Here is a 56117-nt window from a genome sequence, read left to right as displayed (position 1 = left end):
CGGCAAGAGATGAGATATTCGAAGCCCTGCCACATTCAGATGTGGCGGGGTTTTTCCTTCTGATCATGGGTTCACCCTCACGCAGCCATAGGGCGTGCGTTCTTGGCCCGTTCGATACGGGCGAGGATTTCGGATTTAGCCCAGCGGCGCATACCACCAATGCCAATTGGCTGGGGGAGCGTGCCGTCTTTGACACGACGCCAGATCGTAGTGCGGCTAAGGCCGCCTAGAAGCGCGCCGACTTCATTGCAGTCTAGAAGGGGGTCGACATCCCCAATTCGGTCAAGTGCTTTTTGCATGCGTCACCTCGAAACGTGTTGAACGAGGTGATTTGCCGCTTGAAAGTTTGTTTTTACAAATGAAAGCAGGCCGGAAAATACCAGTATCGAGCCGGAAAATAGCCAGAAAACAAGCTATTTTCCGGCAGGATTTAGAGCTATTTTTCGGCGGAATTTTCGGCAGCAATGGGTAAGTCGGCGGTGGGCAATATGTCTTTCAGCCAGCCTTGAACCGTGTTTTTTTTGACTTCGACCTCTAATATACCTCGCGAGAACTCCATTGCAGCTGCGATGAATGACTCTTTTTTTTGCGGATTTCTCTTAAGCCTAATTTCATTTTTAGCCCAATTCCGAATTTTAGTTTCTATATGGCCGCCTTCTAACTTGGGGCGCCCTCGGCCACGAGGTTTGCTGTCTGGGATACTCAATTTCTCTTCATTGTCGGACAGGATGACGACGCCCGGATAGACTTCAACGGTCGTCGTCAAAACAGGTTTGCAATTTGGCTTAGGGAAAAGCTTTCGAAGGGCTTCGGTCCCAACCTGAACAGCTTTCAGGGTAACGCCCTCAGCCACCAATTCGCTATCGCTCCAATTGAAGCTCATGTTCCACTGATCAGCGGCGATATCGACCCTTTCGAATGGGCTCTCTTCGTCGACTTCTCTCATTCCGAAAGCACGCAGGTCATCCGAAAGCAATGCTTGTAGGATGATGACGCGTCCGCGTTCGACAGTCGGCCTCATGGCTTGATCGACTTTCTTACGCCATTCGAAATTTTCGACCTCCTGGCGAAAGATTGCTATCTGCGTGTCCGATTTCTCGCCGGATCGAGACATCAGATCTTCCCAATATGCAATGTACTCAGGCCCGGTGATCGAACTCTGCTCCGAGGCGTGGTCAAGCGTCAGGTTTGCAGGTGCGTCCATATATCGATCGGCATCAACGTCCAACAAACCGGCGGATCGAAACTCCAAAGCGCTGTAGCCAGCGTCGTAATAGCTGATTATCTCGCCTGTCTCGAACGCTTCCTCGTTGCTTCGAGCATCACCGCCATCTTCAGGAAAAAATTCCGGAACCCTTCCAAACACGAGCCAATAGACGGCCTCTTGCAAATAGCACGTCTCAGGCCAGTCAACCGGTTTGAACATACTCACTCCTCCCTTACCAGTTTGATGACTTGGCCGGCTTGGCCGCTGACGTACCGGGCCCATTTCTCAAGAAGCTTCCGGCGCTGGTCGAGGAAGTCCGTTCGGCGGTAAGCCCGCTCGACGGAGCCGCCGACGATGTGGCCGAGTGTGGTTTCCGCTATGTCATGAGGCGTCTCGGTGGTTTCGGCGATCCAATCGCGAAGGCTCGATCGGAAACCATGCGGGCGATAATTCATCCCGGCGCGTTCCATGTGCTTTGCCATGGTCATATCCGAAATGACGCCTTGGCGGATGCTCGGCAAAAGATAGCCATCGCGAGCATGGCGCCGCGCCTCGTTCACTATATCCATGGCCTCCGGCACGAGCGGCACGCGAAATGCCAGCGTTGCATCCTTGCGGCCCTTCATGGATTCGGCCGGGATGGTCCAGATATCGCCCTCGATCTGATCTTCCCGAATGAAGCGAAGCGGGCCGGATCGAACGCCCGTCAAGATCAGCAGGCGCAGCGCAAGATGAGTGATAGTGCCCTCCGACAACGAGGAATAAAACGCCGGCACCTCTACCCAAGGCATAGCCGGGATGTTTTCGGCCTTGTGTCGCTGCTTGCCGAGAAGAGCGCGAGCCTTGTCGGTAGCCTGGATATCGACATCCAATCCGAGCGCCGCTGCGTGCCTTAGGCAGATCGACAACCGATTAAGAGCTTTCTTTGCGGTGTCGGCCTTTGAATGCCATATCGGCGCCAAGGCATCGCGGATGTCCGTTTGGTCTATTTCTGCAACAGGAATTTTGCCTAGCTTGGGCAGGATATGCAGCTCCAACGGCGTAAACCATCTGCCGGCCTTACCGTCGCCCTTTAATTCAGCCTTTCGGCTCTCAAAGGCATCCTCAGCAATCTCTTTCAAAATATGCAGCTTCTTTGCTGCCTCCCGCCTCTGACGCTCGCGTTCCTTGATTGGATCCACGTTTGACCTGGTGAATGTCCGCCACTTATCGGCAGAGTCCCGCGCTTCTTTCAAAGACACCTCGGAAAGCGAGCCCAAACCCATTTCCCGACGCCGGCCATGAATGGTGACACGCAATACCCACTGGCCCCCGCCATCCTCACGCTTGATCAGCCACAAGCCTCCACCGTCGGAGTGCTTGCCCGGCCCAGCGCTCTTAGCGCCGGCAGCTGACAGTTTGTTGAGAGAGCGAGCCATTTCCTATCCACCCCTGCGCCCACCCTCGCGGGCGCCACGCAATGAAAATTTATGAAACAGGATGGCGGAGAACGAAACAAGAAACAAGAGGTGCGGAAAGGGATACGGAACATTGTGGAACAAGCGGAAACATAAAGAAATATCAATTAGATGCCTCTAAGCGGCACCATTTTCCCCATGGTCTGGATTATAAGCCAGATTCATCGTGCTTAATAACTCTCAGCAAATCCCATAGGCTTGCGCCGGATTCCAGAGTTTCCGCGCTTGTGTCTTGAGCAGACGTTTGCTGGCTCGCTTCAGCCTGTTGAGCGCGAATGCGTGCTGCAGCTAGAAGAGCATTGCGCTTCTGTTCGATGATGTCGTTAGCTGGAGGCTCTTTCTCTGACACTTTCAAATCTCGTCATTCGCGCTACCGAAACATCAACGGTGATAACACCATCGTCACCGGTATCGTACCACCGTCGTTCGTCAGACTCACTCTATCGGGGTCGCGCTAATTCTCCCTTAACCTGCGGGGAGCGCGCGGTGTTTAGTCGAGACTGAACTGCGGGAAGGATTTGCGGTCTATGTGGTAGACCGCGAGATAGTCACTGGCCTTATAGAACTCGGGTTCCTGCGCATAGGCGAAGGCGTTGGTCCATCGAAGGGGATGGATGTCGCGGTGGACGGCGGTGACGATGCTGGAAGGCTTGAACTCGAGGGAATGGGCAATCCCATTGACCGGGACAAAGGCGAAGCCGCCGTGCAGTGCCATGAAGAATTGGTAGGTGATGTGGTCATAGAGATTATGGCCGAACTTCTCGACGAACTGCAGGCTGGTGTCCCACGCCATCCACTTGAGGAAGTCCGGAATAGTTGCGCCTGTGTAAACCGGCAAATCCCACCACCAGCTGTAGAAGCCCCAGTTTCGCGAGATCTTCTGGATTTCCGCGTGATCGGCATGGGGCGCCAGCGTCATCGCCGATGCGTACATGATATTCCGTTCGGCTCCGTGCTTCTCCGTCAGCAAGCCGCCGAACCAACGCGCTTCCGAGACGATCCTGCCAGCCGCTTCCGTCCATCCGGTGGCGCGCAGGATGAAGGTCTCCGCGTCGACGCAGAGAATGTAGTCGTAGAACTGGTGCACCAGCGATAGCGCCAGGAACTTCTTCACCGTCGGCCAGGTCTTCCTTTCGGCGATGACGGACAGGGCGCTGCCGCTGACATGGTCGTCCAGCACGATCGCGTGGTAGCGGATGAAGGCCGATGCCTGGTGCATGGTGGCAAAAGCACGCCGGTCCGCCTCGGTCGAGAAGACGAAGATGATGTCGTAGTCGGAACCGATGCTCTGGAAGAGCAGATTGATGCCGTACCTAAAGTAGGCGTCGTGGATGGGAACGACGAGGGCGGTCCTGTTTCCTGACACGGTCGTCTCACCCTCTTCCCAGAGGGCATGAATTTCATCGGAGCCGCCGAGACGGAAGCGGCCTTCCATCCCGTAGCGCCCGTCTTGCTGGCGCAAGGTGTCGAAGCGGGTCGAGACTTCGCCATGCTGATTGAGAAACTCGACAGCCCCGCCCTTGACCCTCCACGAGGCCTCATTCGGATGGGCGTAACCCTCCAGGTAGCCGCCGGACCGAAGACTGATGTTTGGCGCGAGCACCGCCTTCGTGGCGGCGACACCAAAGGTCCAGCTTCGCTCTTTCATCAGCCTTTCGAGGGCGACATCGTTAAGCTGAAGAACCATGGCTATTTCCTGCGTTGCTCGAAGGGTTTCGGGGCAGTGCCCCTAGGCCGGGATCATTTCCACTGACATTTTCAGCGCGTACGATACGCTGAAGCCTTGCCGTGGCTCGCGCTGGCGCGATCGTGGCCTAACGCCCGTGCAGATCTCCCGCCCATCGCCCGTGCAGCTTAGGGATAGATAGACGTCACAGCTTGTCCGTGCCTTGTGGGCATGGTTGGCTGCGCAACTTTGACGTGACCTGAAGGAAAAAAGGCGGCCGCTCTCTCGATGGCAGGCTGCCGTCGCTTGCCGATGCAGCCCGCACCGGCAAGCGAGCCGGAATCAGAAGACCTGGCGCAGGATGACGTAGAGAACGAAGGCGATGGCAATCGACACCGGCAGGGTCAGGACCCAGGCGGCCAGCATGTTGCGAACCGTCGACCATTGCAGGCCCGAGCCGTTGGCAGCCATGGTGCCGGCCACGCCAGATGACAGGACGTGGGTGGTGGAGACAGGCAGTCCGAAGTGGTCGGCGGCGCCGATGGTGACCATGGCGACGACTTCGGCGACGCCGCCCTGGCCGTAGGTCAGGTGCGTCTTGCCGATCTTCTCGCCGACAGTGACGACGATCCGCCGCCAGCCGATCATCGTGCCGAGACCGAGGGCGAGCGCAACAGCGACCTTGACCCAGGTGGGGATGAACTTCGTCGCGTTGTCGACGGCCTTGTGATAGGCGGTGACGGCGCCGAGATCCTGCTCTTCCATCGGCAGGAGCTTCTTCTTGTCGATCAGCTTCAGCGCTTCGCCGATCAGGTAGATATCGTTGCGGACGTTGCCGACCATGTTCTGGGGCACGGCTTCCAGCGTCGGGAAGGCGGCGACCTCCTGGCTGGTCTGGTGAATGAACTGCTGCAGCGACGGCGTCGTGGCGTCGTTCCAGGTCCTCGTCTTGACGGCATCCGAGACGGCGGCCTTGGCATCGGAAACGGTGATGCCTGGCTTGACGTATTTTCCAAGCGCTGTCTCGACCTGTGCCGAGGCAGACTTGTAGGCCTCGAGGTAGTTCACGTCAGGCGTTCGGTTGAGGGCGAAGGCGGTGGGAACGAGACCGATCAAGATCAGCATGATCAGGCCCATGCCCTTCTGGCCGTCGTTGGAACCGTGGGCGAAGCTGACGCCGGTGCATGTGAAGATCAGCAGGCCGCGTATCCAGAGCGGTGGGGGCCTGTTGGTCTTCGGTTCTTCATAGAGCGCCTTGTTCTTGATGAAGAGCTTCATGGCGAGCAGCAGAATGGCGGAGAAGCCGAAGCCGATCACCGGCGAGATCAGCAGCGACAGGCCAATATTGGTCGCCTGTGACCAGTCTACACCGCTGGTCGCGCTGCCGGCGGGCGCCATGAACTGATTGGCAAGGCCGACACCGATGATCGAGCCGACCAGCGTGTGGGAACTCGACGACGGCAGGCCGAGATACCAAGTGCCGAGGTTCCAGATGATTGCAGCGCTTAAAAGCGCGAAGACCATGGCAAGGCCGGAGCCCGATCCGACCTGAAGGATGAGCTCGACAGGCAGTAGTGCCAAAATGCCGAAGGCAACGGCGCCGGAGGAGGTCAGAACGCCGAGAAAATTGAAAAAGCCGGACCAGATGACAGCAAGTTCCGCAGGCATGGAGCGGGTATAGATGACGGTTGCCACCGCGTTGGCGGTATCGTGGAAGCCGTTGACGAACTCGAAGCCGAGGGCGATCAGCAGCGCCAAGCCGAGAAATATCCATGGAACGGCGGCGGCGGAGGTCAGATCGCGGCTGAGGGCGTAACCCACATAGCCGAGGCCGCCGAGAAGGACGACCGCGATCAGCGGGAGGAACCACTTGCCCGAGCCGTTGGCCTTGTCCAAGGGATGGGCCACGCCGCTCTGGGTGTGGTCTGCGCTCATATCCACCATAACTGCACTCCGGCTGCAATAATTACCAATCGTCAATAAGGCGGCTGTGTGAAGGTCTGGTGACACGCGGTGTTTGCAGAGGGTGGCGTGGGCATAGGCGGACGGAGGCTGATCTGTCACATTCCTGTCGCCATCTCCTGTTCCAGTCTGTTCGGCCAACCAAGGAAACGCTCAAATGTCCGATCATCAAGACCAGCTTCGCCGTATCAAAGACGAAATTGCCGACAGCTTCGATGAAGAGCTGGAAATGCAGATGGAAGAGGATCGGCTCGACGAACTTGTTGCCGAAGGCATGATAGAGCCGGCCGAAGCAACGCTCGAGCGCAAGGTCTACTTTCGCGAGCTCTTCCGTCTGCAGCATGAACTGGTGCGGCTTCAGGACTGGGTTCAATACAAGAAGCTGAAAGTCGCGGTCATTTTCGAAGGCCGCGATTCCGCCGGCAAGGGTGGCGCCATCAAGCGTGTGACGCAGCGTCTCAATCCGCGCGTCTGCCGTACCGTCGCCCTGCCCGCTCCAACCGAGCGCGAGCGCAGTCAGTGGTACTTTCAGCGTTATGTGGCGCATCTCCCGACAGCGGGCGAAATGGTGCTGTTCGACCGCAGCTGGTACAACCGTGCCGGCGTCGAGCGGGTGATGGGCTTCTGCACACCAGACGAGCTGGAGGAGTTCTTCCGCTCTGTGCCCGAATTCGAGCGCATGCTCGTCCGATCCGGCATCATCCTGATCAAATACTGGTTCTCCATCACCGACGAGGAGCAGGAATTCCGCTTCAAGATGCGGATACACGATCCGCTGAAGCAGTGGAAACTTTCGCCAATGGACATGGAAAGCCGCGTCCATTGGGAAGAGTACACGAAGGCCAAGGAAGAAATGCTGGCCCGTACCCACACCGAGAGTGCCCCATGGTGGGTCGTTCAGGCCGTCGACAAGAAAAGGGCGCGCCTCAACTGTATTGCCCATCTCCTGAAGCAGATCCCCTATGAGGACGTGCCGAAATCACAGGTCGAGCTGCCCGGCCGCATCCGGCACGAAGACTATGAACGGGCGCCGGTGCCGGCAGAAATGTATGTGCCGGAAATCTACTGAGCTTCAAACGACAGTGCCCGGCGAGCGATAGATCGTCGGGCAGCCTTTTTTTCAAAGCAGCTGCGAGGTCAGCTTGCGTCGCTACAAGCGCGACGGCGGCGCTCACGCAGCGACGCGCCGACGGCTTAGGCCTTGGCGTTTGTCGCGGCTGCAGCCGGCTTAGCTCGCACTCGCCTGGGCTTTGGCGCAGCGGCTACCTTGTCCTTGGTCGCGATCGATGGAGCAACCTCGACCTCCTGGATTTCCTGATGGTCTTCAGGTGCGACCTGATCCAGTCGGTGCTTGATCGCCAGCGCATAGATCGTGTTCAAGACATTGCCGTCGCGCAAATCCGGATCGCTCAAAGCAAGCAGCGAGGCCCGAACTATCTTTTTGCTGCTGGTCTTGCCGCATTCCTTCTGGACGAATTCGTAGAGCGCGCCGTCGCTGAGGCCAGAAGTGGCTCCATCCACCAATGCGTGATAAACTTTCTTTTTCTCGCCCAATTGGACCCCCTAACGTCGAGTTGCATGAAAATTGCTGTATAATTTGAGTGCGGCAGCATCTTTTGTCATTTGACTGTCATAAACAATCCCGCCTGCTTATATTAGCATATTTATGCAGTCATCGGAGCTATGTCCTTGTCTGGCTACTTTGCGGGGCTCGAAATGCGACCATAAGATCAGGCCTCAGACGTCCGCCGCCACGGTACCTATTGTCATGTGAATATTGCTAGTGGCGGTGGCGCTGGGAACGATCGAGCGCCGCAGGCAGATGCGGAGGCAAAAACAACGCAGGGCAAAGTGAAATTGAGCATGGCGTTGCAAGCCTTTGTGGCGACGGCAGCGATAATCGCCGCATGGTCGAAATTGACAGGTCGACTACTCGATATTCTAACGGCCAGCGCTATTTCCAGACGCGGATCATCCAAACATAACGGCCAGCGATCTGACGAAGTGTCTGTCGCAACCGGCCGGTGTCGGGCGAGAGACAGGATCAAGGGACAAAGGGAACATCATGCTGAAAACAATCACCATCGCCGCGTCACTCGCGGCCTTCACCGCCACCGGCGCAAGTGCCGCAGACGTTGTCGTGTCGTCGAAGATCGATACCGAGGGCACGCTGCTCGGTAACATCATCCTTCTGTCCCTCAACGCGGCCGGCATCAAGGCGCAGGATCGCATCGCGCTCGGGACTACCCCGGTGCTGCGCAAGGCTATCACCGCGGGCGAAATCGACATCTACGCGGAATATACGGGCAATGCCGGTTTCTTCTTCAACAAGGCCGACGATGCCGCATGGAAGAACAATGAAGCCGGCTATGCACTTGCCAAGAAGCTGGACTACGACGCCAACAAGATCGTCTGGCTGACGCCGTCGCCGGCCAACAACACTTGGGCGATCGCCGTGCGCAACGATGTGGCGGGTCCGGCCAAGCTGAAGACCATGTCGGATTTCGGCAAATGGATCTCGGACGGCGGCAAGGTCAAGCTGGCGGCCTCCTCCGAATTCGTCAATTCCGCAGCGGCACTGCCCGCCTTCCAGACGACCTATAACTTCAAGATTACGCCGGACCAGACCATCGTGCTTGCGGGCGGCGATACGGCAGCCACCATCAAGGCGGCTGCCGACCAGACCAACGGCGTCAACACCGCCATGGTCTATGGCACAGACGGTGCGATCGAAGCTGCCGAACTGACCGTCATGGACGACGACAAGGGCGTGCAGCCCGTCTACGCGCCGACGCCGATCATCCGCGAAGCGGTGCTCAAGGCCAACCCGAAGATCGAGGAAGTGCTTGCACCGATCTTCAAGAGCCTGACGGCCGACGAACTGAGAAAGCTGAACGGTCGCATCCAGGTCGACGGCGAACCGGCAAAGTCGGTGGCCGAATCCTATCTTAAGGACAAAGGCTTCCTGAAATAGAAATGGACCTTCTGCTATGGCCCCGCCTATCCTGCGGGGCCATAGTTCGTTCGATGACTGGAGCCTAGTGGATGGAAGACGGTTACGCGGTCCGCAGGGTGGACCGCCTCGGCGTAGTGCTGGCGGGCGCCGGCTTCGCGGCTGCAGCGACAATGCCTTTCATCGTTGCCAAGGCAAACCGTATCGCTGCCGGAAAGCCGCTGCTGCTAACCAGCCTGCTTGCGCAACCCATCGCCCTGGCGCTCATCGCCCTTCTCCTCGGCACCGCAATCTCGACCATCTTTCTGCGCAGGCCGTTTGTCCGCCTGGCCATTGCAACGCTTTGCCTGATCGCGCTGCTCATGGCGATCGGTATCGTCTCGACGTCGGCCACGCCCCCTGGCAGCGCGTCGGCCCGCATCACGCCCGGCGGCACGTTCTGGGTTCTTCTTGCGGTTATCGGCTTGATCATCGCCGACGCGCTGGTGAAGCTACAGCTGACACCTTGGATGCGTGTTGCATCCCTGCTGATCTATGCCGCACTTCTCGCTGCCTTCCTCGTGACAGGCAGCCTCGACAGCCTGTCGATCATGAAGGAATTCGCTATCCGCGCCGACCAGTTCTGGCGCGAGGCCGGTGCCCATGTCTTTCTTGCCTTCGGGTCCGTCGTCGTTGCCATCGTGCTGGCGCTGCCACTCGGCATTCTCTGCTTCTGGGTGCCAAAGTTGCGGGCTGCAGTGCTGCAAGTGCTGAGCCTGGTGCAAACCATCCCGAGCCTGGCGCTCTTTGGCCTGCTGATGCTGCCGCTTGCCTATCTCTCCGCCCATGTGCCGCTGGCGGCTGAGCTGGGCATTCACGGCATCGGTGCCGCGCCGGCGCTGATCGCGCTGATCCTCTATTCGCTGCTGCCGATCGTCGCCAATACCGTCGTCGGGCTGGAAGGCGTCGATCCGGCAGTGCGCGATGCTGCTGCCGGCATGGGGCTGACACGGCGACAGATCCTCTTCGGCATCGACCTACCGCTTGCCTTTCCGGTTATCCTGACGGGTATCCGCATCGTGCTCGTCCAGGCCATCGGCCTGGTGACCGTGGCGGCCTTGATCGGCGGCGGCGGTTTTGGCCTGTTCATCTTCCAGGGGCTGGGACAGACCGCGATGGACCTGGTGCTGCTTGGCGCCGTCCCCACCGTTTTCCTCGCCTTTTCATCGGCCGTCATTCTCGACGCCGTCATCGACACCATCCGGGGCCGCCGCGCATGAATTCGACCGCAAAAAAAGACGACGTGATGATCGAGCTGCGCGATGTGACGAAGCAGTATGGCGATGCGACAGTCGTCGATGGCGTCGATATGACGGTGACCAGAGGCTCCATCACGGTGGTCGTCGGCACCTCCGGCTCCGGCAAGTCGACCCTGATGCGCATGATCAACCGCCTGGTGCCGATGACGCGCGGCCAGATTCTTGTCGGCGGCAGGGACGTGACAACCGTGCCCGTCACCGAACTGCGCCGGCGCATCGGCTATGCGATCCAGGGGCATGGCTTGTTTCCGCACCGGACGGTCGCAGAGAATATCGCCACCGTGCCGCAGCTCATCGGCTGGGACAGGCCCCGCATCGCCCGCCGTGTCGAAGAACTGCTGTCGCTATTCCGGCTGGACGCGGCAAGCTTCGCCAACAAATATCCACATCAGCTTTCGGGTGGCCAACAGCAGCGCGTCGGCGTTGCCCGTGCCTTGGCAGCAGAGCCAGAGGTGCTGTTGATGGACGAACCTTTCGGCGCACTCGACCCCGTTATTCGGGGCAAGGCGCAGGACGACCTGCTGGCCATCCAGAAGCAATTCGGCACGACGATCATCCTCGTCACCCACGACATGGACGAGGCCTTCCATCTCGGCGACCTGATTGCCGTGATGAGCGAAGGCCGCCTGCTGCAGTGCGCAACACCGGAGAAGATCCTGACCGAGCCGGCGGATGCCTTTGTCGAAGAACTAACCGGAACTTCGGACAAGGCATTGAAGCTAATGGCGATGCTGTCCATCAAGACGCACATGGGGCCGATAAAACCCGATCTCAGCTTCGCTCTTCCGGAGACGTTGAATCTGCGCGATGCGCTGTCGCAGATGATCTGGCAGGGAGTGGATGAGGCTGCGGTTCGGGATGATCGCGACAGGCCGATCGGTTCGGTCTCGATGCAGCGGTTGCTGCAACTGGGCAAGCGCGCATGAGGCTGCTGATCGCCAATGTCTTCCGGCTATCGGCGCTGGCATTGCTGCTCGTCCTGCTGTTCAGGACGGAGTGGCTGACCTTTCTGTTCGCGCCGCTGACCAACTATGGCGCGCCACCGGTCTACACGCAGAACAGCCTGGCATGGCTTGCGGCCTATCATCTTGAGCTGGTGGCGATTTCGATTGCCGGCAGTGCCGTGCTGGCCGTTCTCGGCGGGATCTTCGTGACGCGGGCGAGCGGCGCCGACTTTCTGCCGCTGACGCGCGCCATCGCCAATGCCGGACAAACCTTCCCGCCCGTCGCCGTGCTGGCGCTGGCGGTTCCGGCAACCGGCTTCGGCATGGCGCCGACGCTGATCGCGCTGTTTCTCTATGGCCTGTTGCCGATCTTCGAAAACACCGTCGCCGGGCTTCAACAGGTGCCGGCTTCTGTCCTGGATGCCGCCGACGGCATGGGCATGAGCCCGCGCCAGAGGCTTTTCTCAGTGGAGCTGCCGCTGGCCATGCCGCTCATCCTGGAAGGACTGAAGGTCGCCACCGTCATCAACATCGGCACGGCGACGATCGGCTCAACGGTTGCGGCCAAGGGATTGGGCGAGGTGATCATCGCCGGGCTGATTTCCGACAACACGGCCTTCATCCTGCAAGGCGGGCTAATCGTTGGGTTGATGGCGGTGCTGATCTACGATGCGATGGCGCAGATCGAGAACGTTCTGACCGGCAAATTGGGGGTTCGCGTCGTTTAAGCATTGCAGTCGCTGTGCTAGATGCCTGGCCTTGAAGGGAGACGATCATGGCAAAGATGATTCATTCGATGATCCGGGTGCTCGATGAAGCGCGCTCGGTGGAGTTTTACGACAAGGCGTTCGGACTGAAGGTTGCCGATCGAATCCCGTTCGAGACCTTCACTCTTCTCTATCTCAGCAATCCCGAGACCGGTTTCGAACTCGAGCTGACGGTCAATCTGCAGCGTGTACATCCCTACGAGCTCGGCGATGGTTACGGCCACCTGGCGGTATCGGTGGAGGAGCTAAAGGACGAGCATGCGCGCTTCCTATCGCTTGGTCTCAATCCAGGCGATATCAAAGAGCTGAACCGGGACGGGAAGCTGCTGGCCTTGTTTTTCTTCGTAACTGATCCCGACGGCTACAAGATCGAGGTTCTGCAGCGTCACGGGCGCTATCTCTGACATTTGCAGGGGCCGCGTTCAGCTCGCGACAAAACAAAGCCCCGCTCTGCGAATGGGGCCACGGTCTCAGGTGGTCGGATGATTACATCCAGTAGGGTGGGACGCCGTAGTAGTCGTAGATCTTGCGGCCGTTGTCCCGATACCAGGTGTCATCGCTATCGACATAGCGTGGGGCACCCTCGACCTGTTGCCTGGTGAGATCGACGCGATATCCGTCCAATTTCTCGTCGTAGCGCAGCTTTTCCCAAGGGATCGGGTAGTAGTCCTGCCCCATTCCGAGGAAGCCGCCGAACGAGAGAACGGCATAGGCCACACGCCCTCCCCGCTTCTCCAGCAGCACGCGCTCGATGGCACCAATGTGTTCACCTTCCGCGCCGTAGACGCGTGTACCTTCGACACGATCGCTGGCGATCAGGGTGGATGAATCCTTGACGTAGGGATCGAGGTTTTCTGTCTCTGAGTTCTGGTTCAACATAATTGTACCTTCCTCCTGTTTGCTCATCGCTAGTCGCACTTTGAAAACGTGTCGCCGTGCTGATGGTTCCGACGGTTTGCGATAACGCACGCCGACGATTGACCCTTGGCGGCATGTCAGCCTAGTTTCAGATCGAACAGGCGTCGTCGTGGCAGCGAGCGGGAGGCTCCGGCCAGGGAAAGCGGCACTGCAGATACCGCAGGTGTGACTGCGGGAGGAGAACGGCATGAGCGAGGCGTCCATTCACGCAGGTCCACCGGCGGAGCGCATCTGGCTCGCATCCTACCCCGACTGCGTACCGGCCGATCTGCCACCGCTCGACCATGTCTCGCTCAGCGAATTGTTCGAAGACAGCTGCGCGCGCTATGCCACGCGTCCCGCCTTCACCAGCATGGGACGGTCGATCACCTATGGCGAGATGGAACGCCAAACCCGCAAGATCGCGGCCTGGCTGCAAAACCAGGGTCTTGTCAAAGGCGACCGGGTGGCCGTCATGATGCCGAACGTGCTGCAAAATCCTATCGCTACCTACGGTATCCTGCGGGCGGGATTAACGGTCGTCAACGTCAACCCGCTCTACACGCCACGAGAACTTCAGCATCAGCTGCGCGATTGCGGCGCAAAGGCTATCTTTGTCCTGGAGAACTTCGCGCACACCGTCGAGACGGTAATCGACCATACGGACCTTCGCCACGTCGTCGTCAGTTCCTTTGGCGAGATGCTCGGCCTCAAGGGTCATGTCGTCAACTTCATCGTCCGGCATGTAAAGAAGCTGGTACCAGCGTGGTCCATCCCCGCCCATACGACATTTTCGCGTGTGCTGGCCGAGGGCGAGAGCTCAACACTGGAAGCTGTCGCCCTCACCGGCAGCGACGTCGCATTCCTGCAATATACCGGCGGGACGACCGGCACCGCGAAGGGCGCGGTCCTGACCCATACCAATCTGCTTGCCAACCAGCTGCAGCTGCAGCTCTGGCTGAATTCGGCCTATATTTCCAAGCCGCGTCCCGAAATTCTGACCTTCGTCTGTGCCTTGCCGCTCTATCATATCTTCGCCCTGACGGTGAATTCGGTGATGGGCATGTCGCTCGGCGCCCAGAACGTGCTTATCGCCAATCCCCGTGACATACCTGGCTTCATCAAGGAACTCGGCCGATATCGCTTCGATATTTTCCCGGCACTGAACACGCTGCTCAATGCGCTGATGGACAATCCTGATTTTGCGAAGCTCGACCTGTCGCAGGTCAGCACGCTCGCCGGTGGCATGGCTGTGCAGCGGCCCATCGCCGAGCGTTGGCATGCCTTGACAGGCGCATGGATCACGGAGGGCTACGGCCTGTCCGAAACGTCGCCTGTCGCCAGCGCCAACCGTTTCGACAGTACCGAATTTTCAGGCAGCATCGGCCTGCCGCTATCGTCGACCGAAATCGACATACGCGACGACGATGGCCGCTCGCTGCCGCTCGGCGAGCTCGGAGAAATCTGTATCCGGGGCCCCCAGGTCATGGCCGGATACTGGCGGCAGCCCGAGGAGACCGCGCGGGTAATGACGCCGGACGGTTTTTTCCGATCCGGCGACATCGGGTTCATGGACGCGCGGGGTTACACCAAGATCGTCGACCGCAAGAAGGACATGATCCTTGTTTCCGGCTTCAACGTGTATCCGAACGAGATCGAGGAAGTGGCGGCGATGCATTCGGGCGTGCTGGAGGCTGCGGCGGTCGGCGTCTCCGACGAACACTCCGGAGAAGCCGTGAAGTTGTTCGTCGTGCGGCGCAATCCTGACCTCACCGAGGATGAACTGCGCGCCCACTGCGCCCAGCACCTCACCAACTACAAACGCCCACGCTTCATCGTCTTCCGCGACGAACTGCCTAAATCCAATGTGGGCAAGATCCTGCGCAAGGAGTTGCGGGGATAGGCAAGGTCAGGACGTAATTGCCAACAACCTCAGGATGTGATGCTGTGGCCTTGTTTCGAGGCAGAAGCAGCACGGGTCGCGACCAGCCGGCCCATCGGTGAGGACGGGCCGCACCGACTTAGGCAAGAGCCTTGCTCTCGAAACGGAGGTGATGCGATGTGGTTATTACCGCTGAGTGTCACGCTTATTGTTAGGAAAACCCGGACGGGCTGGTTAATCTCCGTCCGGATCATATTCCTTACAACTTAGGCGTCGGCAGGCGGAGCGACAACTCCGCCTGCCACTCCGAAAACATAGCGCAGGTCGCCATTTTCATCAAGTCTGGCTGCTGGGCGGCTTTTTTACGAATAGTGTGTGACCTAACTTGATTTAGGCGGCACAAAGCGAATAGTTTCCGCGACCTTCTCCGAACCCCTAAGGAGCTTCCCATGCAAGCGATCGTCGACCAACTGAAGAGCACGGCTGCGGCCACCAATGCCACCGACATTCGCGCGGCCTTTGCCGCCGATAGCGGCCGCTTCTCCCGCTTCACCGCCTCGCTCGACGATCTGCTGATGGATTACTCGAAGACGGCCGTCAACGACGAGATCATGGCGCTGCTGGTCAAGCTTGCCAAGGAAGGCGGCGTCGAAAAGAAGCGCGAGGAGATGTTCTCGGGCGCGCCGATCAACTTCACCGAAAATCGCGCCGTTCTGCACACCGCGCTGCGCAACCGGTCGAACACGCCCGTCATGGTCGATGGCAAGGACGTCATGCCTGACGTCAACGGCGTGCTTTCAGCCATGGGCAAGTTTGCCGACGGCATCCGTTCGGGCACACTCAAGGGCGCCACCGGCAAGGCGATCACCGATGTCGTCAACATCGGCATCGGCGGCTCCGATCTCGGCCCGGTCATGGCGACGCTGGCGCTGGCGCCGTTCCACGACGGCCCGAAGTCGCATTTCGTCTCCAACATCGACAGCGCCCACATTGCCGACATCCTGAAGCTGGTGCAGCCGGAAACGACGCTGTTCATCGTCGCCTCGAAGACCTTCACCACCATCGAGACGATGACCAACGCCCAGACGGCGCGCGACTTCATCTCCAAGGCGCTTGGCGAAGCAGCCGTCGAGCATCACTTCTGCGCCGTTTCGACAGCGCTCGACAAGGTCGCCACCTTCGGCATCGACAGCGCCCGCGTCTTCGGTTTCTGGGACTGGGTCGGCGGACGCTACTCGATCTGGTCTGCCATCGGCCTGCCGCTGATGATTGCCGTCGGCCCCGAGAACTTCGGCAAATTCCTCGACGGCGCCCATGCCATGGACAACCATTTCCGCACCGCGCCGATCGAGAAGAACCTGCCGGTGCTGCTCGGCCTGATCGGCTACTACGACCGCAACGTGCTCGGCTATGCGACGCGTGCGATCCTGCCCTATGACCAGCGCCTGTCGCGTTTCCCGGCCTACCTGCAACAGCTCGACATGGAATCGAACGGCAAGGGCGTCACCATCGACGGCACGCCGGTCGAGGGCAATTCCGGTCCTGTCGTCTGGGGCGAGCCCGGCACCAACGGCCAGCACGCCTTCTACCAGCTGATCCACCAGGGCACGAGCGTCATCCCGGCTGAATTCATGATCGCCGCCAACTCGTTCGAGCCGGAACTGCGCCACCAGCACCAGCTGCTGATCGCCAACGTTCTTGCCCAGTCGGAAGCGCTGATGAAGGGCCGCACCTTCGAGGAAGCCAAGAAGCAGCTGACCGACAAGGGCATGGAAGACAAGAAGGCCGACTTCATCGCGCCGCACCGCGTCTTTACCGGCAACCGTCCGTCGATCACCTTCGTCTACGACCAGCTGACGCCGTTCGCGCTTGGCCGTCTGATCGCGCTTTACGAACACCGCGTCTTCGTCGAGGGCGTGCTGTTCCGCATCAACTCCTTCGACCAGTGGGGCGTCGAGCTCGGCAAGGAACTGGCAACCGGCCTGCTGCCCGTCGTCGAGGGCAAGGAAAGCGCCGAGGGCCATGATTCCTCGACCATCGGCCTGGTGGCAGCCCTCAAGGCCCGCACCAAATAATGACCATCCCCGTCCTTCGCGTCGCCAGACCGACGGACGACATTGCCCGGCTCCGCCCCTTCTACGAGGCGGGGCTGGCATTTGAGGTGCTAGCCTCCTTCGAGGATCACAACGGCTTCGACGGGCTGATCCTCGGCCACCCGCACTGGCCCTACCACCTGGAATTCACCCATCACCGCGGCCACAGGGTCGGCCGGGCACCGACCGAGGACAACCTGCTGGTTATGTACCTGCCGGATCCGGATGAATGGCGGGCAGCCGTGGCGCGGATGGACGCTGCCGGATGCGAAGCGGTCAAGGCCTATAACGACTATTGGGATGTGCATGGCCGGACATTCGAGGACGCGGACGGCTACCGCGTCGTGCTGCAGCAGGCCGCCTGGACCCGGTAATTGCCCCTACCATCGAGATTTAGCCCGGGTTCCAGACTGTGTGGGCGATGCATCCGACTTTAGGCGCGCGCACTGCCCAGACAGCATCACGCTGGATAAATAACACCCTTGCGCAAAATGATATTGCCGTAAAGCCGCGGTTCGCTGGTCTGGATCAGCGCGTGGGCGCCTTTGACGCGGGCGTAGAAATCGGCCGGCAGCAGCGGCACGACCTTGATGTCGGGGACGTGGCGGGCACAGCATTCGACCATTTCCTGGTGGACCGGATCGAGCGTGTCGCGGTCCTGCTTGACGGTGGCGCGGAAGATCGCCTCGTCGACGAATTCGTCGATCGGCAGCACGCTGAGCACGGCGTTCAGTACCGCGACCACGCCGTGGCCGTCGAGGCGGATGAGGCGGCGGGCGTCAGTCAGGCCGGGATAGTTGCCGTCGACCAGCGCGATCTCGTCGCCATGTCCCATGGCGCGGAGGGCGAAGAGAAGTTCCGGGCTCAACAGCGGGTCAATGTGCTTCAGCATGGTCTATTTCCTTGAAGAGAATATTCTGGTCGATGAGGTAGCGGGCGAAGATCGGCAGGCTGGCGCCGCCAATGGCACGGGCCTGGGTGCCGACTGCACCCTCGACAATCTCAGGCATGACGACGCCCTGCAGATCGAGTTCGGCGGCGGCCTTGATGGTGGCCTCGACGACGCGGCGTCGAACCCAGTCCGGGAAGCCGCCATCAATGACGGCGGCGCTGAAATCGATGATCGAGGCGGCAGCGACGATCGCCTGCGCCAGCGCCTCGGCGGTGTCCTGGATCCAGGTCTCCAGCGGCGGTCCGAAATCGATCCAGTCGTCGGCGGAATACCATAGCGGCTGCGGGTCTATCCCCTGCTCGCGCAGCAGGTTTTCCAGCACGAAGATGGAGGCGATCTTCAGCAGCTGCCGGGTGTCGCCATGGCGGTCGCGGACCGGCAGCGGCCCGATGGCGCCCGCCGTGCCCGTGCGGCCGACGAAGATCGACGAATTCAGCACGATGCCGCCGCCGATGAACGATCCGATGAACATGTAGACGAAATCCGGGTAGCGGGCGCCGACGCCAAACACAAGCTCCGCCCCGCAGGCGCTGGTGGCATCGTTCTGCAGGTAGACGGCATGCGGCACCCGCGCACCGATCTCGATCTGCAGGTCGAAGCCGCGCCAGACGTCCATCGCACCCTTTGGCGCACCGACCTCTTCGGCCCAGCTCCACAACTCGAAAGGCGCGGCGATGCCGATCCCGGCGATATTCCTGCGCTCGGCGATACTGAGGCTGCTTTCGATCTCGCGAATGCCATGGGTGACGAAATCGAGGATCTCGTGCGGCAGCGGATAGGCATAGGTCCGGTGCAGTTGCTTGCGGATGGTGCCGACGAAATCCATCAGCACCAGGTCGGCACTGCGCCGCCCGATCTTGACGCCGAAGGAGAGCACGGCGTCGGCATTCAGCCGCATCGGCGTCGACGGCTGGCCGACACGACCGCGCACGGGCTCATCGCGCAGCAGCAGGCCTTCCTTCTCCAGCACCCGCATGATGACGGAGACGGTCTGCGCCGACAGGCCGGTGCGGCGCGCGATGTCCGCCTTCGACAGCGCCCCGTGACGACGGACGAGCGAAAGCACAAGCCGCTCATTATAGGCGCGGACGCGAACCTGATTTGCTCCGCCGCTGGCCTCGAGATTGTATGGTGACGGCGACGTGTTTGCCGGATCTTCCACGGATGACATTGGCCGACTCCTCCCGTAATGGCCATGCCTCATTTTTTTGCATCATGCCACAGTCGATTAATAATTCAATTGGATTTATTTATTGACAGGCCTTTGAGTTTGGGCTTTAAATCGCGCTCATGGAGGAGCGGCACGGCTTTGGAGGAAGCGTGCAGAACAAATTTGAAGCATTTGCCGCATTCGCCATTCCGGACCCTGTCAGGGCCGGCACAATCATTTTCGTGGGAGGATCGAATGAAGAAATCAGTCATCACCGCAGCGCTTGCCGGCCTTGCTCTCGGCGTCGTTTTCGCTCTGCCGGCCAACGCCGCTGACACGACCGTCTGCCTGATCACCAAGACCGACACCAACCCATTCTTCGTCAAGATGAAGGAAGGCGCCACGGCCAAGGCCAAGGAACTCGGCGTTACGCTGAAGTCCTATGCCGGCAAGATCGACGGCGACTCGGAAAGCCAGGTTGCTGCCATCGAAAGCTGCATCGCCAGCGGCGCGAAGGGCATCCTGATCACAGCATCCGACACCAAGGGCATCGTTTCCTCGGTGAAGAAGGCACGCGACGCCGGCCTCGTGGTTATCGCGCTCGACACACCGCTTGAGCCAGCAGACGCTGCCGATGCGACCTTCGCCACCGACAACCTGCTCGCAGGCAAGCTGATCGGCGAATGGGCCAAGGGCACCATGGGCGACAAGGCCAAGACCGCCAAGGTCGGCTTCCTCGACCTGACGCCATCGCAGCCTTCCGTCGACGTCCTGCGCGACCAGGGCTTCATGATCGGTTTCGGCATCGACCCCAAGGACCCGAACAAGATCGGTGACGAAACCGATCCGCGCATCGTCGGTCACGACGTGACCAACGGCAATGAAGAAGGCGGCCGCAAAGCCATGGAAAACCTTCTCCAGAAGGATCCGGGCATCAACGTCATCCACACGATCAACGAGCCTGCCGCTGTTGGCGCCTACCAGGCCCTGAAGGCAGTCGGCATGGAAAAAGACGTCCTGATCGTTTCCGTCGACGGCGGTTGCCCCGGCGTCAAGTCGGTCAAGGAAGGCGTCATCGGCGCGACATCGCAGCAGTATCCGCTGATGATGGCGGCGATGGGCGTAGAAGCAGTCAAGAAGTTCGCCGACACGGGCGAAAAGCCGAAGCCGACACCTGGCAAGGCATTCTTCGACACCGGCGTCTCGCTGGTCACGGACAAGCCGGTTGCCGGCGTGCCGTCGATCGATGTCAAGGAAGGGACTGCCAAGTGCTGGGGCTAATATTTGCCTGAATTCTCTCTCCGGCCGGGGTCGCCCCCGGCCGGAATTTCTTAAACTAACGCACGTTCGCCGCCTGCCGGCATTATGCCCGGAGACATTGGTGAAGCTTTCTGCGCCGTCTGGCGCGCAGAGGAGGAAATATGACCGGAGCACAGGAATTCGAACGTGTTCTCGATGAGAGCGACAAGAATGTCGTCTCCTTCGAGAACGAGAAAATGTCACCCTTGAAGCGCGCCCAGCACTTCCTGCATTCGACGCCTGCGGCCGTGCCGCTGATCGTCCTTGTGCTTGCCATCGCGGTCTTCGGACTGGCGATCGGCGGACGCTTCTTCTCGTCCTACACCCTGACGCTCATCCTGCAGCAGATCGCCATCGTCGGCATTCTCGGCGCGGCGCAGACCCTGGTGATCCTGACGGCGGGTATCGACCTTTCCATCGGCGTCATCATGGTGATTTCCTCTGTCATCATGGGCAATGTCGCCATTACCTACGGCCTGCCGACACCCATCGCCGTGGTTGCGGGCATGCTGGCCGGCGGGGTCTGCGGCCTGCTCAACGGCTTCCTCGTCGCCTACATGAAGCTTCCGCCCTTTATCGTGACGCTCGGCACCTGGAATATCGTGATGGCCACGAATTTCATCTATTCGGCCAACGAGACGATCCGCGACACGGACGTCGAGGACAAGGCGCCGCTGCTCCATCTCTTTGCCGTCAGCTTCAAGCTCGGCAGCGCGGTCCTGACCCTCGGCGTTGTCGCCATGGTTCTGCTGGTGATCCTGCTCTGGTATGTCTTGAACCACACCGCCTGGGGCCGCCACGTCTACGCGGTCGGTGACGATCCCGAAGCTGCAAAGCTTGCCGGCATCCAGACCAAGAAGGTTCTTCTGACCGTCTACGCCATATCCGGTGCGATCGCAGGCCTTGCCGCCTGGGTATCGATCGGCCGCAATGGCTCGGTTTCCCCTTCCTCGGCGGTTACCGACTTTAATCTGCAGGCGATCACAGCAACTGTTATCGGCGGCATCTCGCTCTTCGGCGGACGCGGCTCCATCCTCGGGACCCTCTTCGGCGCAATGATCGTCGGCGTCGTCTCGATGGGCCTCAACATGATGGGTGCTGATCCGCAGTGGAAAGTTCTCCTGACCGGCGTCCTCATCATCGCCGCTGTCGCCATCGATCAGTGGATCAGAAAGGTTTCGGTGTAACATGTCTATCGAACCCATCCTCACCGCCCGCGGACTGGTCAAGCGCTATGGCCGCGTGACCGCACTCGACCATGCCGATTTCGACCTTTATCCGGGCGAAATTCTGGCGGTCATCGGCGACAACGGCGCCGGCAAATCTTCGCTGATCAAGGCCATATCCGGTGCCGTCCAGGCCGACGAAGGCGAGATCAAGCTCGAAGGCCGGACGGTGCAGTTCAAGTCGCCGCTGGAAGCCCGTGAAGCCGGCATCGAGACCGTCTACCAGAACCTGGCCCTGTCGCCGGCGCTGTCGATCGCCGACAACATGTTCCTCGGCCGGGAAATCCGCAAGCCCGGCGTGCTCGGCAGCGTGTTCCGCATGCTCGACCGGCCAGCCATGGAAGCGAAGGCCCGCGACAAGCTCTCCGAACTCGGGCTGATGACGATCCAGAACATCAACCAGACCGTCGAGACCCTCTCCGGCGGCCAGCGCCAGGGCGTCGCCGTGGCGCGCGCCGCGGCCTTCGGCTCGAAGGTGATCATCCTCGATGAGCCGACCGCAGCGCTCGGCGTCAAGGAAAGCCGTCGCGTTCTCGAACTGATCCTCGACGTGCGCTCGCGCGGCATTCCGATCGTGCTGATCTCGCATAACATGCCGCATGTCTTCGAAGTTGCCGACCGCATCCATATCCACCGCCTCGGCAAGCGGCTGACGGTCATCAACCCGAAGGAGTACTCGATGTCCGACGCCGTCGCATTCATGACAGGCGCCAAGACCGTTTCCGCAGAGACGGTCGCTGCATGAGCGTGACAGTCGAGGACATGGCCGGCCAGATCATTGCCAAGGCCGGCACGGTCAAGCGCTTCATGGTTGCCATCGCCGGCCCCCCCGGGGCCGGCAAGTCGACGCTATCAGACAATCTCGCCGAGGCGCTGAAGGCCAAGGGCGAGAGCGCCGAAGTCATGCCGATGGACGGCTTCCACATGGACAATGCCATCCTGATTGCCCGCGGCCAGCTTGCGCGGAAGGGCATTCCGGAAACGTTTGACGTCCGTGCTTTCCTCGACATCGTCAAGGCGGTGCGGCCGGGCGACCAGGAAGTGCTTGTTCCGGTGTTCGACCGGTCCCGTGAATTGGCGATCGCATCGGCCCGGGTCGTCTCGCCGGACCATCGCTTCATCATCGTCGAGGGCAATTATCTTTTGTTCAGCAAGGGCAAATGGGCTGAGCTCGAGGGCATGTTCGACTTTTCGATCATGATGGCACCCCCGATCGAAGTGCTCGAGGAACGCCTCTGGGCGCGCTGGCGCGGCTACAAGCTCAGCGAAGAAGAAGCCCATGCCAAGGTCTACGAAAACGATCTGCCGAACGGCCGGCTGATCCTTGAGAACAGGCGACCTGCCGACATCACATTGGCCATCGCCTAAGCAGATAACGTACCCGTGCACCACGATGAAGACGGTTGTCATTGGCCGTCCATGAATGATATCCCGGCGCGACCTCATCAGATCGCCGCCGGGAGACACCCATGCAAAAGCTTACCATCCGCCGCCCCGACGACTGGCATCTGCACCTGCGCGATGGCGCGATGCTCGAGGGCGTGATCGGCGACACCAGCCGCCACTTTGCCCGCGCCATCATCATGCCCAACCTCGTGCCGCCTGTCGTGACCACGGCCGATGCGCGCGCCTATCGCGAGCGGATCATGGCGGCCTTGCCGCAAGGCGATGTGTTCCAGCCGCTGATGACACTCTATCTCACCGAGCATACCAACCCGGACGACGTCGAGGAAGGCAAGTCCAGCGGCCTCATCACCGCCGTGAAGCTCTACCCCGCCGGTGCGACCACCAATTCCCACGGCGGCGTGCGCGATATGGACAAGGCGATGCCAGTGCTGGAGCGGATGGCCAAGATCGGGCTGCCGCTCTGCGTCCATGGCGAGGTGACGGATGCCGATGTCGATATCTTCGATCGCGAGGCGGTGTTCATCGAGACGGTGCTCGATCCCCTGCGCCGGCGCCTGCCGGAACTCAAGGTAACGATGGAGCACGTGACGACCTCCGACGGCGTCGATTACATCAAGTCGGCCAGCAATCTCGCCGGCACCATCACCACCCACCACCTGATCATCAACCGCAATGCCATCCTGGTCGGCGGCATCCGGCCGCATTATTACTGCCTGCCGGTCGCCAAGCGCGAAAGCCATCGGCTGGCGCTGCGGGCCGCGGCCACCAGCGGCGACGGCCGCTTCTTCCTCGGCACCGATTCCGCTCCCCATGTCGATCCGCTGAAGGAATGCGGCTGCGGCTGCGCCGGCATCTACACCTCGATCAACACGATGAGCTGCCTTGCCCACGTGTTCGAGCAGGAGGGTGCACTCGACAGGCTCGAGGCTTTCGCTTCTCTCAACGGCCCGGCCTGGTACGGCCTTGAGCCGAACGCGGAACAGATGACGCTGATCCGCCGGATCGAATCCCTATCCTTCCCCGACAAGATCGAAACCGGCGCCGGTCCGGTCACTGTATTCGATCCGATGTTTCCTTTGCATTGGGATGTGGAAGCTCATTCAGGGAAATAAACGGCGAGAAGCCATCGCTTAATCTCTATAGTGTTGACGCGATCCACCCAATTTGGCTGTTTTTAGTAACCTTTTCCTCACTCCTGTGGAGCTAACACTCCCCAGGTGCAATGTTTTTGCGGATGAACCGTGGAAGGGACGGCAGGATGCTCGACTATAATTCCTTGCTTGTTGCCTTGGGTATTTCATCGATTTGCCTCGTCATGACGCTGCTAGGCAGTTGGATGACGCGGCGTAAGGAAAGCTTCCTGCTGACCTGCACGATCGGACTAAGTTTCGTTATCGGCGGCATCTTTACTTACAGTGCATATGTGGAGCGACCGACCATGGCGCCCGCGATTGCGGCATTCATCCTCTTTTCCATCGGCTTTTCGATCATCTGGGTAGCCGGCTACCAATTTCGTAAGCACCGTTTTTCGCGCCTAAGGTTCATCGTCGGCAGCGTCTTCGGTATCGGTGTGACAGTGCCGACAATGATGATCGGGTATGACGGACTGGCCTATATCTTCAACAACCTGGCAATCGCGCTGGTGCTCTTTGCCACTGCCCGCGAATATTGGCGCAGCCGAGCCGAGGCGCCCGCAGCGCTCAACGGCTTGACCGCTCTTTATTCACTGACGGCTGTCAGCTTCGTGTTTTGCGCGGTAGCCCTGATCTCCAAGGGCAGCCTGGTTCTGGGCAAGGCGCCGGACGGCTGGGCGGAAGATCTCAACCTCGCGACCAGCATCGCCGGCATGACCGGGGTTGGTGCACTTTCGCTGGCTCTTCATCAGTCTAGAGAGGCCGCGATCCATCGTGCGGAAGCCATGACCGATCCTCTGACCGGCCTGATGAACCGCCGCGCCATGTTCGCGATCTACGGAAACCGTGTCTTCACGCCTGTCATGGCGGCGGTGATCTTCGACATCGACCGGTTCAAGGCCGTCAACGACGACCATGGCCACGCCGCGGGCGACGGGATGCTTAAGCTTTTTGCGCAAGAACTGACTGCCAACCTGCGCAGCGCCGATGTCGTGGCGCGCCTTGGCGGTGAAGAGTTCGCTCTCATTCTCGACAATGTCATGCCCGGCCGCGCCGAGCAGATTGCCGACCGCATCCGCGAATCCTTTGCGTCGCGTGAACTGGCTTTCGAAGGCAAGGTCCTGACATGTACGGTGAGCGCGGGCATCGCGTTCGGTTCGAGTGAGATTTCGAGCTTCGACGCCATCGTCCACGCCGCCGACAGGGCGCTCTACACGGCGAAGCGGAACGGCCGGAACCGCGTCGAGACCGCTGACTATCTGCATGCCGTGCCGAACGACAAGAGCCTCCCGGCGTCCGGGACCGCTAGCGCCTGACCGGCTCCGGCGAGCAGGCTTCCGCAACATCCCAATGAACCGTGTTCCGGCCCGCGTTCTTGGCCATGTAGAGCTTTCGATCTGCCGCCACCATCATTGCCTTCAGGGTTTCCCTTGACGGGTCACCGCGGTACACGCCGAAACTTGCGGTCACGCGACCGGGCGGAAGCATGGCCACGGCCCGGGCCGCAAGTTCGCCGCGCAGGCGTTCCGCAATCTTAAGCGCCTGAGCGATATCGGTGCGCGGCAGCAAAATGCAGAACTCCTCTCCGCCGATGCGCGCAGCGATGTCGTAGGGCCGCATGTTGTGCTGGATGACGGCGCCGGTCATAACCAGCACCTGATCGCCCACCTCATGTCCATGTTCGTCGTTGATCTTTTTGAAATGGTCGAGATCGAACACCATAACGCTCAACGCATCGCCTTCGCGCGCGGACCGCTGCAGCTCGCTGGTTCCGATGTCACGCAGCCAGCGGCGATTGCCGAGGCCTGTCAGCACATCGGTCGTCGCCTGGCGCCGCAGCTGCGAAAGCGTCGCATGCAGTTCGGCGATGAGCGTGGAGATGGCGTTGACCACGGTGCCGATCTCGTCGCTCCTCCGACTGGAGATTGCCGGAACAGCACCGCTTTCCCGATAGGCCTGGACGGTCTTTGTGACCGCATGCAGGGGGCGCAACAACAGCCAGACGGACCATAGACAAAAGGCCGTGCCCAGAAGCGTTGCCATGACAGCGACGATAAGGATGGGAAAGGTGGATGTCTTATAACCGATGGTCAGATAGGCGACCAAGGCAAGCAGCGGCAGGTGGGTAGAGGTGAAACATATCGAAAAGATCTTGAGTGTCAGCGACGAGCCGAATTTATCCAAGACGGCGGATCGTGGCAGATTCATCATAGTCTCCTTCGTGCCGTTGCGGCGAAAACTACGGGCTAAATAGAAACTCGAATCCTAACGAAATGCCGCGCATTTTAATAAAGCCGACGGTCTATTCTCGCCGAGGGGCTCAAAGCCCTGTAAGCGTTCTGCTTTTTCCAACTATTCCTGCCCCGATAGGATGGGGAAAACCTCGGAATAAGCCCCGGATGCAAATTTGCCGGGCGGTGTCGGCTCCGTCCTCGGTTGGCGGCTGTCGTAGCGCACCATTTTCCGTCGGAAACGCTGCATCCTTCTGGAAACGCGAACGCCTTGCTGCTATGCCGCAGGCAACGTTTCAAAGCCGCAGGAGAGTGCAGGATGCAGATGACATTTCCCGACCGCGCCGTGATGGCCGAACTGCTGGCAAAGATGCTTTGGGAAATCAAGGCCGTCCACTTCAACGCCGAGACGCCCTATAAATTCGCCTCGGGAATGGCGAGCCCGGTCTATATCGACTGCCGCAAGCTCCTCTCCTATCCGCGCATCCGCTCGACGGTCATCGACTTCGCCGCCAGCGTCTTGTCGCGCGATGCTGGCTTCGAGAGGTTCGACTGCATCGCCGGCGGCGAAACGGCCGGCATCCCGTTTGCAGCCCTGCTGGCCGACCGGCTCGGCCTGCCGATGATCTATGTCCGCAAGAAGCCGAAGGGCCACGGCCGCAACGCCCAGATCGAGGGTCATATGCCTGATGGCGCGCGCGTGCTCGTCATCGAGGACCTGACGACGGCTGGCGGCAGCATGTTCACCTTCATCGACGCCATCCGGGCAGCTGGCGGCGTCGTCGACCACGCAATCGCGCTTTTCTACTACGGCATCTTTGACGAGGGCGCATTGCGCTTTACGGACGGCAAGGTGCGCTTCCATCATATCGCGACCTGGCGAGACGTACTTGCCGCCGCCAAGACGCAGAAGCTGTTCGACGAGAAGACGCTGTCCGAAGTCGAGGCATTTCTCGATGCGCCGCTGCAATGGTCGGGCGCCCATGGCGGCATCACCGAGCTTTCGGCGAAGTGACGCTTTGCTTTTGCATGAAACCGCTCTAACCGTTTTTTGACACTGGAAAGAAGAGACGCGTTCTCTGGGAGGCCGGAATGATATTGTGCTGTGGCGAAGCTTTGATCGACATGTTGCCGCGGGAGACGACGCTGGGCGAAAAAGCCTTTGCTCCCTATGCCGGCGGCGCCATCTTCAACACCGCCATCGCGCTCGGCCGGCTCGGCGTTGAGACATCCTTCTTCACCGGCCTTGCCGATGACATGCTGGGCGAAATCCTGATCGAGACGCTGAAAGCAAGCAACGTCGATTCCAGCCCCTGCGCCATCGTTTCCCGCCCGAGCACGATCGCCTTCGTCAAGCTGGTCAACGGTCAAGCGACCTATGCCTTCTACGACGAGGGCACGGCCGGCCGGATGATCACCGAGGCCGACCTTCCCCAACTCGACGCAAGCTGCGAGGCACTCCACTTCGGCGCCATCAGCCTGATCCCCAGCCCCTGCGGCGACACCTACGAGGCGCTGATGAAGCGCGAGCAGGCCAGCCGCGTGATCTCGCTCGACCCCAATATCCGCCCCGGCTTCATCAAGGACAAGTCCTCGCACATGGCCCGCATCAAGCGCATGGCGGCAATGTCCGACATTCTGAAGTTCTCGGACGAGGATCTGGAGTGGTTCGGCATGGAGGGCGACCATGATCATCTGGCTGCGCATTGGCTGGACCATGGCGCCAAGCTGGTGGTGATTACCAAGGGCGCAGAGGGTGCCACCGGCTATACCAAGTCGCGCAAGGTAACCGTGCCGAGCGAGCGCGTCACCGTGGTCGATACGGTCGGCGCCGGCGACACCTTCGATGCCGGTATCCTTGCCTCGCTGAAGATGAACAAGCTGCTGACCAAGGCGCAGGTCGCCTCGCTGGACGAAGCGGCGTTACGCGATGCTCTCTCGCTCGGCGCAAAGGCCGCGGCAGTCACCGTGTCGCGAGCCGGCGCCAACCCGCCCTGGGCTCGGGAAATCGGGCTGTAAGCGCGGCGTTTATCTGCTCCCGTCGGGGAGGTTATGACGATTGCGAGGCATTGAGGGGGAACGCGCGCCCTCATCCGCCCTTCGGGCACCTTCTGCCCGAGGGGAGAAGGGGAAAGCTACTTTCCCGTTCCGATCTCGCCGGCCGACGGTCCCCAGACGTCTGTGAGTGCAAATCCTTCGGCCAGCGGATCGAACGGATCGAGCGCGACCTGTGAAAGGCCGAAGGTGAAGCCGCGTCCGGTGATCGTCGGAATGATCGCCGGTTTTCCGGCCACCTCCGTTAGCGCCGAGAGGCCAACCTCAAACTCGGAGCCGATGATCGAGCGCGATTTGAAGATATCGCCGACCTTGGCCTTGCCGCGCGCGTGCAGCGTCGCCAGGTTGGCAGAGTTGCCGGTACCGCAAGGCGAGCGGTCGACGCGGCCGGGCCACATCGTCGTGCAGGTGCGGATGGCGCCATCGGCATCGACATCCCGGAACATGACATAGGCAACGCCCAAAATCGCCGGGATTTCCGGGTGGACGACCGACATCGTCCGGTTGATCCGCTCGCGCAGGATCATGCCGGCCTTGACGAGGTCGGCAGCCTTCGATGCCTCGATGGTGAGGCCGACCTGACCGACATCGACCAGCGCATAGAAAATGCCGCCATAGCAGATGTCGAGATTGATCGAACCCCACTCCGGCGTGTCGAGCTTGACGTCGAGCTCGTGCACGAAGGACGGGACCATGGTCAGCCGAACCTTCTCGCAGCGTCCGTCGCGGCAGGTGGCAACGGCCCGCACCAGGCCGGCAGCCGTGTCGAGAGTGACGATGGTTTCCGGCTCCTGCATGTCGACAATGCCGGATTCGAGCAGCGCGGTGGTCACGCAAATCGAGTTCGATCCGGAGCTGGCATGGGCCTGGTCCGGCTGCAGGATGATGAAGCCCGCATCGGCATCCGGATGCTTTGCCGGCAGCAGCAGGTTGACCGAACCGATCGGCGCGCCACGCGGTTCAAGGACAAGGAAGCGGCGCAACGCCTCGCCCTTGGGATCGGTGTTCATCCAGTGAAGCTGCTCGGCAATCGTATTGCCGGGGATCTTCGGCACGCCGCCGATTGCAACCTTGCCGATTTCACCTTCGCAGTGGACATCCAGTAGCTGGATCGTACGCTTCCATCTCATCCCATGGTCTCCAATCGGACGTGTCTTGTGGGGCAGCCGTCTGTATCGATGCGCGGCCCGAACTCTTTGCAAGGCATCGCCGGCGCCGAGGGACGCCGGCGTAGTCTCAGTAGCGGTTGATGCGGAACGGCGCCATGTCGATAGAAGGTGTGATGCCGCCGATCATGTCCGCTATCAATCGTGCTGTCGTTGCCGAATAGGTGAGCCCGAGATGACCGTGGCCGGTGGCATACCAGACGCCGGGCAGGCGCGACGAGGCCGATATAATCGGAATGGTGTCGGGCAGCGACGGTCGATGGCCCATCCAGTCCTTGGCATCCTCCACTTTGAGGCCCGGCAGCGCCCGCTGGGCGTGGCGGACGAGAACGCGGGGGCGGCGATAATCCGGCGGCGCATCGAGGCCGGCGAGCTCCACATTGCCGCCGACCCGGATGCCGCCGGCTGTCGGGGTCACCATGAAGGCACGGGCCGGCCAGATGACGGAATAACGCATCTCGATGCCGGGTGCCATGATCTGGGTATGATAGCCGCGCTCCGTCTCGAGCGGGATCGGTTCACCGAGCGATTTCGCAATGGCGCGCGTCGGCACGCCGGCAGCGACCACGGCGTCGTCAGCCTCGATCCTTCGGCCGTCGGAAAGAACGACGGTGACGCCGCCCCCTGCCCTGCGCTCGATGGTGACGACCGCGCCGGAGACGAAGCCCGCGCCGGCAGCCTTGGCCGCATCCACCAGCTTCAGCACGAGGTGATAGGGATTGCGGATCGACTTGTTGTTCGGCAGCAGCACCGCCTTGGCGATGTGCGGCGACAGCGAAGGCTCGAGATCGCGAATGCCGGCGTTATCGAGCACGGAATGCTCGAAGCCATAGCGCTGCATCATCTCGATATGGCCACGGTCGCCGGCAAACTCCGCCTCCGTCTCGTAGATGGCCAGACAACCCTCCTCGGTCATCAGTTCGGGTGCGCCGATCGCCTGGAGCATCGAACGGAAATCGCCCAGCGCAGGGGCCGAGAGAGACATGCCGGCATCCTCGATCTGGCGCAATCGGGACGGCCGGCCGGCGGCGAGGAAGCGCAGGAACCATGGAATGATTTTGGGCGCATAGGCCGGACGAAGCCAGACAGGTCCTTCGGGATCGAGCAACCAGCCGGGCATCTTGCGCCAGGTCGACGGCCCGGACCCGGCGGCGAAATCCAGGGCAATGCTTGCCATGTTGCCGAACGAAGTGCCCTGCCCCGGTTCACCCTTGTCTATGAGCGTTACCTGCCGACCGCGCCGCTGCAGCTCGAAGGCCGTTGCTGCGCCGACGATCCCGGCACCGATTACGATGGTGGTCTTTTTGGTGTCTTGCATCATGGGCTTGGATATCCGAGCGGCAGCGAAACGAACAGCAAATCAGCGATCGGGATATAGCAGGCAAGGCCCGCTGCCTATGGATTTTGCGGCAGCAAACGGCGGTTTTTCCAGATGGAGGACAGATGAGGGAAATCGAACCGCGCTTTTTCGGTTGAAGGCGCCGGATTCTCGCCCACCGGTGAAACCGATGGGGCCTTCCGCACGTAGTCTAGTGGGTGTTCACTGACCAGAGGTCCAAGATGAAGTCCTTGATCCCCGCACTGACAATGCTCGCCGCATTTGTGCCCGTGACATCCCATGCCGAAGCGCTGAAGGACAGTGATATCCGCAGCGACATCATCGGCCGCACGATCTACCTTGCCGCGCCCCTGGGCGGCGAGATGCCCCTCACCTACCACAAATCCGGTACCGTCGATGGCAATGGCCAGGCCGTCGGTCTCGGAAAGTTCATCAAGCCGAACGATGTCGGTAAGTGGTGGATCAAGTCGAACCAGCTCTGCCAGCAGTTCAAGACCTGGTACGATGGCGCCCCGATGTGCTTCGTGCTGGAGCGAGACAGCGCCGATAAAGTCAAATGGACGCGCGACAACGGCCAGACTGGCGTGGCGCGCATCGGCGACTGAACTGAGAGAACAAACTAAAAGAGCCCGATGCGGGAGGAGGATGCATCGGGCTCTTAATAGAGATCAGCAACTGGGAGGAGGAGTGCTGCTGATCGAAGAAGGAAGCGCTGGGAGGAGGAGTGCGCTGCCTTCGATGAGAGATATACGCATTGCCGCCCAGATTGGAAATACATGCTATTGCATTGCAGCAATGCGTTTTCGGCATGAATAAATAAGCGCTATTGGCTTAGCGCCTTCATTAGAACATGCCTCTGCGACAATTCGCCTATTTCTCAGCCGCATTCTTCAGGTCTTTGCCCATTGACTCGCGTCTTTAGTGGCTTCTGACTCGCGTCTTTAGTGGCTTCGCCACCAATCAACTCAATCTGAGGCGAGGTCGCGGCTGGGTCTCGGGGCCGCAACCTCGCCTCCTGCTCAGGCCGCCTTGAAGAATTTTATGCCCTCGGCGTCGAGTGCCTTGAACTCTTCGTCCGACAGACTGAAATTCACCGCCGCCACGTTTTCCTCCAAGTGCTTGACCTTTGACGTTCCGGGGATCGGCAGCATCACCGGGCTACGCTTCAGCACCCAGTCGAGCGCAATCTGGCTCGGCGCGGCGTTGTGACGCTTGGCTATGGTGTCGAGTAGCGAACCCGGCTTGGCAAGATCGCCGGCTGCCAGCGGGAACCACGGGATGAAGCCGATATTGTGCTTCTCGCAGTAATCGAGAACCTCTTCGCTGGTGCGATCGACCAGATTGTAGCGGTTCTGCACGGTCGACACCTTGAAGACCTTCGAAGCGGCCTCGATCTCTGCCACCGAAACTTCACTCAGACCGGCATGACGGATGATCTTGTCGTCGAGCAGCGACTTGATGGCATCGAACTGCTCACTAGCCGGGACCTTGGGATCGATCCGGTGCAATTGCCATAGATCGATCTGATCGACGCCGAGATTGCGCAGGCTCTTGTGTGCCTGCTGGATCAGGTATTCCGGGCGTCCGACCGGTACCCAGACCTCCGGCCCGGTGCGGGTCAGGCCACCCTTCGTGGCAACAACGATTTTGCCGTAGGGGTGCAGCGCTTCCTTGATCAGCAACTCCGAGACATCGGGGCCATAACTGTCGGCGGTATCGATGAAGTTGACGCCGAGTTCCGGCAGTCGCTTCAGGGTGCGGATGCTTTCCTCACGGTCGGCAGGATCGCCCCAGATGCCCTTGCCGGTGATGCGCATGGCACCGAAGCCCAGACGGTTGACGGTGAGATCGCCGCCAATCTTGAAGGTTCCGGATTTGGATGCATTCAATTCGGTCATGATCGTCCCTTTCTTGAATTGTTCATTCAGAATGCGTGGGAGCCGAGCACTGTTTCCAGCCGTCGAACTCCAAACTCTGTGCCCGAACAAGAACAGTTGTGTCGCATCCGAGCCTAGAAGGAGATGGGCAAGCCAACCGTCGGATGCAACCGATCACGCCAGGATAAGTACATTTCAACCCAATTGTCGTGAGCCGCACGGGATTGAGAGCGGCGTGGATGATGCACCAGGGCTCGCAACCCGAAGGCGGACTTCAGGCGGAGGTACTGCCAAAGGCGGACAGGACATCTTTGAGTTCGGCAAAAAGGCTGCGAAACAGGGCTTCGGGCGTGGTGCCCCGCGGTGCCTGGTGCCATTGCTCGCCCCCGACACGCATGGCTCCGATGACCGCCGCCGACAAGAGACGAACGCGAAGCCGCTCCGTCTCACCATCCGCGCATCTGGACAGAAGGGCTGCCGTCAGGCAGCTTTCGAGTTTGGCGTATTTCAGCTGATCGCGGGCGCTCAGCGTCGGCGTTGCGCGGATGAGTTTGCTGACAGCCAGGCTTTGGGGATTGAAGGCGGCCACGACCGTTGCGCTCAGCGCCTCCTCGACCACCCGCGCCATCGGCTCGCCTCCTGGCCTAGCCGCGATCGCCTCGGCCAGATGGTCTGCGAAGGTGTCCTGCCAGGCGGAGACCACGTCTTCCTTGCTCGGAAAATAATCGAAGAAACTTCGCTTCGAGACATCGGCTGCTTCTGTGATCTCTTCGATGGTGGTCTGGTCGAAGCCACGGTCGAGGAACAGTGCCATTGCCGCATCCTCGATCCGGCCACGGGTCTGGCGACGCTTGAGTTCGCGCCTGCCTTCCCGCGCGCCGTGAATGTCTTTTTCGCCAGGCACTATTGTCCAGCTTCCAGAGCTTTGGCATCCCCAATTGCGCTGTCTGCGTGGATTTCAGGGACTTGCGAGGCACACATGCCGCCAAAGCGCCTGTGGGAGATGTTGGCTCGGCCGATCGAAATCTCCGCCACCGTCTTGCGCGAAATTCGGTAGACGCTGGCTGGCGGCAGGTTGCGGACGGTTCCGCCGATGCGCTTGGCTGTCAGGCCGAGCTCGTCGAGAATGCGTCGCTGCGCCGGACAGCGCGGCCCATAGGTGAATTGGTAGAACGCGCCGCCCGGCCGCATCACCCTGAACGCGCCGGACAGAATGGCGCTCACCTGGGCCGGCGACATGGACAGCAGCGGCAGGCCGCTGACCACTGCACCGACCGGCTTGTCATCGAACAGTCCCGCTTCGGCAATCCTGCCGGCATCCATCTGGACCACGCGCGCCAGCGGAAACCGAAGGTGCAGCACATCGACGAATTCGGCCCCGAACTCGATCAGCGTCAGATCCGATTCCCGCACGCCTCGTTTCAAAAGCGCCCTCGTGAAGACGCCTGTGCCGGGACCGAGCTCAAGAATAGGCTCATCAAGAGCTTCCACCTCCCGTGTCATCAGGCGCGCCAGACGCTCTCCCGACGGGGCTATGGCCGAGACCTGCATGGGATTGCTCATCCACAGGCGGAAGAATTGCTTGAAGTCGGAGGCGGCGGAACGTGTGGTCATTCAGGGATCCTATTCGACGGGCCATGAACAGCCGATGCGATGAGCGGTGTCGAGTGTGTCAAATGCAAGACCAATGCAGCGCTGCGTGATGTCACCTACAAGCATGTCTGTATCTATTGTAAATTTGCACCCAGTGCAATATCTATGGTGTCTCGTTCCTTAACGCGCATCGGAGGCAGCATGGCCGGCTTCAGCGCCACAACGATCCCTTCCCAGACAGGGCTCATCGCCCTGGTCACGGGAGCGACCAGCGGCATCGGCTTCGAAACCGCAAAGGCCCTGGCCGCTGCCGGAGCCGAGGTCATCGTCGCCTCGCGAAACCTCGTGAAGGGTGGCGAGGTGATTGCGAAGATACGGGAAGATCATCCGGGTGCCGCCGTCCGCTTCGAACATCTGGACCTCTCGAGCCTCGCGTCGGTGGCGGAACTTGCCGGACGCATCGTCGATGCGGTGCCTCATATCGATCTGCTCATCAACAATGCAGGGGTCATGGCCATACCGACGCGCCATGAAACGGTCGATGGATTCGAGATGCAGCTCGCTTCGAACTATCTCGGCCATTTCGCTCTGACCATGCGCCTGATGGCAAAGGTGCTCGCTGCGCCGGCACCGCGGATCGTCACCATCAGCAGCATTGCGCATCGTTCGGGCCGCATCCATTTCGATGATCTACAGCTGAAAAGCGGCTATACGCCGTGGAAGGCCTATAGCCAGTCGAAGCTGGCGACGCTGATGTTCAGCCTCGAGCTCGAGCGCCGGGCGATCGCCGAGAGCCTCAACCTCACCAGCATAGCCGCCCACCCCGGCTATGCCGTCACTGGCTTGCAAAGCGCCGGCCCGCGGTTTGGCCGCGAGGGCAAGATCTCACCGCTGGAAAGGGTCGCGGCTGTGCTGCAACCCTTCTTTTCCCAGTCCGCGGCAGCCGGCGCGTTGCCGACATTGTTTGCAGCCACATCGCCGGAAGCGATCGGCGGCGTGATGTATGGGCCAGATGGCTTCTACGAGCTGAAGGGGCAACCCGCCCTCTCCCGGATCGCCGCCCGAGCCCTCGACCGGAGCACCTGGCGCAGGCTGTGGGACATGTCTGAGGAGCTGACAGGCATGCGCTTGCAAATTCCGCCGGAGGCCTGACCTTCAAGCTGCTGGCCATCTGCGGAAAAAAGGCATTCAGTGGTGCGGATAAGGGCGCGAATGCCTATGTGTGATTCGAAAGCTCCGGAAAACGTGCCGCATCGCCGTTTTGACGGACAAGATTGATTTGAAGACGGAGAAATCCATGAGCGGTGATCCCTACCAGCTTCTCGGCGTCAAGCGGGACGCAGCGCAAAAGGACATCCAGAGCGCCTACCGCAAGCTTGCCAAGAAACTGCACCCGGACCTCAACCCGGGCAACAAGCAAGCGGAAGAAAAATTCAAGGAGGTCTCGGCCGCCTATGCCATTCTCGGCGACGAAGAACAGCGCGCCCGCTTCGACCGTGGTGAAATCGATGCCGGTGGCGGGGAGAAGGCGCAGCAACGGCAATATTACCGCGACTATGCCGGCAGCGAAGGACGCGGCGGCCCCTATCAGAACAGCAGCGGCTTCGCCGATTTCGGCGGCGCCGACGATATCTTTTCCAGCTTCTTTTCGCGCCGCGGCCAAGGGAGCGCGCAGATGAAGGGCCAGGACCGTCGTTTTTCCATGGAGGTCGATTTCCTCGACGCCATCAATGGCACGAAGACCCAGGTCACCCTGCCGAATGGCCCGTCGCTCGACGTGCAGATCCCGCCCGGCACCGCCGACGGTCAGACGCTGAGGCTGCGTGGCAAGGGAGATCCGGGCATCAACGGCGGGCCTGCCGGGGATGCGTTGATCGACATCAAGGTGCGCCCGCACAAGTTCTATGTCCGCGACGGAGACGATATCCGCTTCGACCTGCCGATCAGCCTGCGGGAGGCTGTGCTCGGCGGCAAGGTGCGCGTTCCCACGCCATCAGGTGCCGTGGCCATCACCCTGTCGCCGAACTCCAACACCGGCAAGGTCATGCGGCTCAAGGGAAAAGGCGTGCCGAAGCGTGGCGGCGAGCATGGCGACGCCTATGTGACCTTGAAGATCGTGCTGCCGGATGCGGCCGACGCCGAGCTGACTGCCTTCGTGAATAGCTGGGCGGCCGGAGAAAAGCAGGAACCAAGGACTAGCATGGGAGGCTGAACCATGGACGATCGTGAATTTCGCAAGTCACTGCGGATCGACGTCACGGTGCTCGAAGTCTGGATCGAACAGGGGTGGCTGGTGCCCCATATGACGCATGAAGGGAGAGCCTTCCGCGACGCGGATATTGCGCGCGGGCGGCTCATACTCGACCTTATCGATACCATGGGGGTCAATGAGGCAGGCGTCGATGTGGTGATGGAACTGCTTGACCAGGTGCATGGCCTGCGCGGCACACTGCACGATCTGGCCAATGTCATCCAGGCGCAGAGCCCCGACCTGCAGTATAGGTTGCTGGCCGAAATCGAGGACACCACGCGACGCCGCTAGATCGGATGAAGCGGACGCAGCAAGCTCCGGGCAAGTCGCTGCATCTAATATCACAGCATCCGCGCGGCTTGCGAGCCGAGAGACTGGCTGGCGCAAGCGCCGGCTCTTTCTCCCGGCGGCGGCAGCGTCCCATGCCAGGTGCCTTCCGACGAACGGATAGGCAGCGCTCAGGAAGGTCATGCCATGGTTACCGCCCTCTCCTCCACGCGGCTGATCGCCGCTCAACTGGCCCTCAAGGTGCTGGAAGCAGGCGATACCAGCGACGACAGTTCCAGCGCCAGCTCAAGCGGCTCATCGCTGCTCGATGGCTCCAGCGTCGGCAGAAATATATCGAGCCTGCCATCATCGGCGCAGGCATCTCTTGCGAGCATGCTCAACAGCCTGTCCGGCAGCCAGGCCGACGACACAACGTCCGTCCCCTCGGGCGACGCGTCGGGTACCGCCGCCAGCACCGATATCACCACCTCTTCTTTCATGGCACTGCTGAAGCAGAATCTGACGGCGACAGCGGCCGGCAACAGCGATGGCGCCAAGCAGGCGCAGGCGATGCTGGATGCGCTCAAGGCCGGCACCCTGACCGTTTCAGACCCGACAAAGGGGGTATCGATCAGCGCCTGGGATCCAACATCCAAAACCGCAGCCTCTTCGACGTCGACCCCTGAAGCGACGAAGGCCAACCCCGCCAAAACGATCCCCACCAGTGATTGGAACGACTATCTGAAGGCGCAACTGCAGCGTAACGGCGACGGCACGCTGAGCCGGGCCGCCGATAATAGCTTCATCGACAAGACGACAGGCCAGGATGCCTATTTCGGCCAGGTCGGCACGCAGTTTTACTACATGAGCTGGAGCCAGGCCGGCAGCAGCGAAACGAGCGGAACGCCGGCGACCAGCGCCGCCACTGCCTGACCATCACACCCTTGCGCCCCACCGAGCCGTAGCGGCGACGCTGCGGCTGGTTTCGTTTCCTAAGATGCGATCAGCAATCTGCCCCGATCTCAAAGGGCGCGGGCTCGAGCCATTTGCTGGAAAACAACGACCTCGCATCAACGCTCGGCAAACGGGTGTCGCGTTGCTGCAACAGCCATGGAGGAAGTTTCCGCTAGCCCAGCTTACGCCTTCGAAATGTCCTAATGAACGATGAACGGTGAGGTGCGGTGAACGGGATCTGTTAATCACTTTCGTCGATGCGAGCGGCCTGACAGCCCGTTTTTGGAACCGGAGGGCGACTCATCCGTTAGGGATCGCTATTCGAATTCGAGCCGACCCCGGCGCCACCGCACCGGTACTATTGTTAAACAGGAGAGAAAAATGAAAAAGACTGTCGCACTGGCGCTTGCCGCCGCTTCGCTGACCTTCGCCGTTGCCCCGGCTGTTTCCGCTGCCGACATGGTCACCAACTACGAAGATCAGGACAACAGCAATGGTGTCAAGATCGGCTACCTGACTTGCGACATCGCAGGCGGCGTCGGTTATGTTCTCGGCTCGGCCAAGAGCGTTGACTGCACCTACACCTCCGCTAACGGCAGCGGTCGCGTAGACCACTACACCGGCGCCATCCGCAAGTTCGGCGTCGACCTCGGCTTCACCACCCGCAGCCGTCTCGTCTGGGCCGTTTTTGCTCCGACCGCCGGCTATCACCACGGCGCACTGGCTGGCCTCTACCAGGGTGCCACGGCCGAAGCCACCGTTGGCGCAGGCATCGGCGCGAACATGCTGTTCGGCGGCACGACTGGCGCGATCCACCTGCAGACCATCAGCGTGACGGGCCAGCTCGGCCTCAACATTGCCGCAACCGGCACATCGATGACGCTGACTTCCGCCGGCTAAGCCTGATTCTTCGATCAAGCTATCCGAACGCCCCTGCCGCCACCGCGGCGGGGGCGTTCGTGTATGATGGGGCATCACGCAGCAGGTGTTGGGCCGGCCACTCCGCCCCAAGGTTTTTGCCGGAAGCGCTTCAGTCGGCTGCTTGTAGCGGAAGACGAGTCTCGATTTTTGCACTTGGGGCGAGCGATGGCTGCGCGCCGGAAGACCGCCGCGACGCTCCATCACCTTCACCGAGGACATAGTCGCCGATCCATTTCGAAATGCGATGCGACGCCTGCTCCACCGGCGAAAAGGCGATCGCAACCAGGATCGCAATAACGACTGTCGCAAGGCCGATCAGCGCAGCCACCGGGAGCGTCAGTTGCGCCTGATAGGCCACGACAAGCGGCGAGAACACAGCGCCCAGCACGGCGTAGTGGCTGAGGTACAGCGGGAAGGAAATCTTGCCCAGCAGGCTCGACAGCCGCGAGGCGGACAGGCATCGCGACAACCATCCAATATTCAGACAGTAGAACACGATCGCCGCCGCAACGACCGCATTTGGATAGCGCAGCAATTCGTTGCGAAAGACGACGGCCAAGCCCGAATACAGAAGGCAGAGCAGGAGTGCGGCGGCCGCGATCCAGCGGTTGAGCAGAAGCTGCCTCAGCCCCGCCCCCTGGGATTGCCTGTCGACGATCAGGGAGCCGATGAAGAAGCAGCATATGTAGGGACTGGCAACGAACGTCATGACGATGATGGCAACCAGCAGCCGGCTCCCCTGCCCGTAGACGTCCTTGCAGGCGAGGTAGAGAAACAACAGCATCGAGCCCACCATTTCGATCGGCATCGTCCACAGGAAGGGCAGGATGTTTCTCTGGGCGGACAGGCCGCTGAAGACGCCTGATGTCGTGAAGTAGAGCGCGTTGGCAGACGAGACCGTTGCGACGTTGTTGAGGCCCAGCCAATCCCGACGGCCCAGAATGTCTGCCGCTTCCGGCCCATGCATGAGGCCAAATCGGCTGAGAAGCCAGACCAGCAAGGTTGCTGCGGCAATCGGCACCAACAGACGCGGATAGCGTTTGATCGCCGAACGGACGACGAACTTACGATCCATCGAGGCGTGAAACGGCGCCGAAAGCGCTGCGCCGGAGACCACGAAGAAGATGCAGACCGCCAGATCGCCATTCAAAAAGGGCGCAGCGAAGACCGACCGGAGCGCACCGAATCGCTCTCCCAGGCCCTCCCAGAAAACGTGAAACAACAGAACCACAAGCGCCGCCCAGCCGCGTATCCCATCCAACTCACGGATTCGGGCAGGATTCCTGTGTCCGCGGCTCATCTCACGCCCCCAAGCAGTCAAAAGACCACCCACCTTCGCCGCAAAACCTTATTTTTCCGATAATCTGCAACCGAGGATCGGCAATGACCGCGACTTGATGCAGCCGGAGGAAAGACGGCGCGCCGGGCTTGCGTGAAGGCTGAGGGAACAAGCAGCTTTGAGAGACTGATGGAGCAAGGCGCACATAATGCAGCGGCGCGCGTCCAGTTATATCCGGTGAAGGCTGGTCACGGTTCATTATTCACAGAACGACAGGGCAAATAACCAAGGCCCTGTATTCATTACATAAGGAAAATTTCCAGAGAAAAGAAATGGCGCACCCGGAGCGATTCGAACGCCCGACCCCCAGATTCGTAGTCTGGTGCTCTATCCAGCTGAGCTACGGGTGCGGAAGCAAGTGGCTGAGCCGCTTGCGTGGCGATCCTCTAAAACGTCCGCAGATCGAAAGCAAGCGTATTTCTTGAAAATCTGCTGTTTTTCGTAAAGCGCCTGGGGAAAGCCCCGGATTGCCTCAGTTTTCGTGTGCGTTACGGCCACGATAATCGTCGAGCGATATCGGCCGGTCTGGAATCTCGATGCGGAACTGTGTGCCGGCCAAGGGTTTCTCGACCAACGCAATGGTGCCGCCATGGGCCAGCACAAGCTCGCGGGCGATCGCCAGGCCCAGACCTGTGCCGCCCGAGCGGGCCGAGCCGCGGAAGGCCGTGAACAGGTTCTCGCGGGCCTTGCGCGGCATGCCGGGGCCGGTGTCGTCGACGATGATACCAACGACGCTGCCGATCCGCTGCCCGAACACGGTGATACGACGCGGGCTGTCCGGCTCCTGCTCACCAAGGGCGGCCAGCGCCTCGCGGGCGTTGCGGCAAAGATTGTGGATGATCCGAAAGAGTTGTTCGCTGTCGGCATCGACGACGAGATCGGGGGCAACCTGTGCGATGAATTCGATGCCGGTATCGGGGTCGATCGCCATCATGTCGCGGACCTCGTCGATAAGCTCGCCCAGCTTCAGGCGTCGGCGGCGCGGCGCCGATTCGGAGGCCTGTCCGTAAGACAGAACCTCGTTGGTGTAGCCGACGGCCCGGTCGATGGTCCGCAACAGCTTCGGCGCGAAACGCTTGACCATCGGGTCGTCCACGTCAGCGAGCCGGTCGGACATCAGCTGCGCCGAGGCGAGGATGTTGCGCATGTCGTGGTTGATCTTCGACACCGCGAGGCCGAGAGCCGCCAGGTTCTTCTGCTGCTTCAGGGTCTTTTGCAGCTGAACCTGCATGGTGGCGAGGTGCCGCCCGGCAACGGCGAGTTCGTCGCGGCCGTCATCGGGCTGAAGCACCCGTGCGGGGTCCTCCGGATCGTCCGAGTAGGATTGCATACTGTCGGTCAGCTTGCGGATCGGCTTGATCATGATGCGGTTGATGGCAAAGAAGATCAGCGTCGCTGTGAAGAAGGACAGCAGCAGCGACAGCAGCATCACGTTGACCGAATAGCGAATCAGTGCCTTGCGCAGGTTCGCGTCCTTCAGCACCACCTCGACGCCCATCCCCGAATCGCCGACGGGGCCATAAACACGGATAATGCGGTCGCCGCCGAAAAACAGAGTGCTCATCGCATCGCGGATCGCCGTCGGCAGCGAGACGTCGGTGAGGTCGAACTGGTCGTCCACGGAGGCAGGCATCTCGGCCTTAGCCAGCAGCCGTGAGGTGCCGTCCTTGCGCAACACGATGGCGCGGGTGCCCGTCGCCATCAATGTCTCCTTCTGCAGCGAACGCGGCAGATCGACAGGTTGAAGCCCGTCGATGACGACGGCGGCGGCGGCGGCAGTGCTCAGGCGATCCTGCAGCCAGCGCAGGCGCATGTTGGCAACCGACGGAACGAAGATCAGAACTTCCGCAATCATGACGAAGACGACGGTGAGCAGCAGTAGTTTGCCCGAGAGGCCGCCGAACAGCCCCATCGGCTGCGACGCGTTCGTCTTCATTTCCGTGCCGCTCTTGGCACCCCGCGGAAAGTGCATTTCCGGCCATCCCATGCAGCGGTAGAGCAAATCGCCCGATCGGTAGGCTGACATAATAGAAGCTTGCGCTCGTTTGTCCAATGGCGGATGCGGACATGCGCGAAACCGCTCCGCCGACAAACGGAAAAAGGCGCCGCGCGATGTGCGCAGCGCCTGTTGCAGTCGACGTCCCTAGACGATCAGAACTCTTCCCATTCCTGCGACGTCGGCTGGGCGGCGGCTCCGCTCCGGCTGCCGGCCATGCCGCGGGCAACGCTTGCCATCATCTTGCGTGCCGGCGATGCGACGGGGCGATGGCTCTCCGGGCGGGCGACCGAGGGCGCGGTGGTCGTCTGGCGGGTCACCTTGAAGCCGGAAACGAGGCGGACGAGGCTGTCGGCTTCGGCGGTCAGCTTATGGGTGGCAGCCGAGGTTTCCTCGACCATGGCGGCGTTCTGCTGCGTCACCTGGTCCATCTGGTTGACGGCGGTGTTCACCTCCGCCAGGCCCGTTGCTTGTTCGCGTGCCGATGTGGCAATCGAGTGGATATGATCGTTGATCGCCAAGACGCTGCTCTCGATCTCACTAAGGGCCGCGCCGGTTTCCTGCACCAGCCTGACGCCGGCCTGAACCTCGTTGCCGGATTTGGTGATCAGCGACTTGATGTCCTTTGCGGCCGTGGCGGAACGCTGAGCGAGCTCGCGCACTTCCTGGGCAACGACGGCGAAGCCCTTGCCTGCCTCCCCCGCCCTTGCCGCCTCGACGCCGGCATTCAGCGCCAGCAGGTTGGTCTGAAAGGCGATCTCGTCGATAACATTGATGATCTGGCTGATTTCACGCGCAGCCTGCTCGATACGGCCCATGGCATCGACGGCGTTGCGCACGACGACGCCGGAGCGCGCAGTGTTGGCCTTGGCCTCCGAGGCCATGACGCTGGCCTCCTGGGCGCGGGTGGTGGAGTTCTGAACCACGGCCGTGATCTGGTCGAGCGCTGCCGAGGTCTCCTCGAGCGCCGCAGCCTGTTTCTCGGTGCGCTGGGAGAGATCGTCACCGGCAGCGCGCAGCTCGTTGCTGTTGCCGTGGATCGATTCCGTCGTCTCGCGAACTTCGCGCATGGTGTTCTGCAGCGTCGACAGCGTGACGTTGACGTTTTCCTGCAGCTCGGCGAAAGCGCCCTGGTATGTCCCTTGCATGGTCTGGGTCAGGTCGCCATCGGCAAGCCCGGCAATGACGCGGCGGGTTTCTGTTATGCCGGTATCGACGCTGGCAATCAGCTCGTTGACGTTGCTGGCGAAGCGGTCGAGATTTTCATCGCCATAGGTCTTTTCGATACGGCGGCTGAAATCACCGGCTGCGGCCGAGGACACGACTTGCGACATGCCCGACTGCAAATCGTCGCTCTTGGCACGCAGCACCGCTTCTTGGGCATGCATGCGCCGGACGGCGAGGCCATTCTGCTTGAACACCTCCACTGCCGCCGCCATGTCACCGATCTCGTCGCTGCGCCCGGCATAGGGTACTTCGACGCTGAAATCGTCGTTGGCCACCTGCTTAATGGCCTCGGTCACCTTTTTGATCGGGCGGCTCAACTGGCTGGTGCCGATATAGAGACCGAAGCCCACGCCGCTGGCTATACCGACCCCGGTGACGGCAAGCACGACAAACAGAATGATGTGGCCAAACGCGGCGACTTCGGCACTGACGGCCACAAGCTCCTGCATGTCGGCCTTCACCACCGCATCGATGTCCGCCTGGAATGCCTTGCGGTTGGCACGATTGTCTTCGTTGTTTCCCTGCTTGTTGGCCGCCGCCGGGCCATCGGTGAGGAGAAGCCTCACCGTTTCCGTGCGGAACGTATTAAACTCCTTTGACTTCTGCAGCAGTTTTGCGAAGTCGGCCTTTTGCTGATCGGGGACGAGCGGCGTCCATTTGGCAATGATTTTGTCGATTTCGACGAGATCCGCCGTCAATCCATCCGAAAAACCCTTGGCCGATTTAATGTCAGGTGCGTTGTAGATGCCGCGGCCTTCCATCACCACTGCTGTCACAAATCTGTTCAACCTCTCGCCCAAATAGGCGCGTGTAGAAGCGGACGCATAGGTCTGCATCTGCTTGTCATATTGGTTGACGGCAAACAGTGCTGTTGCACCGATCAGCAATGCTGCGCTTGCCATGACCGTCACAAGTAGATTAATCTTGCCGCGAATTTTCAACGAAATGTCCCCTCAAGCTATTAGAGGGCGGAATACCACCCTCTCGCGAAGTACTATTATCGGTAATCGTTAATGTAGCATTGCATAAAGCCCCTAAATATAGTGGGGGTAGAGCTATATTATCTATGCCGGGCGCGCGCCGGCCTCTCTTGCTTTTCTACGGGAATGCTATTTGGTACGTCCAAATGAAGAACTGTTGAGCAACTTTGCAACGGTGCGCGGTGAAGGATAACTGCAATCGTTTTGATCGCGCTGGTGCCATCCCTGTTAATCAAGCCCAGGATAATTGACTTTTCGGGCCTTCATCCCTATAAGCCGCCGCACGTACGGTCATGAAGCCTGCCTAGCGGGCGACTTCCGTTCGTCCAACAACGCTCCTTGCACTATGCAAACCCAAGAAGGGCCGCACTCCGCGGTGTTAAAATAAATGAAGCGTACCTACCAACCATCGAAGCTCGTTCGCGCTCGTCGCCACGGATTTCGTGCTCGTATGGCAACAAAGGGCGGCCGCAAGGTCATCATCGCCCGGCGTGGCCGCGGTCGCAAGCGTCTTTCGGCTTAATTGCCGGATAGGCCCTGTCGCGATGCCGGGCGAATGACGAAGACACGACCGAATGATAAAACTGTCGGGCGGCTGAAGAGCCGCCCGCAGTTTCTTGCTGTGCGCGTCGGAGAAAAACGCCGGGGCAATTTCTTCCTGGTCGAGGCGCTGGATCGCGCCCGGCCGGACGAGCCGCCCCGTGTCGGTTTCACCGTTACGAAGAAACATGGCAATGCCGTCGAGCGCAACCGCATGCGCCGCCGCCTGAAAGAGGCTGTACGGCTGAAGGCCGGGTTTGCAATGCAGCCTGGACACGACTATGTGGTTGTCGCGCGCCGCGATGTCTTGACTGCCCCCTTCGATTTGCTGGCCCGGGAGTTGTCAACGCGCTTCGAAGCCATGCCGAAACACCGCCGGTCGCAACCGGACCGCTCCAGGAAAGAATGATGGAAAAGAACCGCAATTACTTCATCGCGATCGCCCTGTCGGTGGTGATCGTCCTCGGATGGCAGTTCTTCTATATGAACCCGCGCATCGAAGCGCAGCGTAAGGCCGATGCCGCCCTCAAGGCGCAGCAGCAGACGGCGCAGCAGGTTCAGCCCGGCACCGCCACGCCAGCTCCTGGCGTCAACACCACCGCAGGCGCTCCTGTTTCCGGCCAGCCTGCTGTCGGCACGATGAGGCTCGACGAGGCGCTTGCGAAATCGCCGCGCGTCGCCATCGAAACCACGTCCCTGCTCGGCTCGATCAACCTTTCCGGCGGCCGCCTGGACGACCTTCGTCTCAAGTCCTACCATGAGACGGTCGACAAGATGAGCCCGATCATCACTCTCTTCAGCCCGGCTGAGACCAAGGATGGCTATTTCGCCGAGCTTGGCTATATCGGCGACGACAAGACCGGCGCCGTTCCCGGCCCTTCCACCGTCTGGACCGCCCCTGAGGGCGCCAAGCTGACCGACAAGACACCTGTCACGCTGACCTATACCAACGACAAGGGGCTGACCTTCGCCCGGACGATTTCGGTCGACGACCATTACATGTTCACGGTCACCGACAAGATCACCAATGCCAGCCAGGAGCCGGTCTCGGTTGCCAGCTACGGCCGCGTCATCCGCTACAGCCTGCCGACCACACCGTCCGCCTACGTGCTGCACGAAGGCTTCATCGGCGTCATCGGCGACGATGGCCTGATCGAGACCAAGTACACCGCCGTCGACAAGGAGCCGACGACGCCTGCCAAGGCTACCGGCGGCTGGCTGGGCTTCACCGACAAGTACTGGGCGGCCACCATCGTGCCGCCGCAGACGACCGCCTACGATGCCCGCTTCTCTCACTTTGCCGACGGCCAGCCGCGCTACCAGGCAGACTACAAGCAGGATGCGATCTCGGTGGCCGCCGGCCAGTCTGTCGATGTGAAGAACCTGATCTTTGCCGGCGCCAAGGAAGTGCCTGTCATCGACAAGTACGAGGAAAGCTACCAGATCCCGCGCTTCGACCGGTTGATCGACTGGGGCTGGTTCTACTTCCTGACCAAGCCGATGTTCAAGCTGATGGACTTCTTCTTCCGCTACTTCGGCAACTTCGGCGTCGCCATCCTGTGCACGACCATCGTCGTCAAGCTCCTGTTCTTCCCGCTGGCCAGCAAGCAGTACGCTTCGATGGCCAACATGAAGAAGATGCAGCCGCGCATGGCGGAGCTGAAGGAAAAGTTCGGCGACGACAAGATGGGCCTGCAGCAGGCCACGATGAAGCTCTACAAGGAAGAGAAGATCAATCCGGTCGCCGGCTGCTGGCCGATCGCCCTGCAGATCCCGATCTTCTTCTCGCTCTACAAGGTCATCTACATCACCATCGAAATGCGGCATGCACCGTTCTTCGGCTGGATCCGCGACCTGTCGGCGCCCGACCCGACGTCGATCGTCAACCTGTTCGGCCTCTTGCCCTTCGAAGCGCCGACCATCCTGCATCTCGGCGTCTGGCCAATGATCATGGGCGTGACGATGTTCCTGCAGATGCGCATGAACCCGACGCCGCCAGATCCGACCCAAGCGATGATCTTCAACTGGATGCCGCTGGTATTCATGTTCATGCTGGCGAGCTTCCCGGCCGGTCTGGTCATCTACTGGGCCTGGAACAACACGCTGTCTGTCATCCAGCAGGCAATCATCATGCGGCGCCACGGCGCCAAGGTCGAGCTGTTCGACAACATGCGCGGGCTGTTCAAGCGAAAAGCGCCGGCGGAAACCAAATAGCCCAAGAGACCCCGGCGCAGTCCGGGGTTTTCTTTTTCAGCGCGGTGGGGCCATTGCCCCAAGAACGGCAAGTCTTGACATCGGCTGCCAAAACCGTGAAGCCAAACCATCAACCAACGATCGCGAGCCATGTCCGAAGCACCCGTACCCACCGACAAGCCGCTGTTCGGCCGCCCCTGGATCTTCATTCGTGGCGTGCCGTCGATGAAGTTCCTGCCGCCGGAAGGCCCTCCGGAGATCGCCTTTGCCGGCCGCTCGAACGTCGGCAAGTCGTCGCTGATCAACGCGCTCGTCGGCCACCACGGCCTTGCCCGCACATCGAACACGCCGGGCCGCACGCAGGAGCTCAACTATTTCGTTCCGGACGGCTATTCCGGCGAAGCCGGCGACCTGCCGCCGATGGCGCTGGTGGACATGCCGGGCTACGGCTATGCCAAGGCGCCGAAGGACAATGTCGATGCCTGGACGCGACTGGTGTTCGACTACCTGCGCGGCCGCGCGACGCTGAAGCGGGTCTACGTGCTGATCGATTCCCGCCACGGCATCAAGAAGAACGACGAGGACGTGATGTCGCTGCTCGACAAGGCGGCAGTCTCCTACCAGATCGTGCTGACCAAGATCGACAAGATCAAGGAGGCCGGCGTGCCGCGCGTCATGGCCGAGACGGCTGAAATGACCCGCAAGCGCCCGGCCTGCTTCCCCGGCATCATCCCCACATCGTCCGAGGTCAACGAGGGCCTGGACGTGCTGCGCCAGACCATCGTCGAGACGGTCGGCTACGGCGCCTGACGCCGCCACTTTCCCCGCCTGAACGAAAAAAGCCGCCGCCCGGTCATTAACCGGGGCGGCGGCCCGTAGATAGCAGCTGATATTACATCTTCGGCAGCAGGACAGCGTCGACGACGTGGATAACGCCGTTGGACTGCTTGACGTCGGCGATGGTGACGTGCGCGGTGCCGCCGGCTTCGTCGGTCAGGGTGACCTTGTTACCCTTCGTCATGGCCTTGATGACGCAGCCGCCGACCGTCTTGATGTCGTACTCGCCGCCGGCATCCTTGACCATCTTCTTAACGGCCGAAGCCATGATGTCGCCGGAGACGACGTGGCAGGTCAGGATCTTGGTGAGCTTGGCCTTGTTCTCAGGCTTCAGCAGAGTGTCGACCGTTCCGGCCGGGAGTTTTGCAAATGCTTCATTGGTCGGGGCGAAGACGGTGAAAGGGCCTTTGCCCTCAAGCGTTTCGACGAGGCCTGCGGCCTTGACGGCGGCGACCAGCGTCGTGTGGTCCTTGGAGTTCACGGCGTTTTCGATGATGTTCTTGGAGGCGTACATTTTTGCGCCGCCGACCATTGGATCCTTGGCGTAGGCTGCGCCGGTGGCTGCGGACAGTGCGACGGCCAGAGCGGCAATGCGAAGCGTGGTCTTCATCATGGTCTGATTCCTCTTCCTCTATACCCCGATCTACTCCTGGGCTCCTGCCCTATCCGCCGGGGACACATGCAATACGGCAGCCAGTGGAAAACAGTTTCAGACGGTCTCCAAAATCTTAACGAATTCCGAAAGCCGTCGGACAATGGAAAACGCCGCGCACTCTGGGGCGCACGGCGCTGATTCAAACAAACCTTTGAAAAGCTACAGGCTGCGGGCTGTGCCTGCGGCGATGACCGGTCCGGTGGGGGCACCGGATGGCGAGCCGCCGAAGGGTTCGACGCTGATGGCGATGGTGGCGCCCTCGCCAAACTCTTTGCGCATGTCTGCCGGGATGGCGATCTCGCCTTCGCCCGTCTGCGGCAACACGCCCAGTGCCTGCGCCGGATTGCTGCCCTTGATGAGCCACAGCTCAAGCGACTTTTTCTCCGCCTGCGCTGCTGCGACAGGCGTGATCCTCAGGCGGCCGCTGACGGTATCGTAGCTGGCCACCAGGTTGAGAGCGCCGTTGACGCTTGCCGGCACGGCAAGATCGGCAACCAGCGGCTTCGCGCCCGAGCCGACTTTCGGGCTGCCGTTGGTTTCGTAGACGACCGCGCCGGCCGCCACGAGCAAGGAGGCGAGCGTCAAGCCCCGCCAGACGGCGAGCGAATTCCAGATGCCGCCACGACGCTTCGCGCGCTCCCCGAAAATCCGCTTCTCGACCTTTGGAAACACCGATGCCGGCGGCAGGATGGCTTCGTATTCGTCGTTGAAGGATGACAGGTTCTGTTCCCAACGCGTGACGATCGCGGCAAAGGGACGGTCGTTGCGCATGCGCGTCTCGACCTTCAGCCGATCTTCCAGCGACAGAACGCCGAGCACGTACTCGCCGGCCAGCACTTCGTCCCGGGAGCGGCCTCCCTTGCTTTGATCGGGTGAACTCATCGGTCCATGCACTCTCTCAGTTTGATCAGGCTTCGGCGCAGCCATGTGCGCATGGTGTTCAGAGGCACTGCGTATTGATCGGCGAGTTCCTGATAGCTCAGTCCCTCGACGTAGGCACTGCGAACGGCCTGGGCGCGACCATCCTCCAAGGTTTCCATGCAGAGATCAATGCGCCTGCCTTCGCCCTTCATGACAGCCTGCGCTTCCGGGTCCGGATCGTCGTCCGCCAGATCATACACCGCGTCGATCTCGTCCGCCACGGGCTTGCGAGCCCGGATGGCATCGATCGACCGATTGCGGGCAATCGAGGTCAACCAACCCATCGCCGGGGTCTCCGAAGCGACGAAGCGATCGGCACGCTGCCAAATTCTGACGAAGACCTCCTGCAGAACCTCTTCCGCATCCGTCCTGTTTTTTAGGATACGCATACATACGGCAAAAAGTTTCGGGCTGGTCTTGTTATAAAGTTCGGAAAAGGCACTCTGGTCGCGCATTGCAACGCGGCTGACGAGGGTGGCGATATCGTCAGTAGCCATCCATTATCCCCGCTCCCATTCAATTGACTTTTATATTAGAATAAAAGTCCTGCCCGGCAAGGCGAATAAGCGCCAAATGCTGCGGTCTCAATCGATTTTCCGCACCTCAAACTTATCGCGACGACGTTATTCCCTCTGTCAAAAACTTGAGATAAAACCCCGCGAACAATTTTGAGCGGGGTGCATCATGGCCGAATCCGAAAACGAACTGCAGGCACGCCTGCTGGCAAAAGCCCTGCCGTTCATGCAGCGCTACGAAAACAAGACGATCGTGGTGAAATACGGCGGCCACGCCATGGGCGATGCTGAGCTCGGCAAGGCCTTTGCCGCAGACATCGCCCTGCTCAAGCAATCCGGCGTCAACCCGATCGTCGTGCACGGCGGCGGGCCGCAGATCGGCGCCATGCTCACCAAGATGGGGATCGAATCGAAATTCGAGGGCGGCCTGCGCGTCACCGATCGCAAGACGGTCGAGATCGTCGAAATGGTGCTCGCCGGCTCGATCAACAAGGAAATCGTCGCGCTGATCAACCAGACCGGCGAATGGGCGATCGGGCTCTGCGGCAAGGACGGCAACATGGTGTTTGCCGAGAAGGCCAAGAAGACCGTCATCGATCCCGATTCGCATATCGAGCGCGTGCTCGACCTCGGCTTTGTCGGCGAGGTCGTCGAAGTCGACCGGACGCTGCTGGACCTGCTCGCCAAGTCCGAGATGATCCCGGTCATCGCCCCGGTCGCCCCCGGCCGCGACGGCGCCACCTACAACATCAATGCCGACACCTTTGCCGGCGCCATCGCCGGTGCGCTGAATGCGACGCGCCTGCTGTTCCTGACCGACGTTCCGGGCGTGCTCGACAAGAACAAGGAGCTGATCAAGGAGCTGACGGTCGCCCAGGCCCAGGCGCTTATCAAGGACGGCACGATTTCCGGCGGCATGATCCCGAAGGTGGAAACCTGCATCGAGGCGATCCACGCCGGCGTCCAGGGTGTCGTCATCCTCAACGGCAAGACCGCCCATTCGGTGCTGCTGGAGATCTTCACCGAGCACGGCGCGGGCACACTGATCATTCCCTGAGGCGTCAAAATCCGGTTTGCTTGCGGTTTGGCCCGTGGCATAAGGGCGCCCATGACACAGCCAAAGACCCTGCCTGCCGCCGCCGATTTCGCCACCATCCGCGACTGGGTGTTCGATCTCGACAACACCCTCTATCCGCACGCCGTCGACCTGTTTTCGCAGGTCGACGTCAACATGACCAGTTACGTCGCGGCGCTGCTGCAGACGGACAGGGATTCGGCCCGCAAGCTGCAGAAGCAGTACTATCTCGAGCACGGCACGACGCTGCAGGGGCTGATGATCCATCACGGCGTCGATCCGGACGACTTCCTCGAGAAGGCGCACGCCATCGACTATACCGGACTTCAGCCGCAGCCGGCGCTTGCCGCCGCCATCAAGGCGTTGCCGGGCCGGAAATTCATCTTCACCAACGGCAGCGTCAAGCATGCCCAGGATACGGCCGGCGCGCTCGGCATCCTCGACAATTTCGACGACATCTTCGACATCGTCGCGGCCGACTACCTGCCGAAGCCGGCTGTCGGCACCTATGACAAGTTCGCCGGGCTGCACAAGATCGACACTGAGAACGCCGTGATGTTCGAAGACCTGCCGCGCAACCTCGTCGTTCCGAAAGCGCTCGGCATGAAGACGGTGCTGCTGGTGCCCGAAAACGAGGAAGGCACCTTCACCGAATGGTGGGAGCGCAAGGGCGAGGAAGACCACCACATCGACTACGTGACCGACGATCTGACGGCGTTCCTCACCGCGCTGATCTAGCGTAAATCGCTTTAATTACAAAAGTTTCATGCATCTTACCGATGTTTAACTGGGTGTTTGGAACAGGCAGCCCTACCTTTGAGTTGTCACCACGGCAACCAAAAGGAAACACCACAATGATCGGGAAGAAAATTCTCATTACGGCAATGTCCGCAACTCTCCTCCTTGGCAGCGCCGCGGCCAGTTTCGCAGCCAACGGCCATCATATGGGCGGGCGTCACGGCCCCCGTATCCCGCCTGAAGTGCTCTTCGTGCGCATGCTGCAGCAGTTCGACACCAACGGCGACATGAAGATCTCCAAGGACGAAGCCAAGGCTGGCGTCGACAAGATCTTCGATGCGATCGACACCAACAAGGATGGCTCCATCACGCCCGGTGAATTCCGCGAATACCGCAAGGCCCAGATGACGGCGATGCGGGAAGAGCGCAAGAAGATGATGGAAGAGAACAAGGACAAGGCAAAGCCTGACGACCAGGCGATGAACGACGACGAAGGCGGCAAGCCACCGCGTGACGGCAAGCACGGCCCGCGCGGCGAAGGTCGCCACGGCAAGGGCATGCGCGGCGGCATGATGTCCGAGATGCTTTTCCACCGCGTCGACACCGACCAAAACGGCCAGATCAGCAAGGCGGAAGCCGAAGCCGCCATGGACAAGCTGTTCGACCGCATGGACCGCAACCACGACGGCTTCATCGCCCTCGACGACATGCCGAAGCGGCCGCTCCTGTAAGGAACGATTGGTTCCTCTCGGGGACTGACGGAAGCCCGCCTCGCTTTGCGATGGCGGGCTTTTTTGTGTGCAGTCGTGCAGCCGATCAAACCTGCGTTCAGACCGGCCCGTCTGCGGCTGACGAGTCGCATGCACTCATATGAGCCGATCGGCCAGTTGGTCCGTTTCCCACATCGTCAGAAAATTCGTCTCGCGCGCAATCCAGCCGACGCTGTTGCTGCCCCACTCGGACGCACGGCTTGCGTATTCGCCCATCAGCCAGATGTGGCGGACGATCACGAACCGTATGGCTGCCTCATAGTCTTCCGGCGTTATCGGCCGGATCGTCCGATAACCGTCCACGAAGGCATCCCACATTGCGGTCAACTGCCGGCCGAAGGAGACTTTCGCCCACAGAAAAACCGAGAGGTCATAGGCGAGATAGCCCGGTCCGCCGTCATCAAAGTCGAAAAATACAGCTTCACCCGCCTTGTTTATGCGCGCGTTAAAGCCGTGGCAGTCTCCATGACAATGGGTCCAGGTCAGGTTGCCAAACGCTTCGATGGCCGTCGCCGTCCGACAGGCGATCTTTTCGAGATCGTGGTGAACCTCTCTCTCCTCGACGATCCCACTATCGCGTATTCGCGCGAGCGGCCGGTGCAGCAGGTGTTCGAGATCGAGCCGATATTGCGCATCGTCGCTCGGAAAGGTTTCGGCCGCATTGTGAAGCAGCGCGAGTGTCCTGCCGTTCGCCCGCGCATCGCCAGCATCGCTCGGGCTCGGATCGCGGCCATCCACTTCCCTGAAGAGCACACCGTGGCGCCGACCTTCCGGCGCGGCGCCTTGCGTGAAGAAAACCCCGTCGCGGTTTGCCACGGGCGTTGCAACCGGCACATCTGCTTCAGCGAGATGCCTGATGAAGGCCGTCTCGCTTCTGACGTCTGCCGGCCCACGGGCGCGGTTGTGGGAGAGACGAAACACATAGCGTTCGACGCCACCCACTTCGACGAGGTAGACATCATTCATGCCTCGTTGCAGCAATCGGCAGACGACGGGTGCCCCCAAGGCGTAATGGCGGTCGATGAAATTCTCGACCGCCTTGATCTGTGGCGTCGAATAGAGCGGATCGAAGTCGAGCATGACCGGTGTTCTCCGCAGAATCAGAACATTTGCGCTATTGCAGTCAAACTACCCCTCATGCTCATAGAAATCGCTGACAATCTTCCACGCAGCTTCCGCCGTATCGACGAAGCTGATCAGCTTGATGTCGTCCGGGGCGATGGTGCCGAATTCGGCCAGGGCATCGAAATTGACGATCTTGCGCCAGAAGGCCTCGCCGAACAGGATCAGCGGCAGACGAGCCATGCGGCCGGTCTGGATCAGCGTCAGGCACTCGAAGAACTCGTCGAGCGTGCCGAAGCCGCCGGGGAAGACGGCGATGGCCTTGGCGCGCAGCATGAAATGCATCTTGCGGATGGCGAAGTAGTGGAAGTTGAAGCTGAGTTCCGGCGTGACATAGACATTCGGCGCCTGCTCGTGCGGAAGCACGATGTTGAGGCCGATCGACGGCGCGCCCTCCTCGGAAGCCCCGCGGTTTCCCGCTTCCATGACACCCGGCCCACCGCCCGTAACAACCACATACTCGTGAAAACTCGAGCTGGCGGAGTGGCGGGAGCAGAGGCGCGCAAATTTACGGGCCTCTTCATAGTAGATCGAAGCGGCCTCCAGATTGGCCCGCTGGACGTCGTTGCGCGCTGCCCAGGCGCTCTGGCCGGGCGCCGGTATCCGGGCGCCACCGAACATCACGACCGTCGACTTGATGCCGCGTTCGGTCAGCTCCATCTCCGTCTTCAGCAGTTCCAGCTGCAGCCGGATCGGCCGCAGTTCCTCGCGGCAGAGAAACTCCTCGTCGGCATAGGCCAGACGATAGGAGGGCGAGAGGGTTTGCGGCGTCTTCGGAATGGCTTCCGCGCGGGTCTTGTCGGCGGAGCTGGTTTTCAAGGGATCCCAGACGCCGTCCTTGCGCCGCAGCTTGCCGTTCCTGCCCTTAGCCATCGCTTCGCCTTCCAAATCTTGAACCCGACGCGCCCGAATCGGCGTGACCGTCGCCTGCCAAATATGCCGCGATCGGACATCCGATCCAGATGCAACGCGATAGTAAATGTCATTCCATTTCGAGGAAGGCTGTTGTAGAGCAGTTCACCGGCCAGGCGATCACATCTGCGAATGATCCACCGGCCGCGACGAAAACCATCGAAGTTCAAGGAAGTCACATGAGCGCCACCGACCTTGCCTCGCTTGAAAAGACCATCGAAGCGGCGTTCGACGCGCGCGACAGCGTCAACCTTCAGACCACGGGCGACATCCGCGGTGCGGTCGACGCGGCCCTGACGCTGCTCGATGGCGGCAAGGTGCGCGTCGCTGAACGGGGCGCCGACGGCGTGTGGACCGTCAACCAATGGCTGAAAAAGGCGGTGCTGCTGTCCTTCCGCCTCAATGACATGGCGATCATCGAGGGTGGTGCAGGCGGCTCGACCTGGTGGGACAAGGTGCCATCTAAGTTCGAAGGCTGGGGCGAAAACCGTTTTCGCGCTGCCGGCATTCGCGCTGTACCGAATTGCGTCGTGCGCCGCTCGGCCTATATCGCCCCCAGCGCCATCCTGATGCCGTCCTTCGTCAACCTCGGCGCCTATGTCGGCGAAGGCACGATGGTCGATGCCTGGGCCACGGTCGGCTCCTGCGCCCAGATCGGCAAGCATGTGCATCTTTCCGGCGGCGTCGGCATCGGCGGCGTGCTGGAGCCGATGCAGGCCGGCCCGACGATCATCGAGGACAATTGCTTCATCGGCGCCCGCTCCGAAGTGGTCGAGGGCTGCATCGTGCGTGAAGGCTCCGTGCTCGGCATGGGCGTGTTCATCGGCAAGTCGACCAAGATCGTCGACCGCGCCACCGGCGAGATCACCTATGGCGAAGTGCCGCCCTATTCGGTCGTCGTCGCCGGCTCGCTGCCGGCAGCCAAGCCGATGGCCAACGGCCAGCCCGGCCCCGGCCTCTATTGCGCCGTCATCGTCAAGCGAGTCGATGCCCAGACACGCTCGAAGACCGGCATCAACGAACTATTGCGCGACTGATCCCCCGATAAACGGGCGCTTTCGGCAACGGAAGCGTCCGCAGCGGCGAATGCTCCATATTTGAGCTCGATACTTTACCGCCGTTTCGCCATTTGCCATCGCTTTGCCATTTCCCGCCGGATACATCGTTGTCATGTACACCACCGATCCCGTCGCCAATCTTCAAACGCTGATTCGTTGCCCTTCGGTTACGCCCGCCGACGCCGGAGCCTTGGCGGCGCTGACCGACATGCTGCTGCCGCTCGGCTTTGCCGTCGACCGGATGACCGCGCGCGAAGCCGGGATGCCTGATATCGATAATCTCTACGCCCGG

55 protein-coding genes and 1 tRNA gene (1 of these 56 running past the window's edge) are annotated in these 56117 nt (G+C 60.8%); 32 read left to right on the top strand and 24 right to left on the bottom strand.

Annotated elements, in window-relative coordinates; genetic code table 11:
* Positions 1–77: 77 nt before the first annotated feature.
* The 5 genes from VH564_RS14310 to VH564_RS14290 form a co-directional block, all read right to left on the bottom strand.
* Positions 78–299 carry a helix-turn-helix transcriptional regulator gene (locus VH564_RS14310; protein ID WP_423340499.1) on the bottom strand — a complete coding sequence of 74 codons (222 nt, stop codon included), beginning with the start codon at positions 297–299 and terminating at the stop codon, positions 78–80.
* A gap of 137 nt (positions 300–436) precedes the next feature.
* On the bottom strand, positions 437–1426 hold the full coding sequence (locus tag VH564_RS14305; RefSeq protein WP_423340498.1) for a hypothetical protein: 990 nt from the start codon (positions 1424–1426) through the stop codon (positions 437–439).
* 2 nt (positions 1427–1428) lie between these two features.
* Complete coding sequence (locus VH564_RS14300; RefSeq protein ID WP_423340497.1) at positions 1429–2625, bottom strand: tyrosine-type recombinase/integrase; 1197 nt, start codon at positions 2623–2625, stop codon at positions 1429–1431.
* Between the two features lie 529 nt (positions 2626–3154).
* Entirely contained in the window at positions 3155–4351 is a 1197-nt protein-coding gene (locus tag VH564_RS14295; RefSeq protein ID WP_423340496.1) for a hypothetical protein, read from the bottom strand.
* A 321-nt stretch (positions 4352–4672) separates the two neighbouring features.
* Positions 4673–6265 (bottom strand): inorganic phosphate transporter, encoded by a 1593-nt coding sequence (locus VH564_RS14290; protein ID WP_423340543.1) that lies wholly within the window; start codon positions 6263–6265, stop codon positions 4673–4675.
* Positions 6266–6449: 184 nt separating this feature from the next.
* On the opposite strand from VH564_RS14290, the gene ppk2 reads away from it, so the two are divergent.
* Positions 6450–7361 carry a polyphosphate kinase 2 gene (ppk2, locus tag VH564_RS14285; RefSeq protein ID WP_423340495.1) on the top strand — a complete coding sequence of 304 codons (912 nt, stop codon included), beginning with the start codon at positions 6450–6452 and terminating at the stop codon, positions 7359–7361.
* 125 nt (positions 7362–7486) lie between these two features.
* Here ppk2 and VH564_RS14280 read toward each other — a convergent pair whose 3' ends face one another.
* Positions 7487–7846 (bottom strand): hypothetical protein, encoded by a 360-nt coding sequence (locus VH564_RS14280; RefSeq protein WP_423340494.1) that lies wholly within the window; start codon positions 7844–7846, stop codon positions 7487–7489.
* A gap of 511 nt (positions 7847–8357) precedes the next feature.
* Between VH564_RS14280 and osmF the strand changes: the two genes are divergently transcribed.
* From osmF to VH564_RS14255, 5 genes are all read left to right on the top strand, one after another.
* A complete protein-coding gene (osmF, locus tag VH564_RS14275) occupies positions 8358–9266 on the top strand; it encodes a glycine betaine ABC transporter substrate-binding protein OsmF (protein WP_423340493.1) in 909 nt (302 codons plus the stop codon).
* A gap of 71 nt (positions 9267–9337) precedes the next feature.
* Positions 9338–10504 carry an ABC transporter permease gene (locus tag VH564_RS14270; protein ID WP_423340492.1) on the top strand — a complete coding sequence of 389 codons (1167 nt, stop codon included), beginning with the start codon at positions 9338–9340 and terminating at the stop codon, positions 10502–10504.
* Positions 10505–10530: 26 nt separating this feature from the next.
* Positions 10531–11469 carry an ABC transporter ATP-binding protein gene (locus VH564_RS14265; protein ID WP_423340542.1) on the top strand — a complete coding sequence of 313 codons (939 nt, stop codon included), beginning with the start codon at positions 10531–10533 and terminating at the stop codon, positions 11467–11469.
* Entirely contained in the window at positions 11466–12215 is a 750-nt protein-coding gene (locus VH564_RS14260) for an ABC transporter permease (protein ID WP_423340491.1), read from the top strand. Before VH564_RS14265 ends, VH564_RS14260 begins: the two co-directional genes overlap by 4 nt.
* Before the next feature lie 47 nt (positions 12216–12262).
* Positions 12263–12658 (top strand): VOC family protein, encoded by a 396-nt coding sequence (locus VH564_RS14255; RefSeq protein ID WP_423340490.1) that lies wholly within the window; start codon positions 12263–12265, stop codon positions 12656–12658.
* An 82-nt stretch (positions 12659–12740) separates the two neighbouring features.
* On the opposite strand, the gene VH564_RS14250 is transcribed toward VH564_RS14255, so the two are convergent.
* Positions 12741–13133 carry a PRC-barrel domain-containing protein gene (locus VH564_RS14250; RefSeq protein WP_423340489.1) on the bottom strand — a complete coding sequence of 131 codons (393 nt, stop codon included), beginning with the start codon at positions 13131–13133 and terminating at the stop codon, positions 12741–12743.
* Positions 13134–13359: 226 nt separating this feature from the next.
* Between VH564_RS14250 and VH564_RS14245 the strand changes: the two genes are divergently transcribed.
* From VH564_RS14245 to VH564_RS14235, 3 genes are all read left to right on the top strand, one after another.
* On the top strand, positions 13360–15054 hold the full coding sequence (locus tag VH564_RS14245) for a long-chain-fatty-acid--CoA ligase (protein WP_423340488.1): 1695 nt from the start codon (positions 13360–13362) through the stop codon (positions 15052–15054).
* A 428-nt stretch (positions 15055–15482) separates the two neighbouring features.
* A complete protein-coding gene (gene pgi, locus VH564_RS14240) occupies positions 15483–17108 on the top strand; it encodes a glucose-6-phosphate isomerase (RefSeq protein WP_423340487.1) in 1626 nt (541 codons plus the stop codon).
* Positions 17108–17500 (top strand): VOC family protein, encoded by a 393-nt coding sequence (locus tag VH564_RS14235; RefSeq protein ID WP_423340486.1) that lies wholly within the window; start codon positions 17108–17110, stop codon positions 17498–17500. The genes pgi and VH564_RS14235 overlap by 1 nt, the downstream gene beginning before the upstream one ends.
* A gap of 86 nt (positions 17501–17586) precedes the next feature.
* Here VH564_RS14235 and VH564_RS14230 read toward each other — a convergent pair whose 3' ends face one another.
* Together VH564_RS14230 and VH564_RS14225 are read right to left on the bottom strand one after the other, a co-directional pair.
* Complete coding sequence (locus tag VH564_RS14230; RefSeq protein ID WP_423340485.1) at positions 17587–18018, bottom strand: RbsD/FucU family protein; 432 nt, start codon at positions 18016–18018, stop codon at positions 17587–17589.
* Positions 18002–19249 (bottom strand): ROK family transcriptional regulator, encoded by a 1248-nt coding sequence (locus tag VH564_RS14225; RefSeq protein ID WP_423340484.1) that lies wholly within the window; start codon positions 19247–19249, stop codon positions 18002–18004. The genes VH564_RS14230 and VH564_RS14225 overlap by 17 nt, the downstream gene beginning before the upstream one ends.
* Positions 19250–19483: 234 nt before the next feature.
* On the opposite strand from VH564_RS14225, the gene VH564_RS14220 reads away from it, so the two are divergent.
* The 6 genes from VH564_RS14220 to VH564_RS14195 all read left to right on the top strand — a co-directional run bounded on the left by VH564_RS14220 (position 19484) and on the right by VH564_RS14195 (position 25609).
* A complete protein-coding gene (locus VH564_RS14220) occupies positions 19484–20509 on the top strand; it encodes a sugar ABC transporter substrate-binding protein (RefSeq protein WP_423340483.1) in 1026 nt (341 codons plus the stop codon).
* A gap of 140 nt (positions 20510–20649) precedes the next feature.
* Positions 20650–21714 (top strand): ABC transporter permease, encoded by a 1065-nt coding sequence (locus VH564_RS14215; protein WP_423340482.1) that lies wholly within the window; start codon positions 20650–20652, stop codon positions 21712–21714.
* Between the two features lies 1 nt (position 21715).
* Positions 21716–22498: an ATP-binding cassette domain-containing protein gene (locus VH564_RS14210; protein ID WP_423340481.1), complete on the top strand. Its 783-nt coding sequence runs from the start codon at positions 21716–21718 to the stop codon at positions 22496–22498.
* Positions 22495–23121: a nucleoside triphosphate hydrolase gene (locus VH564_RS14205; RefSeq protein ID WP_423340480.1), complete on the top strand. Its 627-nt coding sequence runs from the start codon at positions 22495–22497 to the stop codon at positions 23119–23121. Before VH564_RS14210 ends, VH564_RS14205 begins: the two co-directional genes overlap by 4 nt.
* 101 nt (positions 23122–23222) lie before the next feature.
* Positions 23223–24272 (top strand): dihydroorotase, encoded by a 1050-nt coding sequence (pyrC, locus tag VH564_RS14200; protein WP_423340479.1) that lies wholly within the window; start codon positions 23223–23225, stop codon positions 24270–24272.
* A 146-nt stretch (positions 24273–24418) separates the two neighbouring features.
* Positions 24419–25609 carry a GGDEF domain-containing protein gene (locus VH564_RS14195; RefSeq protein ID WP_423340478.1) on the top strand — a complete coding sequence of 397 codons (1191 nt, stop codon included), beginning with the start codon at positions 24419–24421 and terminating at the stop codon, positions 25607–25609.
* Here VH564_RS14195 and VH564_RS14190 read toward each other — a convergent pair.
* On the bottom strand, positions 25599–26501 hold the full coding sequence (locus tag VH564_RS14190; protein WP_423340477.1) for a GGDEF domain-containing protein: 903 nt from the start codon (positions 26499–26501) through the stop codon (positions 25599–25601). The two genes, VH564_RS14195 and VH564_RS14190, sit on opposite strands and share 11 nt — an antisense overlap.
* Before the next feature lie 342 nt (positions 26502–26843).
* Between VH564_RS14190 and VH564_RS14185 the strand changes: the two genes are divergently transcribed.
* On the top strand, positions 26844–27539 hold the full coding sequence (locus tag VH564_RS14185; protein WP_423340476.1) for an orotate phosphoribosyltransferase: 696 nt from the start codon (positions 26844–26846) through the stop codon (positions 27537–27539).
* A 77-nt stretch (positions 27540–27616) separates the two neighbouring features.
* Positions 27617–28543 (top strand): carbohydrate kinase family protein, encoded by a 927-nt coding sequence (locus VH564_RS14180; RefSeq protein ID WP_423340475.1) that lies wholly within the window; start codon positions 27617–27619, stop codon positions 28541–28543.
* 116 nt (positions 28544–28659) lie between these two features.
* Here the strand turns inward: VH564_RS14180 and VH564_RS14175 are convergent, their stop codons facing one another.
* Positions 28660–29709, bottom strand: a complete 1050-nt coding sequence (locus VH564_RS14175) for a 4-hydroxyproline epimerase (RefSeq protein ID WP_423340474.1) — start codon at positions 29707–29709, stop codon at positions 28660–28662.
* A 106-nt stretch (positions 29710–29815) separates the two neighbouring features.
* Positions 29816–31066 (bottom strand): NAD(P)/FAD-dependent oxidoreductase, encoded by a 1251-nt coding sequence (locus VH564_RS14170; protein ID WP_423340473.1) that lies wholly within the window; start codon positions 31064–31066, stop codon positions 29816–29818.
* A 239-nt stretch (positions 31067–31305) separates the two neighbouring features.
* Here VH564_RS14170 and VH564_RS14165 point away from each other — a divergent pair, with 239 nt between their 5' ends.
* Positions 31306–31689: a hypothetical protein gene (locus tag VH564_RS14165; protein ID WP_423340472.1), complete on the top strand. Its 384-nt coding sequence runs from the start codon at positions 31306–31308 to the stop codon at positions 31687–31689.
* A 414-nt stretch (positions 31690–32103) separates the two neighbouring features.
* Here VH564_RS14165 and VH564_RS14160 read toward each other — a convergent pair whose 3' ends face one another.
* The 3 genes from VH564_RS14160 to VH564_RS14150 all read right to left on the bottom strand — a co-directional run bounded on the left by VH564_RS14160 (position 32104) and on the right by VH564_RS14150 (position 34575).
* On the bottom strand, positions 32104–32982 hold the full coding sequence (locus tag VH564_RS14160) for an aldo/keto reductase (RefSeq protein ID WP_423340471.1): 879 nt from the start codon (positions 32980–32982) through the stop codon (positions 32104–32106).
* Positions 32983–33235: 253 nt separating this feature from the next.
* Positions 33236–33865 (bottom strand): TetR family transcriptional regulator, encoded by a 630-nt coding sequence (locus VH564_RS14155; protein ID WP_423340470.1) that lies wholly within the window; start codon positions 33863–33865, stop codon positions 33236–33238.
* Entirely contained in the window at positions 33865–34575 is a 711-nt protein-coding gene (locus VH564_RS14150; RefSeq protein ID WP_423340469.1) for a class I SAM-dependent methyltransferase, read from the bottom strand. Before VH564_RS14150 ends, VH564_RS14155 begins: the two co-directional genes overlap by 1 nt.
* Before the next feature lie 180 nt (positions 34576–34755).
* Here VH564_RS14150 and VH564_RS14145 point away from each other — a divergent pair, with 180 nt between their 5' ends.
* The 5 genes from VH564_RS14145 to VH564_RS14125 all read left to right on the top strand — a co-directional run bounded on the left by VH564_RS14145 (position 34756) and on the right by VH564_RS14125 (position 38926).
* The gene (locus VH564_RS14145; RefSeq protein WP_423340468.1) at positions 34756–35706 is read left to right on the top strand and encodes an oxidoreductase; all 951 of its coding nucleotides are present in this window, start codon (positions 34756–34758) and stop codon (positions 35704–35706) included.
* A 145-nt stretch (positions 35707–35851) separates the two neighbouring features.
* Entirely contained in the window at positions 35852–36766 is a 915-nt protein-coding gene (locus VH564_RS14140) for a DnaJ C-terminal domain-containing protein (RefSeq protein WP_423340467.1), read from the top strand.
* Positions 36767–36769: 3 nt separating this feature from the next.
* Positions 36770–37096, top strand: coding sequence for a chaperone modulator CbpM (locus VH564_RS14135; protein ID WP_423340466.1), 327 nt, complete (start codon positions 36770–36772; stop codon positions 37094–37096).
* Positions 37097–37279: 183 nt separating this feature from the next.
* The gene (locus VH564_RS14130) at positions 37280–38005 is read left to right on the top strand and encodes a hypothetical protein (RefSeq protein ID WP_423340465.1); all 726 of its coding nucleotides are present in this window, start codon (positions 37280–37282) and stop codon (positions 38003–38005) included.
* 402 nt (positions 38006–38407) lie between these two features.
* Entirely contained in the window at positions 38408–38926 is a 519-nt protein-coding gene (locus VH564_RS14125) for a DUF992 domain-containing protein (protein ID WP_423340464.1), read from the top strand.
* 130 nt (positions 38927–39056) lie between these two features.
* Here the strand turns inward: VH564_RS14125 and VH564_RS14120 are convergent, their stop codons facing one another.
* The 4 genes from VH564_RS14120 to VH564_RS14105 all read right to left on the bottom strand — a co-directional run bounded on the left by VH564_RS14120 (position 39057) and on the right by VH564_RS14105 (position 44411).
* A complete protein-coding gene (locus tag VH564_RS14120) occupies positions 39057–40247 on the bottom strand; it encodes an acyltransferase family protein (RefSeq protein WP_423340463.1) in 1191 nt (396 codons plus the stop codon).
* Between the two features lie 312 nt (positions 40248–40559).
* Positions 40560–40636 (bottom strand) — tRNA-Arg (locus tag VH564_RS14115).
* A gap of 122 nt (positions 40637–40758) precedes the next feature.
* Positions 40759–42222, bottom strand: a complete 1464-nt coding sequence (locus tag VH564_RS14110; RefSeq protein WP_423340541.1) for an ATP-binding protein — start codon at positions 42220–42222, stop codon at positions 40759–40761.
* A gap of 215 nt (positions 42223–42437) precedes the next feature.
* On the bottom strand, positions 42438–44411 hold the full coding sequence (locus tag VH564_RS14105; protein ID WP_423340540.1) for a methyl-accepting chemotaxis protein: 1974 nt from the start codon (positions 44409–44411) through the stop codon (positions 42438–42440).
* Positions 44412–44877: 466 nt separating this feature from the next.
* Between VH564_RS14105 and rpmH the strand changes: the two genes are divergently transcribed.
* From rpmH to yihA, 4 genes are all read left to right on the top strand, one after another.
* Complete coding sequence (gene rpmH, locus VH564_RS14100; protein WP_111216528.1) at positions 44878–45012, top strand: 50S ribosomal protein L34; 135 nt, start codon at positions 44878–44880, stop codon at positions 45010–45012.
* 33 nt (positions 45013–45045) lie between these two features.
* Positions 45046–45438 carry a ribonuclease P protein component gene (gene rnpA / locus VH564_RS14095; RefSeq protein WP_423340462.1) on the top strand — a complete coding sequence of 131 codons (393 nt, stop codon included), beginning with the start codon at positions 45046–45048 and terminating at the stop codon, positions 45436–45438.
* Complete coding sequence (yidC, locus tag VH564_RS14090; RefSeq protein WP_423340461.1) at positions 45438–47243, top strand: membrane protein insertase YidC; 1806 nt, start codon at positions 45438–45440, stop codon at positions 47241–47243. The genes rnpA and yidC overlap by 1 nt, the downstream gene beginning before the upstream one ends.
* Before the next feature lie 129 nt (positions 47244–47372).
* Complete coding sequence (yihA, locus tag VH564_RS14085; protein WP_423340460.1) at positions 47373–48032, top strand: ribosome biogenesis GTP-binding protein YihA/YsxC; 660 nt, start codon at positions 47373–47375, stop codon at positions 48030–48032.
* A gap of 82 nt (positions 48033–48114) precedes the next feature.
* Here yihA and VH564_RS14080 read toward each other — a convergent pair whose 3' ends face one another.
* The 3 genes from VH564_RS14080 to VH564_RS14070 all read right to left on the bottom strand — a co-directional run bounded on the left by VH564_RS14080 (position 48115) and on the right by VH564_RS14070 (position 50132).
* Entirely contained in the window at positions 48115–48672 is a 558-nt protein-coding gene (locus tag VH564_RS14080) for a fasciclin domain-containing protein (RefSeq protein ID WP_423340459.1), read from the bottom strand.
* Between the two features lie 201 nt (positions 48673–48873).
* Positions 48874–49596: an anti-sigma factor gene (locus tag VH564_RS14075; RefSeq protein ID WP_423340458.1), complete on the bottom strand. Its 723-nt coding sequence runs from the start codon at positions 49594–49596 to the stop codon at positions 48874–48876.
* A complete protein-coding gene (locus VH564_RS14070; RefSeq protein ID WP_423340457.1) occupies positions 49593–50132 on the bottom strand; it encodes a sigma-70 family RNA polymerase sigma factor in 540 nt (179 codons plus the stop codon). The genes VH564_RS14075 and VH564_RS14070 overlap by 4 nt, the downstream gene beginning before the upstream one ends.
* A gap of 187 nt (positions 50133–50319) precedes the next feature.
* Here VH564_RS14070 and argB point away from each other — a divergent pair, with 187 nt between their 5' ends.
* The 3 genes from argB to VH564_RS14055 all read left to right on the top strand — a co-directional run bounded on the left by argB (position 50320) and on the right by VH564_RS14055 (position 52694).
* Complete coding sequence (gene argB, locus VH564_RS14065; protein ID WP_423340456.1) at positions 50320–51207, top strand: acetylglutamate kinase; 888 nt, start codon at positions 50320–50322, stop codon at positions 51205–51207.
* 51 nt (positions 51208–51258) lie between these two features.
* The gene (locus VH564_RS14060) at positions 51259–51963 is read left to right on the top strand and encodes a pyrimidine 5'-nucleotidase (protein WP_423340455.1); all 705 of its coding nucleotides are present in this window, start codon (positions 51259–51261) and stop codon (positions 51961–51963) included.
* A 116-nt stretch (positions 51964–52079) separates the two neighbouring features.
* Positions 52080–52694, top strand: coding sequence for an EF-hand domain-containing protein (locus tag VH564_RS14055; protein ID WP_423340454.1), 615 nt, complete (start codon positions 52080–52082; stop codon positions 52692–52694).
* Between the two features lie 135 nt (positions 52695–52829).
* On the opposite strand, the gene VH564_RS14050 is transcribed toward VH564_RS14055, so the two are convergent.
* Together VH564_RS14050 and VH564_RS14045 are read right to left on the bottom strand one after the other, a co-directional pair.
* Positions 52830–53813: a phosphotransferase enzyme family protein gene (locus VH564_RS14050; protein ID WP_423340453.1), complete on the bottom strand. Its 984-nt coding sequence runs from the start codon at positions 53811–53813 to the stop codon at positions 52830–52832.
* Between the two features lie 48 nt (positions 53814–53861).
* On the bottom strand, positions 53862–54728 hold the full coding sequence (locus tag VH564_RS14045; RefSeq protein ID WP_423340452.1) for an LOG family protein: 867 nt from the start codon (positions 54726–54728) through the stop codon (positions 53862–53864).
* Positions 54729–54946: 218 nt separating this feature from the next.
* Here VH564_RS14045 and dapD point away from each other — a divergent pair, with 218 nt between their 5' ends.
* Together dapD and dapE are read left to right on the top strand one after the other, a co-directional pair.
* Positions 54947–55804 (top strand): 2,3,4,5-tetrahydropyridine-2,6-dicarboxylate N-succinyltransferase, encoded by an 858-nt coding sequence (gene dapD / locus VH564_RS14040; protein WP_423340451.1) that lies wholly within the window; start codon positions 54947–54949, stop codon positions 55802–55804.
* A gap of 133 nt (positions 55805–55937) precedes the next feature.
* Positions 55938–56117, top strand: the 5' end (the start) of a protein-coding gene (gene dapE / locus VH564_RS14035; protein ID WP_423340450.1) for a succinyl-diaminopimelate desuccinylase. The gene runs 1014 nt beyond the window's last position; only the first 180 of its 1194 coding nucleotides appear in the window; its start codon is at positions 55938–55940; the stop codon falls past the right edge of the window.

The sequence above is a fragment of the Rhizobium sp. HT1-10 genome, from assembly GCF_049472505.1.
Lineage (GTDB): Bacteria > Pseudomonadota > Alphaproteobacteria > Rhizobiales > Rhizobiaceae > Rhizobium.
The sequence above is the reverse complement of the archived record's forward strand: the minus strand, read 5'-3'. Positions and strand labels throughout refer to the sequence as shown.

Coding starts and splice junctions, on each gene's coding strand:
- VH564_RS14310 (WP_423340499.1), bottom strand. CDS start 299: ATGCAAAAAGCACTTGACCGAATTGGGGATGTCGACCCCCTTCTAGAC.
- VH564_RS14305 (WP_423340498.1), bottom strand. CDS start 1,426: ATGTTCAAACCGGTTGACTGGCCTGAGACGTGCTATTTGCAAGAGGCC.
- VH564_RS14300 (WP_423340497.1), bottom strand. CDS start 2,625: ATGGCTCGCTCTCTCAACAAACTGTCAGCTGCCGGCGCTAAGAGCGCT.
- VH564_RS14295 (WP_423340496.1), bottom strand. CDS start 4,351: ATGGTTCTTCAGCTTAACGATGTCGCCCTCGAAAGGCTGATGAAAGAG.
- VH564_RS14290 (WP_423340543.1), bottom strand. CDS start 6,265: ATGAGCGCAGACCACACCCAGAGCGGCGTGGCCCATCCCTTGGACAAG.
- ppk2 (WP_423340495.1), top strand. CDS start 6,450: ATGTCCGATCATCAAGACCAGCTTCGCCGTATCAAAGACGAAATTGCC.
- osmF (WP_423340493.1), top strand. CDS start 8,358: ATGCTGAAAACAATCACCATCGCCGCGTCACTCGCGGCCTTCACCGCC.
- VH564_RS14270 (WP_423340492.1), top strand. CDS start 9,338: ATGGAAGACGGTTACGCGGTCCGCAGGGTGGACCGCCTCGGCGTAGTG.
- VH564_RS14265 (WP_423340542.1), top strand. CDS start 10,531: ATGATCGAGCTGCGCGATGTGACGAAGCAGTATGGCGATGCGACAGTC.
- VH564_RS14260 (WP_423340491.1), top strand. CDS start 11,466: ATGAGGCTGCTGATCGCCAATGTCTTCCGGCTATCGGCGCTGGCATTG.
- VH564_RS14255 (WP_423340490.1), top strand. CDS start 12,263: ATGGCAAAGATGATTCATTCGATGATCCGGGTGCTCGATGAAGCGCGC.
- VH564_RS14250 (WP_423340489.1), bottom strand. CDS start 13,133: ATGTTGAACCAGAACTCAGAGACAGAAAACCTCGATCCCTACGTCAAG.
- VH564_RS14245 (WP_423340488.1), top strand. CDS start 13,360: ATGAGCGAGGCGTCCATTCACGCAGGTCCACCGGCGGAGCGCATCTGG.
- pgi (WP_423340487.1), top strand. CDS start 15,483: ATGCAAGCGATCGTCGACCAACTGAAGAGCACGGCTGCGGCCACCAAT.
- VH564_RS14235 (WP_423340486.1), top strand. CDS start 17,108: ATGACCATCCCCGTCCTTCGCGTCGCCAGACCGACGGACGACATTGCC.
- VH564_RS14230 (WP_423340485.1), bottom strand. CDS start 18,018: ATGCTGAAGCACATTGACCCGCTGTTGAGCCCGGAACTTCTCTTCGCC.
- VH564_RS14225 (WP_423340484.1), bottom strand. CDS start 19,249: ATGTCATCCGTGGAAGATCCGGCAAACACGTCGCCGTCACCATACAAT.
- VH564_RS14220 (WP_423340483.1), top strand. CDS start 19,484: ATGAAGAAATCAGTCATCACCGCAGCGCTTGCCGGCCTTGCTCTCGGC.
- VH564_RS14215 (WP_423340482.1), top strand. CDS start 20,650: ATGACCGGAGCACAGGAATTCGAACGTGTTCTCGATGAGAGCGACAAG.
- VH564_RS14210 (WP_423340481.1), top strand. CDS start 21,716: ATGTCTATCGAACCCATCCTCACCGCCCGCGGACTGGTCAAGCGCTAT.
- VH564_RS14205 (WP_423340480.1), top strand. CDS start 22,495: ATGAGCGTGACAGTCGAGGACATGGCCGGCCAGATCATTGCCAAGGCC.
- pyrC (WP_423340479.1), top strand. CDS start 23,223: ATGCAAAAGCTTACCATCCGCCGCCCCGACGACTGGCATCTGCACCTG.
- VH564_RS14195 (WP_423340478.1), top strand. CDS start 24,419: ATGCTCGACTATAATTCCTTGCTTGTTGCCTTGGGTATTTCATCGATT.
- VH564_RS14190 (WP_423340477.1), bottom strand. CDS start 26,501: ATGAATCTGCCACGATCCGCCGTCTTGGATAAATTCGGCTCGTCGCTG.
- VH564_RS14185 (WP_423340476.1), top strand. CDS start 26,844: ATGCAGATGACATTTCCCGACCGCGCCGTGATGGCCGAACTGCTGGCA.
- VH564_RS14180 (WP_423340475.1), top strand. CDS start 27,617: ATGATATTGTGCTGTGGCGAAGCTTTGATCGACATGTTGCCGCGGGAG.
- VH564_RS14175 (WP_423340474.1), bottom strand. CDS start 29,709: ATGAGATGGAAGCGTACGATCCAGCTACTGGATGTCCACTGCGAAGGT.
- VH564_RS14170 (WP_423340473.1), bottom strand. CDS start 31,066: ATGATGCAAGACACCAAAAAGACCACCATCGTAATCGGTGCCGGGATC.
- VH564_RS14165 (WP_423340472.1), top strand. CDS start 31,306: ATGAAGTCCTTGATCCCCGCACTGACAATGCTCGCCGCATTTGTGCCC.
- VH564_RS14160 (WP_423340471.1), bottom strand. CDS start 32,982: ATGACCGAATTGAATGCATCCAAATCCGGAACCTTCAAGATTGGCGGC.
- VH564_RS14150 (WP_423340469.1), bottom strand. CDS start 34,575: ATGACCACACGTTCCGCCGCCTCCGACTTCAAGCAATTCTTCCGCCTG.
- VH564_RS14145 (WP_423340468.1), top strand. CDS start 34,756: ATGGCCGGCTTCAGCGCCACAACGATCCCTTCCCAGACAGGGCTCATC.
- VH564_RS14140 (WP_423340467.1), top strand. CDS start 35,852: ATGAGCGGTGATCCCTACCAGCTTCTCGGCGTCAAGCGGGACGCAGCG.
- VH564_RS14135 (WP_423340466.1), top strand. CDS start 36,770: ATGGACGATCGTGAATTTCGCAAGTCACTGCGGATCGACGTCACGGTG.
- VH564_RS14130 (WP_423340465.1), top strand. CDS start 37,280: ATGGTTACCGCCCTCTCCTCCACGCGGCTGATCGCCGCTCAACTGGCC.
- VH564_RS14125 (WP_423340464.1), top strand. CDS start 38,408: ATGAAAAAGACTGTCGCACTGGCGCTTGCCGCCGCTTCGCTGACCTTC.
- VH564_RS14120 (WP_423340463.1), bottom strand. CDS start 40,247: ATGAGCCGCGGACACAGGAATCCTGCCCGAATCCGTGAGTTGGATGGG.
- VH564_RS14110 (WP_423340541.1), bottom strand. CDS start 42,222: ATGAAGACGAACGCGTCGCAGCCGATGGGGCTGTTCGGCGGCCTCTCG.
- VH564_RS14105 (WP_423340540.1), bottom strand. CDS start 44,411: ATGGCAAGCGCAGCATTGCTGATCGGTGCAACAGCACTGTTTGCCGTC.
- rpmH (WP_111216528.1), top strand. CDS start 44,878: ATGAAGCGTACCTACCAACCATCGAAGCTCGTTCGCGCTCGTCGCCAC.
- rnpA (WP_423340462.1), top strand. CDS start 45,046: ATGACGAAGACACGACCGAATGATAAAACTGTCGGGCGGCTGAAGAGC.
- yidC (WP_423340461.1), top strand. CDS start 45,438: ATGGAAAAGAACCGCAATTACTTCATCGCGATCGCCCTGTCGGTGGTG.
- yihA (WP_423340460.1), top strand. CDS start 47,373: ATGTCCGAAGCACCCGTACCCACCGACAAGCCGCTGTTCGGCCGCCCC.
- VH564_RS14080 (WP_423340459.1), bottom strand. CDS start 48,672: ATGATGAAGACCACGCTTCGCATTGCCGCTCTGGCCGTCGCACTGTCC.
- VH564_RS14075 (WP_423340458.1), bottom strand. CDS start 49,596: ATGAGTTCACCCGATCAAAGCAAGGGAGGCCGCTCCCGGGACGAAGTG.
- VH564_RS14070 (WP_423340457.1), bottom strand. CDS start 50,132: ATGGCTACTGACGATATCGCCACCCTCGTCAGCCGCGTTGCAATGCGC.
- argB (WP_423340456.1), top strand. CDS start 50,320: ATGGCCGAATCCGAAAACGAACTGCAGGCACGCCTGCTGGCAAAAGCC.
- VH564_RS14060 (WP_423340455.1), top strand. CDS start 51,259: ATGACACAGCCAAAGACCCTGCCTGCCGCCGCCGATTTCGCCACCATC.
- VH564_RS14055 (WP_423340454.1), top strand. CDS start 52,080: ATGATCGGGAAGAAAATTCTCATTACGGCAATGTCCGCAACTCTCCTC.
- VH564_RS14050 (WP_423340453.1), bottom strand. CDS start 53,813: ATGCTCGACTTCGATCCGCTCTATTCGACGCCACAGATCAAGGCGGTC.
- VH564_RS14045 (WP_423340452.1), bottom strand. CDS start 54,728: ATGGCTAAGGGCAGGAACGGCAAGCTGCGGCGCAAGGACGGCGTCTGG.
- dapD (WP_423340451.1), top strand. CDS start 54,947: ATGAGCGCCACCGACCTTGCCTCGCTTGAAAAGACCATCGAAGCGGCG.